This is a genomic window from Paenibacillus sp. alder61, assembly GCF_020179875.1.
Lineage (GTDB): Bacteria > Bacillota > Bacilli > Paenibacillales > Paenibacillaceae > Fontibacillus > Fontibacillus faecis.
Genome location: NZ_JAIUDG010000036.1, coordinates 1 through 50003, shown reverse-complemented (window position 1 = coordinate 50003; position 50003 = coordinate 1). Strand labels below are relative to the sequence as shown.

Here is a 50003-nt window from a genome sequence, read left to right as displayed (position 1 = left end):
TTAATTCATCAAGAAATCCGGGAGCAACAGCGATCGGAAGAACATTTCACCCGGCTGCCTCTATCCCTCCATCATTAGTTCAACTCATTACGACTAACTGATGTTAAGGTTTTTGCAAGTTTAATGGGGAATGTGCACAAATAGCCGCTCTGGCTTCCGTTAGATTTTCCAAAATGCGATTTTTCGTGAAATAGGCGCTATTATTTCCGCTAGAGTCGTGATATTAAAGCAACGGTTAGCCCGGACTGGAGGTCCGCCAATGAAAGCCGCTTGCGGTCAAATAAATCTATAATGAGACCCAAGCATGGACAAGCCCATTTGAATTCACTCTAAAGCTACCTACCTCAACATCAAAATTCTCCGACCTCAATGGTCAAGGCAGCTTTCATATCGCAAGGTACGTTTTACGGGCATTTTGAGACCAAGGAAACAAATGACGCTGAATTGATCCGTGCCGGTAGGGACAAATTAGTGGAAACGATTGCCGCAGGCCGCCGCAACTAGCGGGAAACCGGGCTATAGACGACATATTAACTGAAGGAGATACCCTACTATGAAAAAGAAAACATCCATTCTATCCTCGATCCTGATCATGGCTTTGACCCTCATCTTGGCCGCTTGCGGCAACAATGCCGCTAAACCGAATCCTCCGGCGCAGTCCGGCAATCCAAATCAAGCCGCCGGAGGCAATTCCCTGGAGCGGATCAAGAGTAAGGGCAAGATGACGATCGGCCTGATGGGAACGTACGCGCCTTATAATTTCGTAAATGAAAATAACGAAGTCGATGGCTACGACGCCGATTTTTCCAAGGAAATCGCCAAGCGGCTCGGTGTGGAAGCCGAATTTGTAACCGGCGAATTTTCCGGTCTGATCGAAGGGTTGAAGCAGGGCAAATTCGACGCCCTGGTAAGCCAGGTGACGATTACCGATGAGCGTAAGCAATCGATTGATTTTTCCGAACCCTATGTGAAGAATGATGTCAGCATTATCGTCAAAGAAAGTAATAACAATATCCAGTCCGTTGAGGATTTTAAAGGCAAAAAGGTGGGCGTCGCCTTGGGCACGAACGATGAGGCTTACCTTCGCGACGAAGTTCTGCCTAAAGTCGGAACGTTTGAAATCGTCACCTACAACGACAATTTGAATGCGCTGATGGATTTGAACAACAAGCGGATCGACGCAACGATCAACAACGTATTCGCTCTAAAACCGCTGATTGAGAAAAATAATCTGAAGCTGAAAACGGTTGGGAAGCCTTTGAAATCCGACTATGCCGGCGTGGCGATGCCGAAGAACAGCCCCGAGTTGAAAGACGCGGTTGACCAAGCCCTCAAGGAAATCAAGGAAGACGGTACACTCAAAACGTTGTACAACAAATGGTTTGGCGTAGATCCTAACTTTTAAGCGGGGTTTATGGCCGAGGGGAGGCAAAACGGATGAAGCTGGTGCTCGACAATCTTGAATATTTGCTGACCGGGGCATTTTTGACACTGCAGATCACCTTGATCTCCATGTTTTTCGGCATTCTCATCGGACTGATCACCGCGATCGCCCGATTAAAAGGGAACCGTGTCCTGCGTGGCATGGCAAAAGGGTATGTCTCGATTATCCGGGGTACGCCGCTGATGGTGCAGATTTTTATCGTTTACTTCGGCCTGCCGGATCTCAGCATCCAATTGAGCCCGATGATGTCAGCCTACATCTCCATGAGTCTGAACGTCGGCGCTTACTTGTCCGAAACTTTCCGGGCGACGATTTTATCGGTGGAACACGGGCAGACCGAAGCGGCCCAATCGCTCGGGATGACGCCGTGGCAGACGATGCGGTATGTGATTCTGCCGCAGGCCGCCCGGATCGCGATTCCGCCGCTCGGCAACACATTTATCGGCATGCTGAAGGAAACGTCGCTCATCTCGGTCGTGACGGTCGTGGAACTGTTCCGGGCGGCCCAAATTCTCATCGCCCGCTATTATGTGGCCATGCCGTTCCTGATCGCGATCGGGATCATGTACTGGGTCATGAGCACCGGGCTGTCGATCATTCTGAACCGGGTCGAAAAACGTTTGTCGAAAGCGTATTGACCCCCTGTTACATGTGGCGAACCCATTCAAGGAGCTGAAGACAAGCATGACTACTTTGCAGGAACATTTGCCGGACGTGGCCAGTCGGGCCAGGGACATGCTGGAGCGCAGCGGGTACGACGCCCTGATCGCTTCCAGTCCCGAGAACGTCTATTATTTATCCGGTCAACCCAGCATGTTTATGTATACGTTCCGCATGAGCGAGGCGGCGTTCGCCGTCGTCTTCCGGGACCCCAACCGCCCTTCCCTTTTGCTGATGAGTGAATTCGAAGCCTCGGGATTGCCGAACGACATCCCGGGCTTTTCGATCCTCACCTATCCGCAGTGGATTGACCTGGACGATCCCTATAGTCTCAACAGGGATCGGTTCCGCGGCGAGCGTCCGGACGCGCCCCGCCCGGACGCCGCGTTGGCGGCGCTGGCCGAGGCGCTCCAGGCCGGCGGGCTCGCGGGCGGCGGACGGAGCGTCGCCGCCGAGCTCAGCGGCATGCGCGCGCCGTCGCGGGCCGCGCTGGCGGAGCGGCTGCGCGCGCGTAAAACCGGGTTCGAAATCGCGCAGCTCCGCGAGAACTGCGCGATTTCGGAAGCGGCCCTCCGCGAGGCCGCGGGGTTGATCGCTCCCGGCGTGACCGCCGCAGAGCTGGCGGCCTCGTTCCGGATCGCGGTGACGCGCCGCCGCTTCGGCTTCAGCGAGCGCTTCACCACGATCTCCGTCGGGCCGCACTTCGCGCCGGCGACGGTATACGGGCCGCACCGTGCGGCTCCCGGCGACATCATCAAATTTGATGTCGGGGCCGACGTGCAGGGCTACGGGGCGGACATCGCCCGTACGTTCGCCCTGGGCGAACCGGCCGATGCCGCCAAGCGTGCCTATGCGGCGCTGCGCCCGGGGCACGACCGCATGCTTGCGCTGGCGGGCCCCGGCGTCCCCATGGCCGAGGTGTTCCGCGAAGGGATGGACGTCATCCGGCGCTCCGGGCTGCCGGACTACAACCGGGGCCACCTCGGCCACAGCATCGGCCTGGCTCTCGCCACGGAGGAGGCGCCGTTTTTCAGCGCCTCCGAAACCACCGTGCTCGAGCCAGCGATGGTCGTTTGTATTGAAACGCCATACTACGGGTATGGCGTCGGCGCGGTGATGATCGAGGACATGCTCCTCATCACCGAGAACGGCAATGCGCGGTTCAATCAACTGACCCGCGACTTGGTCATCTTGTGAGGCGGGCGTACCGGCCGCGCGTCCGGTGCCTCACGTTCCCCATCCTCTGATTCAGACCGCAGACCTCCCAACCGCAGGTGGAGCCCGCGGCGATCAAGGTCTCCCAGCAGGCTTCCGCCACTCCCAACTCAAAAAGGATGCAAATCTGCAGGTATTTAGACCGATTCACGCTTGAATGCGAAAAAAGATGCAAATCTGCAGGTATTTTTAGCAATATTAGAGAAACGAGCCGGTTTCGTCGAAAATTCCTGCAGATTTGCAGGCATTTTGAAATTTGGGTTCCGAACACGAAAAATACTTGCAGATATGCAGGAATTTTTAATCGAGGTTTGTCTGATTCGGCCCCAAATCGGAATCGCGTGGAACAGCAGCAGCTCAAACAGAACTTACGATCTCCCGAAAGGCCCCGGTCAAACCCTTGCCCCCATCATGACCTCCACTTCGCGCTCCCGCAGTCGTTTCACCCACTCCTGCGGGCAGGAGGCGTCGGTTAGCAGCACGGAGACGTTTTCCAGCGGGCAGATTTTGGCGAATGTCGTCACGCCTAGTTTGGTATGATCGGCCACGATGAGGGATTCTTCCGCCCGCTGCATCATCTTGCGGGAAACCGCCGCCTCTTCAAGATCATAGTCGGTCACGCCGTCGGTCAGCGAAACGCCGCCCACCGAAATAAACGCCTTGTCGGCCTTGAATTCGTCCAATGTTCGATGAACAACAGGACCCACGGCCGCTTGAACCTTGGGATCTATCTCCCCACCGGCGAACACGACCCTGCCCCGAAACTCATTTAAAGCGTAATTCAAGATCGGCACCGAATTAGTAATGACGGTTACTTGTGTCCGATCCTTAATCGCCCGCATAATCTCAAGCGTCGTTGTTCCGTTGTCGAGCAAAACCATCTCTCCGTCCTTGATCAGGGACGCGGCGAGAGCCCCGATTTCCGACTTCTCCTGCTGCTGCATCAGCGATCGCTTGAAGAAGGGCGGTTCCGTTTGCTCGACACGTACCCGGACGGCTCCGCCGTAAACTTTTCTCAAGCGCCCCTCCTTCTCAAGCCTTTCCAAATCACGGCGCACGGTTTCCGTGGACACGTTGAGCTGTTTGGCCAGCCTATGTACATGAACCTTGCCTTCCTTATCCAATTGGTCCAAAATGGTGGTCTTTCTATCCTCAAATGTTAATGACATCGCTCTCCCTCTGCTCCTTTTGCTTTGCGCCCAGGCGCTTCTCGTTTGTATTGTTGTGGTTTTTTGTTGTTTTAAATTAGTTTATTCGCCGTCAAGCCGCTTGTCAAACAAAGTCCAACCGCGCCGGATGCTAACAATTTCATTGACAGGTTCCGCTTCCGGGGATAAAATCTCTTAAAACAACAAGAAACAACACAATACAACAGTACAACAATACAACATATCTGCAAGTAGTGAGATATAAAATTGGGAGGAACAGCGGATGAGCCAACGTTTAACTTTTCGGGAAGACGGCACATTTACCATCGTTCAGTTCACGGATTTGCATTGGAAGGACGGCAATGAAATAGATCAGCGCACCCGGGCGCTTATGGAGCTCGTTATGGAAGAGGAGCGGCCGGATCTTGTGGTGTTTACGGGGGACGTGGTTTATACTGGTCCGTCCCCGGACGGAATCGCCAAGTGCGAAAATCCGTCCCAGGCGCTGCGGGAGGCGGTAGCGGCGGTGGAGGAACGCGAAATTCCCTGGGCTCTCGTGTTCGGTAATCACGATACCGAGCAAGGGATAACCCGGGAGGAGCTGATGCAGGTCGTCACGGAGCACCGGCACACTTTGGCGGTACCCGGGCCGGCGGATCTCCCCGGCGTGGGAAACTATGTCCTTGAGTTGGCGGATCAGAGCGGACAGCCTGCGGCCAATCTGTATTTTCTCGATTCGGGGAGCTATTCGAGTCACGAGAACATTCCCGGCTATGGCTGGGTTACGCGGGAGCAAATTCAATGGCTGACTGCGGAGTCGGCCAGATTAAACCCTCCCGAAGCGGCGGTCAAGACGCCGGCCTTGGCTTTTTTTCATATTCCGATTCCGGAGTATCAGGAACTTTGGGACAAGCAGGTGTGCTATGGTCATAAATATGAACCGGTATGCAGTCCGCAGATCAACTCGGGGCTTTTCGCGGCGCTGGTGGAGATGGGCGATGTCATGGGCACGTTTTGCGGTCATGACCACGTGAACGACTACTGGGGCGTTTTGCACGGTATCCGGCTGTGCTACGGCCGGGCGAGCGGCTTCCATACCTATGGCAGGGAGGGCTTCCCCCGCGGAGCCAGAGTCATCCAATTGACCGCAGGCGCCCGCGGCTTTGATACCTGGCTGCGGCTTGAGGATGGCAGCGCCGTCCATGAACAGCCCGAGCACCGGCCGGAATCCATGCCCCAATAACCATTTACTTATCGAAATCGGACAAGATGACTTTTCGTCATATTTTACTTTATAATGGAAATAGCAGTGATATATATGTAATTTGGGATAAAGGGAGGGGAAATTTTGAAATGGCTGCACGCCTATGAAAATGACTTGAAATTGGCATTTGAGGAAGCTGAGGAACGTCTCGCTCATTTTCCAGAATCCTTTCGGCAACCCGCATTGGATTATCTCAACAAGTTCAATGTCTTCAAAGAGAAGTCCTCCAAAAATTATATCTGCTATCTTCTGCCTTATTGGTTGAATCAACCTGCCGGAATCCGTTTGGAAGACAGTCGAAAAATGACGGTCGCCAACATTTTCATCATGTTATACTATCATTTGATTGACGCCGTTATGGATGAGCTCCGGCCTGAAGCGACCGGCCGGCTCCCGATGGCCGAACTGATTTATATGGAATTTACGCACATTTTTAGTAGTGACTTTTCGGGAATTCCCTCTTTTTGGACGTATCACAAAAAATACACCACTGAATGGGCGGAGGCGGTATCCCGGGAATCCTCCTCCGATTTCTTTTATGAGGATCCGGTACGCATGGGACATAAAGCTGCGCCGATTAAGGGTTCCGTAGCGGGGTCCCTGCTGCTGGCCGATCGCGCTCACCTGATCCCTCGTGTCGAACAAGCCGTCGATACCGTATTGACGACGCTGCAGCTGTTGGATGATTGGGACGACTGGGAAAAGGACCTCCGGGAGAACAGCTACAATGCATTGATTTCAGTGATCCAAACGGAGATGAATATCCCTCGCGAACGTCGGCCGACCTCCGAGGAAGTTCAGCAGGGCATTTGGGTCCACGGCGCGTTATGGCGATTGTATGAGCTTGCAAACCAAAATCACGAAGCTTTGAAAGACATTCAAGACATCATACCGGATCTGTTTGCTTTTCACTCCGAACTTTGGACCAATTTGCTGGAGGGAGCCGAAGACATCGATAAAGAGCGTCAGGGGTTATTACAAGCGGGAGGATTAGGTTACTGGCTGTCCAAGAATATGAGGTAATAGTAGATTTTATGCTAGTTTCATGATATATTGATTAGGAAAATATAACCATTTTCAAGAAAGGGTGATCTTATGACAACAGGAGCTCTCCTTCAAAACCAAGTTATTGAAAAAGCATGGCAGGATCCTAGCTTTAAGGCCAAGCTTCTCGCCGATCCGAAGGCGGCAATCCAGGAGGCTTTGGGGGTAACGATCCCGGATCACATTAAAGTAAAGACAGTAGAGGAGAATTCTGACGAATTCTATCTCGTACTGCCTCCAAATCCATCAAAAGTGGTTAAGTCCGACATTAAGCCTAAAGCAATCTGGGGATAAGCCCCTCCGTATTTTGCAGGAGTAGCGACTAGAGTCCGGCATCCGGAACTCACGCATTTTTCAATGCGGGGAACCGGATTACCGCCTCTGTCCCTACTCCTTTTTCACTTGTAAAGCTGATTTTTCCGTTCATAATTTCAATGATGCGGAACGTCACCATAAGACCCAGGCCCGTCCCTTTGGTTTTATTGGAGAAATAGGGTTCGCCCAGCCTGGACAGCACTTCCTCGTCCATTCCTTCCCCCGTGTCTTTGATATGGATGCTGACCTCGCCGTCTTTTTCATAGGCCCAGATTTGAATTTCCCCTTCTCCGTTCAGAGATTCAATACTATTCTTAATAATATTGATGAAGGCTTGTTTAAACTTCGAAGAGTTCCCTTTGATATATAAATCTTGCGGGATATGCACGGAAATCTTGCCGCCCTGCAAGTTGGCCATCGGGACCAGGATGCCTTCGATATGAATAAACTCATTCAGTACATTGAGTTCGGTCACCTTCCCCACTTCCGGCTTGGCAAAGGTCAAGAAGTCGGTAATGATATTCGATGCGCGATCCAGTTCTTCCAGAGCCATGCTTAAATACACCTTGTCCGAGGAATTTTGCTTGGCCATCAGGAGCTGAAGAAATCCTCGGGTTACCTGCAGCGGATTGCGCACTTCATGGGCGACGGAGGCTGCAAGCTCACTAATGATTTCCATTTTCTCGGAGCGTTGGAGCTCGTTGTTGAACAACTCCAGTTGTTTGGAATATTCAACAACCTGTTCATGATTCCGGGTAAATCTTTTCCCAAGAACGATGATCAGGGTGATAACAAAGCAAACGACGCCCCATTTCCATAGATAAAGATCGTAATACGTGGATTTGAAGAAAAACCAAGATATTTCTATCAGCCCGAGAACCGCAAATATAAAAAATCCGATTGAAAATATAGTGGCTTCTTGATTGCCGCGAATCATATAAAATGTAGACAGAGAGATCAACAGGACAAACTGCACAATCATAATGATCCCAAGTACATTCATTGAAGCGAGTTTGTAGTAATCGTAGAATTGATTGCGGCTCAAAAAATTAAAAATCATAAATAGAATGCAAAAGAGGGAGTATCCCATCTGGAATCTTTTAAATTTGGTAATAATCGATTTGTACCCCCGTCCGAAAATGCTTTCGAAAAAACTTGTAAAAGCCGGAAGAAGGACGACTAAAGACAAGTCGAATAATATCACGTAGACATCGCCGTATTTGCCATAAAGCGAATACAAAAACGAAGAATACGTAATCACTAAAATCCCGCTGGATAAGATGACCAAACATAAAGAAAACCAGCTTGATATAAACCCGTTCTTTAAAAACAATGAACAGATCAACATGACTACCGCGATAAAAATCAAGGCACACCCGATTATAAAGTCGGTCATGTTGTTCTTGATATAAGAGTTCTGCATCTCCCTAAAATCGCCGACCAACACTTCGCCCTGCAGCCCGATGCGAGACCCCGAATTGATCCCTACATAAACGGAATCCCCTTCCACCGAGCGATCCAACGGCAGCAGAATGGTATTGGTTTCGTATTTATACTTGCGTTTTGATTCATAAATCATTCCGTCCTGTGCTATAACCACCACATGGGATCCGTAAATTTTCTGAAACAAAAGCGCCGGTGTCCCCGAATCATACTCCGGAATGTTAAACCTTGCCCACATGGCCATGGTTCCATCAGGCTTTTCCGGCGTGAGTTCCCCTTTTTCCACTCTCGTCCATCCCGGCAACCGCTCCAAATCTTCCACGCTCATATTCGGATCGAATCGATCCGCCCAGGTGACTTCCCACTCCTTGATCGCCCGGTCGCTTCCATGCTTGGAATCCGGAACTTCCAGTAAAAATGCGCAAAAAGCCACCACAACCAGTACAAAAATGATGGCTACCGCTTTAAAAAAGGCTTTCATTCCAGCACCCCTGCCAATGAAATAAAGAGCTACTCCAAATATATCAATTCGCTGCGGCAAAACCGTTAACCTTCAATTATATGGAAAATAAAGAACTTTTTTAATGTGACCTGCATCAGAAATATTGTACCGTTAATGATGCGTTTAATCTATGAATACTTTTGTCGATATGCAATTAACTTCCAATTTACTAGTTTTCCAGGGAAGCCGTTCCAGCGAAAAATAGGCCCTGGATATCCGTAGATCAGGAGAATCCAGAGCCTAAAGAAAGATTTTACTATGATTTCAGAAATGTCTGCGGCGCGGGATTTAGGCCATGTCGATGTCGATCCGGATCGCCCCTCCGCCGCGGATGTCCTCCGCAAGACCGCCGGCAATCACGGAACCCTCCAGGTTCACCGTCGATCCGTCGGCTTTATGCACGGCTATGCCGCGAATCACTGCCGCGTCGCTGCCGTAGGTGTCCTTCTTCCCCGGGTTGCGATAGGTGACCTGCGTCTTGCCCAAGAAGGTGAAGCTCACCTCGCCGCGTTCGTCAAACAGCCAGCCCGGCAAAGCGGGGTTGAAGCAGAGCTGCAGTTCGCCGCCGGAAACGCGGAACACCCGCTTGCCCGCCATCATCGTGATCCACATGCTGATAAACTCCGCGGTGGAGCCGCTTAATCGGGCGACGAAGCCCCGGCCGTGCACCTGGGGATCGGGATTGACGCTGGAGGCGATGAACGAGGAATTCTCCAGCGTACTGCGCCCGTAAACCTCCGGATCGAGGAACGGGATGAGCGAGGTCTGGATTTCCTCGAAGAACTGTTCCTTCAGCCCCGCCTTCAGCAAGGCCAACAAATATTTGTAGCTCATGTGCAGGAAGATCGATTCCCGTTCCAGCCATCCCGGCGTAAACGCGCGAATCCGGCCGATTTCATGCGATTCCCCGTCCAGGCTGACCGAGGTTTTGTACATGCGCAGCTTGTCGTCAAACAGGTCGCTGGCGCGAATCAATTCGTAAGCGCGCTCCGCTTCCACCGGGTCCTCCAGCGTCTTCATCCAGCGGGCCGGACCCTCCAGGAAATGAGGCAGCGGGCGGACGGCAAATTTCTTCACCGCCGCTTTAGGCAGCCCGTAGCCACTAATCACGGGTTTCCTCTGGCCGTCCAGCACAGGTTCGTACGCTACGGCTTCAAAGGCGAAGTAGGTCGGCGCGAGCCCGTTCCCCAGCGACACGGCTTCCGCGATCCCGGCGTCGATTTTGTCCAGCATCTGACGGAAAGCCGGAAGCAGATCCGAAAGCCGAAGCGTGCGCTCCTCCCCGGTGATGCCATAACGGATGCTCTCCCGGTAACGCTCGCGGGCCGAGGTTACCTGGTCCCAATAGGAGAAGGAATCCAGTTCGCCGTTTAGATGACGAGAGAGCAGGGCGGTCACGGTCCGCAACAGGTCCGCGATCTCCTCGGGCACGACGATCTCCCGCGAGGCGGCTTCTTCGGCGGATTCCGACACGAACTTCAGCATCCGCTTCAGCTCGAAGGTTTCGCTCATTCCGGAACCGAAGAGGCCCGGCAGCCCGTTCATGGCATCGTTCCAGCCCGGCTTGTTCCCCTCCATCTCGATCCCCATGCCGAAAGGATCGAGGGTCGCAAATTTGACCAGGGAAAGGGACAGCAGCTTCACGAACAAGTTGGTGCGGTAGATCTCTCCGCCGCCGTTGTTCGTTTTCAGCCAGTTCGTACTTTTTGCCGTCAAACCCTGCCGCTGCATTTTTTCCTCATCCAGCACCATGGCCCCGTACTGCCGAACTTGCCCCCCGCTAATTACGTACTTCTCGCTCCGCGGCAAAACTCGGGCCGGGCTGTCAAAGTACGTATAGTCCTGCTCCTCGTACAGCAAAGCGGCCTTCCGATCCGGGAATATATCGAGATAACTGTCGATCAGATCCATATTGTAAGTCCAGTGATCGGACCAGTAACCTTCCCCGAAGGTCGCTTCGATTTCCTGTTCGGCCAGGGACAAAATGCCGGTCAAAAACGCCTCTTCCTCCACTTGTAGAGATACCTGGTGCTGCGCCACATAGGAAATCAGCTTGCCCGGCGTAAATTTCCGGAGACAGAGCTCCCGCAGCTCCTTCCGGGAATCGCCGGCGGCTTTGGCCAGCCATTGTTCCAGCTCCGAAGAACGGCTTTCCGGCACGCGGAAGCTCGTTCCCTCTACGCCGAGCGGATTGTAGCCGTCAGCCTGCATCAGGCTGAAGAACGTTTTGATGTTGAAGGTGCCTACGCGTGGGTTGAAGTAAATGTCGCTGCGACGGTTTTGATTGGCGTCCCGGAAGTTGCCGTTGCCTTGGGAATAATACTCGGGCGCGATCGAGAAAAAGTTATAGTCCCGTTCCAAGTCCCCATGTTTGCGGGAATACAGGTGTATCACGAAGCCCTCTCTGCCATTCTCGAAAATAAACGGGTAACCGCCGCGCAGAAAATTGTCCAGATAGCTCTGCTTGGCGTATGCGTCAAACAGCGGCATCGCTGTTTTCGTGGTCACGTCGGCCGTCAAGGCTTCCGTCAATTCCCGGGCTTCCTTCCGCTTCCGCTCAATATAGGCCGGTACCGCGATCGAAGGGGCCTTCTCATTCAGCCGTTCCACACTGTCGAAGTGACCGATCAGCGTAAAAATACGCTTGGACTCCCCCGGCGCCAATTCCACGGCTGCCCCGGAAAATCCGCACGGCACCTTGTTGGTGCAGTACTGCGTCTGTTCCGCCAGCTCGGACAGCGGCGTCCCGGCAAAGCGCTCGGGATAAGCCAATGACGTATTGCTGCCGAAAATCAGCTCAAAATCGGCGAACGGCCGGATCAGGCTGCCCTGTTCATCGAAGGACAGGTAGAAGTGGCCGCTGCGGATTTCGCTCACCTCCGCTTCGTCGTGCGTACTGGAGCGGTTCCGGTAGTAGGGAATTCCGTTCTCCAGATTTTCGACCTCCATCCAGCTCCGCAGCAGATTGCCGATTTCTTTGTATCCCGCATTCTCCACCCCGTAAGGCAGAATTTCCGGCAACCCGTCGAGTACCTCGAAGCGAAGCGTCCGATCCGAATCGTTCGTGAAGTCCACTTGGCGGACCAATGCCGCATAATCGTCGTTCGGGATATGAAAATAAGTGACTTTCGTGCTTAATCCCTTGCCTTCATGCTTTTCTTCAATGCCGACTTCATTAGCCAGAATCCGCATGCTGCGGTGAGCCTGGGGATCCGGATGCATACTTTGGAACGGCTCGTATATCTCCGAGCTTCCGCTCTCCTTGATAAAGGTTCTGAACCCTTTCAGAGAAACGGATTGATAAGTAATGCTGGCCGGGGAAAATTCCATGATCGGGCTGTTCTTGTCCCGAATCCCAAAACTGCAGACCGCCTGCCCCCGATTGACGTAAAACGTCCACATCGGAATCCCTTTAAGCCCGGCCAGACCAGGCAGGAAGCTGGAAAACGGCTTAGCCTTATCGAACTGTTGAATGACAAAAGCATCCTGCTCAAACCTGTAATTTGACATTCGTATTCCTCCTCCATCTTTGGTTATAAAACTGCTCTCCAACCTTATTCAAATCCTCTTGAAAAATAGCTTGGCGAAAGGGTCGAAACCGGTTTCGATTTGTTTCGAAAAAAAACCAGGGACCGCGTTAAAGCGAACGACAGGACTCCCTGATGACAATTTCTACCGGCAACATAGCGGTTTGCACTCCGCTCCCGCCTTCTATCGTATAGATTAACATGTCGGCTGCTTTGCTGCCAAGTGCATAAGTATCCTGCCGGACGGTGGTTAAGGCCGGTGTCAAAAATTTGACCATTTCAATGTCGTCGAACCCGATCAACGAGATGTCGTCCGGTACGCGGAGCCCCCGTTTTTTCAGGGTCATCATGGCTCCGACCGCAAGGTTGTCCCCGGCGGCAAACACCGCCGTAGGGAGCTCATCCGTCAGCAGCAGCTCCTCCATCGCAGCCTGGCCGCTCTCCATCGTATAATCATAGCTGCCTTGAATCACATACTGGGGTTCGACGGGCAGATTTAAGTTTTCCATCGCGCGAAGGTAACCCTGAAGCCGCTTCTCGCCCGCGAAACTATGCCCGCCGCCGATATGGCCGATCCGCCGGTGGCCGAGCCGATGCAGGTACTCCACTGCCTGCATGGCGCCCGCGATATTGTCGGAACAGATCGTGCTCTTTTGCTCCGACTCCTGATCCAGAAGCACGCACGGAATGTCTGAATCCAGCAGCTCCTGAAAATACGGATCCCCATAATCGGGCAGAATGACGACAACCCCGTCCACACCGCGAATTTTGCAGTGCTCCACATACCCGCTTTTTTTTCCGCCGATATCCTTGGTGACGAACATTAAATCATAGCCCTTTGAAGTGGATACCTTCTTAAATCCTTCGATGACCCCGGCAAAATAAGGATGCAAAATCCCCGCACCCGAAGGCTCGTTAAAAAGCACTCCGATCGTCCAAGAGCGTTTCATCGTCAGCGAGCGGGCATGGGCATTCGGGAGATACCCGAGCTGCTCGGCCGTCTCCAATATTTTGGCACGCGTCTTGGGGCTGACATCCGAATAATCGTTAAACACTTTCGACACCGTGGTCGGGGAACAACCGGCGATTTTGGCAATATCGTATATGGTTACCACTTGAACGTTCATCTCCTGCTTTAGCTCGGAAAACCGCTCCGAGGGTTCTTGAGAAATTGTAGCCGTCCTGCCGCGAAAAAGTCAACAGCCATCGCTGCCCCCCGTTTGCGCCCGTTTTCCCCTTGTTTCATCAAGGCGCCAAGCGTTTAAGAATAGGCAAACAGACCACTAGCGATGAAGGAGGGAAATTCCGTGTACGAGCCTCGGGATCGGAAGGAAGTCAACAGTGTCGATGTGGAGCGCAGGGACGTCCAGGAAAGATCGGAGCCCAGCATGGTTGCGGCAACCTTTATCAAATATGCGGCCTATTTAATTATCTTTTTCGGTTTCCTGTACTTTCTGGTCAAATACGTGTTTCCCAAGTTCTAAACGGCTTCCGGGCCCTATCGAAAAAAAGAGGCTGACCCGATCATCCTTAGAGGTGACGGTGACAGCCTCTTTGCTTTTTGGGGTTTACCGTCGCCGAAAACAGCCGCTCGTTTGAAATTGTCCGATTGGGGTAAACTCCAAGTAAACGTTCTGAAATAAGGAGGCGAAGCAGAATGCCGAATGAACCGAGCCCCAATGCGGGGGAACAAGCCTATGAAAGATATAATTTGCTCAAAGAGTACCGACCCGAGAATGATATTCCCGGAGATGATCTGCTCCCCCACGACACGCGGATTACCCAAAGCTTAAGCGAACCCGGCGACGAGTCGGAAGCCCGCCGTGCCACTGGTGCCGAAGACACCACGGAACCGCTGCCGGACGTTCCGGACGCCGACGCGATCCAGAAGGACAGTCCCGTGGACCCTTCGGCGCCCGATCCGGACGCCATGCACGGCACGGATCTGCTTAACGGCTATGACGGAGACGACAGCGAGTGACTTCGACATTCCCCCATCCCGGTTTGTGCGGGATGGGGATTCTTTATGGAGAAGGACTTTTTCAAGGCATCTACATAACCCCCGCCGGAACAGGAAATCCTTAGTAGTATCGGTTGATGAGAGGCGGTCCTCAGATGGATAATTTTCGAACTCCACACCGCAACAGGCGGTATCAGGCTTATGTGAGCCTTTTGGGCACGACGCAAATTCATTTTAGAAATCCCTATATCGTTGCCTGCTGGTCAATGGCCTTTCCGGGCTTCGGTCATCTGCTGCTGAACAAATATCTTCGCGGATACGCTCTGGTGACCTGGGAAATGTATATTAATCAAAAAATTCACTTGAATTTGGCGATGGTCCATTCCTTTAACGGCCAATTTCAGGCGGCCAAAGAAGTTCTTAACCCCGAATTCGTCATGCTGTACATTCCGGTATACCTGTTCGCCATATGGGACAGCTATCGTACGTCGGTAGACCTGAACAAGGTTTATGTACTCGCCGAACGGGAGAATGCTCCTTTTAATACGTTCAGTATAGGAGCGTTGGAGATTAACTATCTTGACAAGCGAAAACCGTGGCTCGCCGCCTTATGGTCGGCGGCCGTTCCGAGTATGGGTCAGCTGTATCTGCACCGTATTGTACTGGCCGTTTCGGTATTGATCTTCACGATCCTGATCATTGACGGATCCAATTTTATTTTGTCCCTGCATTACTTGATCCTTGGAGATCTTCGGCGATCGTCCGCCGTGCTGGATGCGCAATGGCTGCTTTACTTGCCATCCATGTATTTGTTCAACATCTACGAGTCCTACACAAACGCTGTTGAGAACAACAAGTTGTTCAACAAGGATTTAAAAAACTTTCTGCTGCGCAACTACCAGCCGAAGGGGCGATTTTTCACCATAAGGAGTAGAGTGGATTGATGCAGTTTTTTGCGACGTTCGAGTATTCCGTATTCACCGAAATTTTGGTGTCCGAGCTTGAAGCGAAGGGGATTACCGATATTTACGCGGTTCCGCTCGATGCACGGAAACAAACTCCACGACTGATGGATTCCCTCCACCGCAGTGACGGGGTGTCCTTCCTGGACAAACCTTTTGTCTTTGGGTTCCTGTTCTCCACCATTGGAGCGAGCAAAGGATTCGTATGGACCTGGGGACCCGTCGTTTGGGGCTTGATCGGCGCAGCGGCAGGTATAATCTTCGGACTCCTGATCAGTGTGTTGATGTACTTGTTAAAAGAACGCAAGCCTCGAAGCAGGAGAACGGACAAGAGAGGGAGCGAAATCATCCTGATTGTAACCTGTGAGGATAGCCAATCCGAACTGGTGGAGGATCTGCTTTGGGACCATATGGCGCTGGGGCTGGCCAAAACAAAATGAGAAGGCGGAATCGGCTTTGATATCCTATAAAGAAATCGAACAGTTAAGAGGACAACTTGCGGAGTTGGAGCAGCAGTTCTGGCTTGATCACGTGTTGTTTTCGATCCAGTGGTGGATTTTGCTTGCAACCCTCCTCATTCCCTGGGTCGTTTGGTGGAGGCTCGTAGACAAGCGAAATTTTAAAGTGATCTTGTTGTACGGGCTGATCATTATAGTCCTGATTAACATCATGGATCATACCGGTCTTCAATTGAGGTTATGGTCCTACAAATACAAACTTTCCCCCTTGGTTCCCATTTTGTCTCCTATTGATCTTTCGCTCCTGCCGGTGCTTTATATGCTGATGTATCAATACTTCAGAAGCTGGAAAGCGTTTTGGATCGCCCAGATCGTGGGTGCGGCCGTCTTCAGTTTTGTGGGTGAACCGATATTTGTGGCGCTAGGCATCTACCGTATGTTGAATTGGGAACATTATTACTCCTACCCGATCTATATCGCATTGGCGGTTCTGATCCGCTGCTTCCTCGTATGGTTGCTGAAGAAGAGCAGTGATCGACTAGAAGATAAACGGGCACAGTAAAAAAGCCTGCACTTCGGCAGGCTTTTTGCTCGTCAACGTCCGGACTTAACGGATCATTCCGGAATATTGAATTTTCACATTTGCCTTGACCTGGAATTCGGCTTCCGGATAAAGCTGCTGCCATTGCTTCAGCTCGGTGTTATTGTTCCAGTTCCTGGAAGTATAACGCAAGCCCCAGCCGAAAGGGTCGACGCCGAGAGACTGGACTTTCTTCAGCAGCTTCATGCTATCTTCTTCCCACCGCTTGCTGGCCGCCTTTGAAGCCTCTTTCATTCGGAGGCCGTCCATCTTGGCGCCTTCTTCGTTGGTTTCTATCATCGCTTTGCCGCTGAGCTTGTACGCAATGACGGCTTTCCCGTTTTTCCCCGTCTTGATGCGGTATTTGGGCCTTGAACTCTCCAGATTGTAGTCGATCTTTTGCCCCTCCGCCTCGATATGAAAGCTTGTACGCAAATTCCGGGTCCGCAGTAAATTCAGCATTCTCGTCTCATCCGGAGACAAGATGCTGACCATCTTCTTCTTGTCAAAAAGCGCGACTTTGTCGATCACCAGCATATCCGGCTTTTTCGCCTCAACGACAGGCATCAGGGGATCCATGCCGCGCTCGTTAACCCGTCGATGCAGGTCGAAGGAATAGATCGTCGTAATGAACGGCGATTCCGTCCCTTCCGTCCCCAAGCTTAAGATAAGGGCGTTTCCGGGGAGGCGTTCGCTCTTGGTCTGCATATTCACAACTTCTTTGGCCGAAGGCTTGCCGACCGCGACGTACATAATCAACTGAATATCCCGGCGTCTGGCGGTCCAATCGGTCATCGAAACGATATTATCCCGCGCAAAAGATTCGCCGAACACCATCACCTTGCAGTGACTGAAATCAGGTTCTTTATCGATCTTGGACTTGATTAAACGGATCGCTTCCGGTACGCTTTTCGCGATTTCCGTAATGATTACGGCTTCTTGGCTTCGCTTGGTCGGGTCCCCCTCCGGGATCGCCATTTTCAGCGTCACTTCATACTGATCCCTTTGGTTCGGATCCTCGGGACGGTCGACGCCAATGGCCAGCACGAACGATCGCTTATCGATATCTTTGAACTGGCAGCCCGTCAGCGTCCCGAGCAGCACGATCGCGATCAAGCAGCAAATACCCTTTCTCATGTTCGCCTCGCACTCCTTTTATTGGCTATATAAAGGGCGATCAGCAGCACAAATTCATTGGCAAACCGAATATTTAAAAACCATTGTCCCATTTGAGCCAGTCGGACCTGATTCATAAACGACATCAGCAGCAGCGTCACGATGCAAACGGGAGTCAGGATCCACCAGTCGCCTTTCTTACTTTCCTTTTTCTCATGCCTGGACCTAAATACCCCTTTAAACAACTCCAGTCCGACATGCCAATGAATCGTCATGCTGAATAGGGAAAGCGACAAGTAAGTGGTATAGAACAGGAACAGCACCCGCTCGATAATAAAAAGCTCCATCCGGATCGAATCCGCCGTGGAGAACCAGCTGTAAACATGATCTTCCACTCCCACAGTCCCGTGATAACCGATGGGGACAAGAAAGGTGACCAGCAGAATGACAAAGGCCGTAACCGGAATGACCCATAATAATCGGGTCTTTAAATTGCGAAAATTCCGGTTAAACACCACCAGATTCATATAGCCCGAGAAGATAAAGGTAGCTCCGGCCACCGCAGAATAATTCGGCTTGGTCCATAAATAGGTAATCGTCTGCAATACGGCATCCCAACTGAATCCCTCGCTGGTTAACGATTTGACCAGAATATAGACGATCAGCGGCGTGATCAGCAGCAGGATCGTCTCCAACGCGTACAGAATCGACTCCGACGAAAGCCGCGCACAGATGGAGGAAAGGAGTAGAAACCCGATCATGACGGCATAAGGGGAGATATCCGGGCTGATAAAGCGGAGCGTGATATCCACGAAGGAAAGCATCGTGACGATCGCCGCGCCGAACCAGAATATCGAATAAAGGAGCAATAGCGGGACGGAGAAAACACGCGGGAGATACCGGTTGAAGATTTCCGGCAGTCCCTTCCCCTGAAAACGGGACATCAACCGCGTAAAAGCAAACAAAATGGCCGTTCCCACGACCGTCCCGATAAATATGGCCATCAAGGCACCGTGAAACCGCATCATCACAAGAATCCGGGGCACGAAATTGATGATATTGATCAACGCGTTCATCAGAAACAAATAGTAAATGTATTTGCCGCTAACCATTTCTTCGCTCACCCTTTGACTTGGTTTCCAATACGGTCATTTTCAGATAGGGCCTGCCGAAGCTGCGAATCCCCGAAAGATACAAGATCAGACCGACGACCGAGACGACCATCCCGACCAGCCCGAACGTGATCGCAAACAGGACGATAATGTACTTGATTACGCGAACGGTGTATCCCATCATGCTTAACGGGATAATGAAATTCGAGATCGCGACGGCCGAGACGAGAATAATCATGATATTGCTGACCAGACCGGCCTGAGTGGCCGCTTGACCGAGAATCAGCCCTCCCACCGTCGTGGCCGTAGGACCGATCGCCTTGGGCAGGCGCAAGCTCGCCTCCGTCAGAAACTCCATCATCAGAAGCATCAGGAAGACCTCCATAAAAGACGGATAAGGGACCGCGGCCCGGCTTCCCGCTATCAGGAGCGAAATTTGAACTTTCAGAATTTCCGGATTGTAAGAGGCGAAGGTCACATAAAACCCGGGCAGCGTCAGCGTCATAAACAACCCGATGTAACGGATCACCTTCAAAAACCACCCCACCAAAGGCACCTGGATTTTATCGTCCATGGCCGTAAAGAAGTCGGTAAAGATCGTCGGAGCCAAAATCGCAAACCCGGTCGTATTCATCAGTACGGCGACTTTACCCTCGGCGATATTAAACACGACCCGGTCGGGGCGTTCGGTAACGACCATGGTCGGGAACACCCGGAATTTCTGCGTGGTGATGTATTTCTCCAGTTCACCGGCCGACTGCAAAATATCCACCTTGACGCCTCCGATCTTCTCCCGCATTTCATCGAGCACCTGCCGATCCACCCGGTCGGCATCATACAGAATCGCCACCGTGGTCTTGGATACATTACCGACGGTAAGCATCTCGATTTTTAAGGCGGAGGACTGATATCTCCGGCGAATAAGATTGATGTTCAACTCTATATTTTCGCTGAGCGCATCCCGCGGTCCCTGAACGATCGCCTCGTTGATCGCTTCGCCGATCCCGCTCGTCTCCGTTTTAACCGCTTCGAACAGATAACATTCGGACTCGATCGTAATCACGACATACCCTTTTAGCACATATTCCATCAACTGTTCCATATCTTTCGGCTGGACGGTACCGGGAAAAGAAGCGATATAATTTTTAAAGGCCTGAACATCCCCCATCTCGTAACTCGGGGTAACTATAAACCGAAAAATGATATCGGAATTCGTCAGAGTGCGCATATACTGCACGTGAAACTCGTCGCCCGGCCCCAGACGCCGCTCTTCAAAATCGACCTGTCCCGACATTTTTTCCGCCAGCCACTCATCCGCCGGTTTTTTCGTTTTTGAACTCAAGCCCGGATTCCTCCTTTTCGGCTGCGATTAGGTTTCAAGGTAAGCCTATTTTGCCAGCATCTGCCGATTTTCATGCAAAAAGGCGAGGGTTTCTTTTCCTTCGGAGGAAATAAAAAAAAGCTTTCGCATCAATGCGTAAGCTTTATCACGTATCCATGGGCTTTCCGAATCGGTAGGGCGAAGGGAGCGTGGCCCGGCATACCCGGTTTCTTCCCGTGGCTTTGGCTTCATATAACGCCCGGTCCGCTCTGTCAACCAACAGATGGCTATCGATGTCGGGGTACGTCGCGCTTCCCGCGGACACGGTGATATGGATTTCCGTCCCTTCGGGTAACCGGAACACGTGGTTCTCCACGTTTCTTCTCAGGCGCTCGGCAATAATCCGGATTTGCTCGGAATCGCAAGCGTCGACGATCACGGCGAACTCCTCGCCGCCTTTACGGGCGATATGATCCCCCGGCCGAAAGGTGCCGCGCAGCACGTCCGCCATCTGGGCCAGTACGGCATCGCCGGCCGGATGCCCATAAGTATCGTTGACCCGTTTGAAATAATCGATATCCAGCATCAATAGGGTAAAAGGGACACTGGAGCGGTTGGAGGTTTCTGTTTTTTGCTCCATCATAAATTCGAAGGCTCTCGCGTTAAACAAGCCGGTTAAGAAATCGCGATGGGCCGCTTCCCGCATCATTCGCAGCGATTCATTGGAACGCTTCAAATAAGTCAGCATGGAGAAGGTAAAGAGCCCGCCGGTGAAGAAAATGAGAATAAAGACGAGAATGGCAACCCATTTATCGGCATCCTCTAGAAGGTAGTAAAAAACCGCCGCGGTAACGATGGCCGATAAACACACGGCCCAATTCCATCTCCGCAGGGATAACCGGTATTCCCTCAGGATGCAAATGGCGATGACATAGGTCAACAGCGCATCGAGCGAGCCCAGCATCGAAGAAATAGTAAACCCGTTCAAAAAGAATAAACGATACGTCCCGATAATCAGAGTCGTAATCCCGCCTACGGCCCATCCCCCTATGGAAACGGAAATAAGGATCGGGAGCTGTCGAAGATCGGTTAAAGTCGAGGAATTAAGAGGAAACGATATGTACATCAAGGAGACGCCGAACAGACCGAGCGCGCTCCCAAGCAGAAATTGTCTTTTGAAGGCTCTGAACCTTCCATTCTCTCCGGAGGAACGCCATTTCGACCAGACAATATAACCGAGAAACAGAAAAGTGGTCAAAGCAGTGAAGTTGTTGATCAAACTTTGAAGCATATGCCATACCCCCACCTTGTTGAACCCGCTGCAGCGTATTCCATACGGACAAAGTAAGCATAACATATAAATCTGGAAAAAACCCGTAAAAAATACAATAAAATTTAACATAATTCGATAATATTCGACAAATTCCCTGTATAATTCGACACGTTTTTTACATGTTCTCATGTTGCCGGTTTCCCATGCTATAATGGCTTCAACAGGGTATAAGGAGGATAAAAATGGAGGAAAGTGCATTGGGGCCCGAGGAGCAGGAACCGATCGAAGTCTGCCTGATGGCCGGCAAAATCATGCTGCAAAGCGGCGCGGAAACCTACCGGGTGGAAGATACGATGACGCGGATTGCCGAAGCCCTGGGATTGAGCGGCTCGCACAGCTACGTCACCCCGACCGGGATCATGTTTCAGTCCGACAATATGCGGTGGGCCAAACTGGTTCGCATTATGGAAAGAACGACAGACCTGCAAAAGGTCGCGGAAGTAAACGACATTTCCCGTAAGCTGGCGAATCGCGATCTTACGGCGGCGGAGGCCCGGAACCGGCTGGCGGCCATCGAATCGTCCGGGCATGCCTATGCCGTTCCCCTGCGGATCGGAGCCGCCGCCATCGCCAGCGGCTGCTTTACCCTGATGTTTCAAGGCGGCTTTTCCGACTTCCTTCCGGGCATCGTTTGCGGCGGTCTCGGATTTTCGGCCTTGATTCTTCTGCACCGGCTGGTGAAAGTCAAATTTTTCGCGGAGTTTACGGCCTCCTTCCTGATCGGCATTTTCGCCTATCTGCTGCTCCGGGCGGGACTCGGCGCGGATCCGGGCAAGATCATCATCGGCTCGGTCATGCCGCTCGTGCCCGGACTGCTTATTACCAACGCCGTGCGCGATCTGATGGCCGGTCATCTGGTCTCCGGATTGTCCCGGGGCGCCGAAGCCTTCCTGACCGCCTTTGCGATCGGAGCGGGCATCGCGGTGGTCTTTACGATTTTATAATGGAGAAAAGAGGATTCGATGCGTTATGAATCTGGCGCTGCATCTGGTTACAAGTTTTATCGCCTCGGCCGCTTTCGGCATTATATTTAATGCTCCCAAACGCACGCTTCTGCAATGCGGCGCGTCCGGTATGTTGGGCTGGGCGGTCTACGTGCTGCTGAACGAGCGTCTGGATACCGTGTTGGCTACCGTTGCCGCGACCTTTATCGTCGGCGTCGTCAGTCAAATTTTCGCCCGGACGCACAAAAAACCGGTCATATTGTTCAGCGTTTCGGGAATTATCCCGCTGGTGCCCGGCGGGTTGGCCTATGACGCCATGCGGAACTTCGTCGAGAACGACTACAATACGGCGGTTCAATTGGCGGCCCAGGCTTTCTTGATCTCCGGTTCGATCGCTATCGGGCTGGTTCTCTCCGAGGTATTGAACCAAACGTGGCGAAAGCTGTCCGGCCGCTAACCTCCGTCCGGGAATCCGGCCGCCGATTAACGGGTTTTCATCCAGAACGCGTTGATAAAGGCTGTGGAGAACCCCGCCTTCAGCATGTTTAGGTGGCTGGTACCGCCGAATTCCACGTCGGCATAAAGCTTGCGGATGCCGAGTTCCCTCGCGGCCCTTAAGCGATGGCGGATTAGAGCCGTTTGGCAGCCCCGGCCCCGGAAGGCGGGAAACGTAAAGTCGTTCGCCGCGTACCCTTCCTCTCCCCGTAGAAACAGCGACGCCATGCCGGCCGGTTCCTCCCCGGCCCAGGCGACCCAGTTTTTAAATTCCGGCCGGTAATAATATTCCTTTTTCTTGTCCAGCAACTCGCGAGCCGGCCGCTGACCCCCGTTGGAGAGAACGATCAAATCCAAGAAAGCTTCCACGTTATCCTCGTTGACCGGTTCAATCCGAAAATCCCGGTTCTCTTCCCCAGGCTCCCGCGCTCCATCCACCGATGCGGATAAGAAAGCAAGCTGCAGCCGGGGAACATAACCTTGGCCGGCCAGCGCGGCAGCCACCTCCGCCGTCTGTTTGTCCGGCGTCAGATCGAAACAGGGGGTGATTCCGCATTCCCCGTAAAATCGCAGGATTTCGGACAGCTTGGATAAGCTGTCCGGGCCGAATCCGATGACCCGGTTATAGTATTCGGATCGCGGGGATTCCCGGTCCACCAGCAGCATTGTGCCGTCCATGTTCCGCACCTCTACCTGTTTATCTGCGGAAAACAGCGTGCGGCGGGCGTTAAACAAGGTCAGTTCCATTTCCAGGGCAACGATTCGTTCCAGTTCAGCCAAAACGGCGTTATTGCGATTCCGGAGCGGTTCCAATTCCATACTTTCTTCTCCTCCTTTACATCACTTCACTTTATCCCGGACCGGATCATGTTATAATAACAGGCGGCAATCGAATTATGACCTACACTAATTACAGAAAGAAGATGAACCGCACGATGATCGCCGCGATTTTATTGGACGTCGTTCTGCCCATTTTCGTGCTGATCGGGCTGGGTGCCCTGATGCAGCGGGCATTCCGGCTTGATCTGTACACCTTGGCCAAAATCAACTTCTATTATATCACCCCCGCCGTCGTGTTTCTCAGTATGTATCAATCGGAGATGTCTCCCGAGCTGCTCGGGAATGTCACTTTATTTTACGTACTGTACGTGCTCCTGCTTTATGCCGTAAGCAGCCTGGTCAGCCGTAGGCTTAAATTCAGCCGCGGGTTGAAGGCCGCCTTTACAAACAGTCTGATCCTCGATAACTCCGGCAACTACGGTCTGCCGATCAATCAATTGGCCTTTAAGGGGGACGCCTTGGCCACCTCGCTCCAAGCGTTGATCATGACTTTTCAAAGCCTGGTGACCTTTACCTACGGTGTGATGTCGGTCCAACGGGCGAAGTCCGGCGGAACCTTAAAGGCCGCATTGATCGGATTTCTCAAAATGCCGGTACCCTACGCTCTCGTACTGGGACTGGCTTTTCACGTCCTGCATCTTCCGCTGCCGGAATTTATCGGCAAGCCGCTGGCCTATGTGTCGGACTCCATGGTCAGCGTCGCCCTGCTGACGCTGGGAGCGCAGATTGTTAAATATCCGCTGCGGCTGGACCGGTTCGAGGTTTATCTCAGCGTGGCCTTGCGCCTCCTGATCGGCCCCGCTATCGGGTTCCTGCTGATATGGCTGCTCGGGCTTAAAGGCATTCCCGCCCAGGCTTTGCTGATCGCTTCCGGCATGCCGACCGGTGTCAACAGCACGATTCTGGCCGAAGAATACAACAATGAGCCCGATTTCGCCTCCCAAACCGTATTGATCTCGACATTGCTGAATATTATCACCATTACCGCATTGATTTCCTTATCCCGGTATGTCGCCTAAAAGAACAAGGGCCGGTATCGCGCACTCGCACGATGACCGGCCCATCCGTTTTTACACTTCGGCTTTCGCATTCATTTCATAAGCGGTTTGATGCAGTTCTCTAATCATTCTCCGCAGAAATTGACCCTCTTGTTTTCCTAATCCATATTGGTTTTCCTTGGCGATCATCGCGCCAATCCGTTTCTTCAGCATCTCGCTCCGGCGTACCAACATTTCATCATAAGCCAAGTCAAGTCATCTCCTATCCGCTCGCAACGGTTTTTTTGAACACAACTAATAGTATAGAGATTACCGCCGCGAAGGGAAAACCGGCTCAGCCCCGCTAAAATCCGATTAGAAAGAATGCCTTTGTATTCATGTACGCTCCCCGGACCTATTCGTATATATCCTCCAGAATCCTGCCGGATGGTCGCCTTTCCTCATCCCGGAGACGGGCGTACGTTCGCGATCAGCCCTTTACGGCCCCGGCGGTAAGTCCGCTGACGATATACTTTTGACCGAACAAATATAAGATAAAGACCGGGAGAGAGGTCAGGACCAGATTGGCGAAAATCAGGTTCCAATCCCGGCTGTATTTTCCGTAAAAGTTATAGATGGATAACGGCATCGTCCAGGTGGAGCTGTCGGTCAGGAAGTACACGGGAATCGTAATGTCGTTCCACACCGACATAAACACCATGATAGCGACCGTAGCGTTCACGGGCAGAATCAACGGAGTCACGATGCGGAAGAAAACGCCGAACACGCTCGCTCCCTCCAGAAAGGCCACCTCGTCCAGCGCCTTGGGGATCGTTTTGATAAAACCGCTGTACAGAAAAACACTGAAGGCGGTATTCAGGGAGGCGTAGATCAGAATAACGCTCGTCATGCTGCCGTAGAAGCCCAGCCATTGGACGATCCGAATGGTCGTAATGGTCGACATCGGCGCGATCAGCCCCATGAAAAAATACATATAAAGCGAATTGGCGAATTTGCTGTCCCGGCGCACCAGAATGAAAGAGGCGGCCGAAGAAGCGACGATGTTGATGACGGAGGAGATTCCCGTAATCCATAAGCTGTTCAGAAAAGCCCGGGAGAGTCCGCCTTCTTCAAAAACGCGCGCATAGTTGGAAAACATCCACTTGTCCGGCAGCTTTAAAGAGAAGTCGAGCACCTCAGCGCTCGTCTTGAAGGAGCCGAAGATCATGATCAGCACCGGGATGATGACCAGCAGCGAAACCAGAATCAGAATCCCTTCAACCAAGTAGTTGCGCAAGGCCAGTTTGCGTCCAAATCCCATTATTCGGTCACCTCCTTACGCCGCATGAAAATCAACAGCGGGATGGCGATGATCGTAACGGCCACGAACAGCAGGGTGTTAATCGCCGTACCGAGCCCCCAGCTTCCTTCCCCGAAGGAGCGCAGGATGATCGTTCCGACGACCTGGGAGGCGTTGCCCGGGCCCCCGCCCGTTAAGACAAAGACTTCCGAAAAGACCTTGAGTCCCCCGATAAGGGTCAGCATCAGGTTAATATTGATCGCCGGCAGCAGAAGCGGCAGTGTGATGTTCGTGAATTTTTTCCAGGACCCCGCCCCGTCGATCGTCGCCGCTTCGTAGTATTCCTGGGAAATCGATTGAAGGCCTGCCAGGTAAATCGCCATTTGAAACCCGGCGTGCTGCCAGATCGAAATGATCGCGATCGTCCAGATGACGAGGGATGGATTGGTGAGCCAGGCCTGGCTTAAAGAGTCCAGCCCCATCGCTTCAAACATCCGATTGATCGTGCCCTCGGTACGCAGCATCGGCGTAAACACGATGCCGATCACCAGAATGCTTAAGATCGACGGCGAATAAAAGATCGCCCGAAGCAGGTTTCTCGTTTTCAATTTCATGTTCAGGGCAACGGCCAGCGCGATGCCGATCAAATTTTTGCCGACCACCGTCACGACGGCGAAGATCAGCGTATTTTTAAGCGCCAGCGTGAGCGTCTTGTCGCTGAAAATCTTGGTGAAATTGTCCCATCCGATAAAATTGAGTGTCAGGCGGTCCAGGCGCCAGTCGGTAAAAGAGTAATAAAAGCCCGCAAACGCGGGGATGACGAAAAAGATCGAGTAAATCAGCAGAGCCGGCAAAACCAGATAATACGAGTACTGGTTCTTTAATGTTTTCATGTCTCACACCCCATTATAGCCTGGGGCGGCATAAAATCCGGGGACTTTATGCCGCCTGTATTCTGCCGCTCAGAAACCGGCGATTTCTTTATCTTTCATCAATTGGCTAAACTTCTCGTCCCAGGCCTTCAGCACGTCTTCGGGCGTCAGTCCGCCGGCGAACTGATCCTGAAGCAGGCGGTACAGTTCGCTGCGGTCCACCAGCATGTAAGCGTCCGTCGTCAACACCGTATTCTTCGGCGTAATGTATTTGTCTACGATCTCCTGCTTGTATTCCGGCAGCTCCGGTGTGGTGACATCGCTGAAATTCGATACATAGCCTTTGGCATCCACGATTTTTTGCGCTACTTCCTTGGTGGCGAGGAAGTTGAGGAACTCTTTGGCCTCTTTCAGATGCTTGGCTTTCTTCGGAATAAACAGCTGGCCGCCGAGCGGGCTCGCTCCCAGTTTAGCGCCTTCCACCGACGGAATAGGGAACACGCCGAGCTTCATGTTCGGATCCTGCTGGGCCACTCCTTCAATGAGCCAGTCGCCCATGAACATCATGGCCACTTCCTTGTTCAGGAATTTACCGACCGCCATATCATAGCTGTCGCTAAGGACGTCGGCGTTGGTATAACCCTTTTTGTACACATCGTACTGCTGCTGCAGGAATGTTTTGAATTCCGGAATATCCGACCACTTTCTTTTATTGCTGTTCAGTTCGTCGAAGAAGGTCGGGTCGCTCTTGGCCACAAAATCGGCAAATGCGGCGGCCGGCCAAACGTTGGCGGCCCAGGCGTCTTTATATGGCATAAATACAGGCGTGACCCCGCTGGCTTTGATTTTTTCGCACACTTGCAGAAACTCTTCAAAGTTATTCGGAATGGACAGGCCGAGGTCTTCGAAAATTTGCTTATTGTACACGACACCCTGCATCCCGGTGTCCTGGCTGACATGGAAGCTGTAGATGTGACCATACGCCGAAAGCACGTCCTTGTTCACGATTCTGCTTGCCCACGGCTCATTGTCGAGAATTTCGAAGTTACGCTCCAGGTTAAGGTCCGTGGTGGCGCTGGCCAGATTGTATTGGATAATGTCCGGCGTTTCCTCGACCGCCAATTTGGTTTGGAGCACCGTCGTTGTCTGCTCGGCAGGGATCAACTGCAGGTTGACCTTGATGTTGCTCTTTTGTTCGAATTCATCAAGCAGGTCTTGCTGAATGAACGCGGAGTCCTGCGAGCTTTTGGAGATAGCCAGTTCGATCGTCACCTTTTCTCCGGCGCCTCCCCCGTTGCTTCCGCCGCCTTCCGCCGTGTTCCCCGCCTTGGAGCCTCCCGATCCGCAAGCCGCCAATGAGACCGACAACAGTCCCACCAGCACGACCGTGCTCATTTTTTTCATCTGTTTGTTCAAGGTGAATCCCCCCGTCCGTAAATTTGAATCCGCTTACACGTTTGATTATAAATTTTGTCGAATCCCAGGTACATGTCTGGGAATGACAGTTGTTGTGTAAAATTCTGAACTTGAAACCGTTGTCATTTTGTCCGGAAGGATGTAAAGTTAGTAATCAAAAAACGAATCCAGCTTGCCGAAGGAGGAACATCGCAGCCGTGACTCAACCAACCGGATCGGGAAAATATCAAATCAGCCTGCAAGCCAAAGTGTTTTTGATCTTTGTGATCCTTTTGCTTATCGTCCTGGGCGCCTTTACCGTCTTCGTCAATTGGGTTGTGGTCAAGCCGCTCAAGGATAGAACCGTCCACGAAAAGCTGGAGGCCGCGGCCAAAGTCAGCGATCAGATCGACTTCTATATCGAGAGCCAGAACCAGTTATCCCAGCGCATTCTATCCAGCAAGGACACGTTCTCCATCCTGGAACAAGGGTACCGGTCGGATTTGATTTACGACAGGTTCCATCAAAGACGAAGGCTGAAAGACATTATGTTTCAAGCGATCGGACCGAGTATGAACATCAAGGATATGGCGATTTACGACAGGGACGGCAGCCTCTTCGTTTCCTATCTCGACGCCGGAAACTATCCTCCTTCTTTGCGGTCATTTCTGGACAAAAGCCGTTCTTCCGGCCGGTGGACAGGCAACGGCTTTATTTTAGCGCGCCAGGGGAATGCGATTTCGTTCATCCGGTCCATCAACAATCAAAACGGCAAAATCTTCGGGTATCTTTCCGTTCAATTGGATCAGGCTTATTTCCGATCCCTCACGGAAGGGGTTGCGACAGGAGAAATCTATGTCCTTGACGAACAGGGCGATTCCATCTCGGGGTCTATTCCGGCGGCCGATAAATCCGTATTCCACAAGCCGTCAGCCGGAAACGGCGTATACGCCGACAAGCATCAAAACTACGTCGCTTATTCCCGTTCCGACAGCACCGGATGGACCACTTATCTGGTTACCCCAAAACAGTCCGTGCTCGGTCCCGTCGACTCGGTGAAATATATTTCCATTCTGCTGATCACTTCATTGATGCTGTTTTCCTTTGTCTATATCTACTTGTCCACAAGAAATATACTTTTGCCGATCCGTAAGCTTCGCAGTCAAATCTGGCGGATCAATTACAGCAACATGAACGTGAAGATGGACAACCGTCCGCAAAATAATGAGCTGGTTCTGCTGAACGAGGCGTTCCAGGATATGATGGAACGGCTGCAACAGTCGATCGAACGGGAGAAAGTGGCGCTCCATGAGGAGGTTAAAGCGCGAAACTCGGCGCTGCAGGCGCAGATCGCCCCGCACTTTATTCACAATGTGCTCTATTTGATCAGCATCGCGGCCCAGGAGGGAAAGAACGGCGTCGTATCCGAGATGTGCAAACATCTCTCCGACTGCTTGCGTTACATCGTTTCATCGCCTTATGCCCACGTCACCTTGGCCGACGAACTGGAACACACGAAGCACTACCTCTCACTCGTTCAGCAAAATTACGAGGAAGACCTGGAGTGGGAGATCGAAACCGACGAATTTTCCCGGCAAATCCAGCTTCCGCGGCTGGTTATCCAACCTTTTGTGGAAAACTGCGTCGAGCACGCGTTTGCCAATACGGATCCGCCTTGGCGGATTAAAATTACGGTGAAGCAGTTCAACGGGCTGTGGGCCGTAGAAATCAAGGATAACGGAAGCGGATTTCCCCCGGATAAAATCCGGGAGATTCTGCACAACCTGCGAACCTCCGACGCGGACGAACCGGAGAGCCGCAACCAAACGGCCGCCATCGGAAATATGGGGATCGTGAACAGTGTAAACCGGTTGAAGCTGATGTATAAGAACCGCCTGTTCTTTAACATCTTCAACCATTCCGGCGGAGAGCAAGGGGCGACGGTCCAAATCATCGGTTCGCTGGCGAAAGACTTTTATTAAACACCCAAGGAGGACGAATCGTATGTATGATGCGCTGATCGTGGAAGACAGCAAACCGATTCTGCGGAACATCCAGAACCTGCTCGGCTCCCTGGAGCTGCCCGTCAGGGTCGCCGCCACCGCGGCGAACGGGGAAGAAGCGCTGGAATACCTAAGGCTGCAGCCGATACAGATTCTGCTGACCGATATCCGGATGCCGAAAATGGACGGGTTGACGCTGATTGAAGAAGCCAAGCGCATCAACCCGCTTCTGAAAGTGGTCCTGATCAGCGGATACAGCGATTTCGAATATACCCGAAAAGCGCTAAACCTGCAGGTATTCGACTATTTGCTCAAACCGGTCGAACGCCGGCAGCTGAAAGAAGTAATCGAACGCGTGCTTGAACAGCTCGGCACCCAAAACGATCGAGATGTCCAAATGTTAAAAGAAATCGCCGGCCCCGGCGATCAAGCGGAAGCTCAACTGGTAGAACCGCTACGCCATTACGGCAGGCTCGTGCTGGTCATAAGCAGGCAACCTTTTACCGCCTGGACGGAAAAGTGGCGGCGGGACGAGCTTCAGGCCCGTTTACAAGACCTGTTCCAGCCGTATGCCTGCCAGGTTTTTCCCACCCGCGGACCGGAGCAGTTTTTAGCCTTGGTGCAGGCAACGGCCCAGGAAAGGTATTCTTCGCTCTATGAGTTACTTGAATCCGCACGCCGTCAATTGGTTGACCGGGGGATCTCGTCTTCGATTGGAGGGCAGCGGGAGCCGACCGAGCCGGGACGGCTGGCCGAGTTATATTACCGGATCGCGGACCTCCTGAAAGAACAGCAGCGCACCGGGCGAGGCGTCGCGATCGACACCGGAGCCCCCCTGTCCCGGTTGCGGGCAGGAGACGAACGGCTGCCCCCCGCGCTCTCGGTCGGATTTACGGAGCTGATCCGCGGCCGCCGGAAGGAGCAGTTCCGACTCAGGCTCGTCGAGCAGCTTGCCAAGTGGGAACGCGACGGCGTTCATCTGGTGGAACTGGAGCGATTTGTCGGGCTCCTCGTCGACACGTTCTCCCTCTTGTCGGCGGAACAGGATCCCGAGGCCCGGCTGGATCTGGAGGCGGCCGCGAAGCCACTGTTTGAAGCGGACAGTTATCGCGGATTTGCGGAAGGGCTGATCGAATGGAGCGGACGCTGCTTTGACAAGCTGTTGGCCCATCACCGAAAAAGCGGGCAGGCTTTGTTTCGGCAGGTGGACGAATTCGTGCGGATGAATATGTATTCCCAGCTCTCGATCAACGACGTGGCGTTAAAATTTCACGTCAGTCCCTCGTATATCAGCCGGATCATTAAGAGATTCACGCGGAGCACTTTCGTGCAATACTATACCGGGCTGAAAATCAAAGAAGCCTGCCATCTCATGGAAAACAGGCCGGATATGAAGGTCAAAGAGCTGTCGGACGCGCTGTCCTTCAGCGACCAGCATTATTTTTCCAAAGTGTTTAAGGAATATACGGGGTGCAGTCCTACGGAGTACAAAGAAAAACGGCTTGGGGGGCAGCCCGCCTCCCGGGACTAGTACCCTTCAGCCGTTGTAGGAGGCGAAAAATCGTATTTAACCCACGGAGATCAAGGGGACTACGCATTTTCTGCCCCCTCCAACTCCAAATAGATGCAAATCTGCAGGTATTTTAGGCCGGTCCCTGAGGGGATTTGAAAAAAGATGCAAATCTGCAGGCATTTCCGGCGATTTTAGGGAAACGAGCCGATTCCGTCGCAAATTCCTGCAGATTTGCAGGAATTTTGAAATCTTTGCTCCAAACAGAAAAAAAACATGCACATATGCAGGAATTCTGTTATCAAGGTTATTTGATGGGGTACTGGTCCCCTTCAGCCGGTGATGGAGGAAAAGTCTCGGGCGTAGCGATATGCATTTATGCATCTGACACCCCGCAAATTCCCTGCCCGCCCGCGGCCATAGCGGCCTTTTGGGCCGTTATATTGGCCTGATTCGGCTCCTTGAAGAGAATAGCGGCCAACAAAGGCCCTGGCATTGCATTAATCCTGCCCTGGTGTCACCAATCCGCAATCTCCCTTGCCGCCCATTATAATAGCGGCCTTTTGGGCCGTTATTCCGGCCCGTTTCAGCTTTTTGGGGAAAATAGCGGTCAATAAGGGCCTTATTTCTCGGATTCGAGTCCAAAAATCAGCTTTGGGCCCGCTTTTTCCCAAAATAAGACCTTAAAAAGCCGCTATTTCACACTGCCAAGCCAAATTCGACAAAATTGCGGCGCAAAAGGCCCTTATCCACCCGTCCGGCTTCAAAGGGAGGCTGCTTCCAACCGTTCCCCCCCTCGGGTTAATGCAACGCTAGTGCAGCAAAGACCCTATTTTCTTGTTGCGGGCCAAATTCAAGTTTCGGCCCGCTTTTTCCTGAAATAAGACCTCAAAAAGCCGCTATTTCACACCGCCGCCAAATTCGACAAAATCATGCCGCAAGAGGCCTTTACTTGCCTCCCGGGGTCTGTCGAGGGGCCCCTCTTTCAAAGGGCAGCGGGCTCCGCCTAAAGAAACAGCAAATACCATGGGTTTAGTTTCCTTGCATAGGGTGCAGGGTAAAAAGTTAAGTAATAACAGCAGAGGAATATACCATGCTGCACCCATCAAGGAGGTCACCCATGAATTTTCTTAAAGGTAAAGGCTGCTTGATCCCGTTGATCGCCGTCGTCGCGATCGTTGTGATCCTAATCGCTTTATTCGCCGGCAATTATAATAAATTCGTCGCGGCCGACGAGAATGTGAACCGGGAATGGAGCAAGATCGACGTCCAGTTGCAGCGGAGATACGATCTTATCCCCAACCTGGTCAATACGGTCAAAGGCTATGCCGCCCATGAAAAGGAAGTCATCCAGGCGGTCGCCGACGCCCGGGCCGCTCTTGGAGGCGCCCGAACGCCGGATGAACTGGCCCAGGCGAACCAGCAGCTGTCTGGGGCGCTGAGCCGCCTGCTGGTCGTGGTCGAAAACTACCCGACCCTAAAGGCGGATGCGCAGTTCCAACAGCTCATGGATGAGCTGGCCGGAACGGAAAACCGCATCGCGGTGGCCCGGAACGACTACAACGCCGCGGTCGCCAGCTACAACAATATGCGAAGAAGGTTTCCGGGCAACCTTCTGGCCGGACTGATGGGCTTTGACATGCGGGAATATTTTGAAACGACGCCGGAATCCCGGACCACTCCGGAGGTCGATTTCGGAACGGATACCCCTACCTCCTCCCTGCCCTTCCGTAAATACGCGGCGATCCCGGGTGAGGGAGCATGAGACGCTCCACGGGGCGGCCCCGGATTAAACCGCGGTTTGCGCTGAACATTCTGGCCTGTATCGTTACGCTCTGCGCAAGTTTGCTTTGGGGACCGGGCGCTCCGGCGTCCGCCGCAGGCCCGGACATTCCCGAACCGCGCGGGGACATTTACATCCAGGATTTCGAGGGCCTGCTTGCCGAGCAGCAGGTGCGGGAATTGAACGCGCTGGGCCGGGCGCTGGAGGACCGGACCGGGGCGCAAATCGCCGTGCTGACGGTTCCCAGCCTGAACGGATACACCGTGGAGGAATACGCGCTTCAGGCCTTCCGCAAATATGGGCTCGGCAGCAAGGAACAGAATAACGGGGTTCTGCTGCTTCTGTCCATGGGCGGCGGAGAGCCGGGAAACCGCCCGCTCCGCATCGAAGTCGGTTACGGACTGGAAGGCGCCCTTCCCGACGGTAAGGTCGGGCGGATTCTCGATCAGGTAACGATCCCCTATTTGAGAGAGAACCAACCCGGAACCGCCATTATCGAAACCTATAAAACGCTGTACAACGAAGTAGCCCGGGAGTATGGCGTGGAGGACGAACTGGCGCCGCAGGAGGTTGCCGTCCCGCAATCCTCGGCCGGGGAGAACGGCGGCGGACGCTTCTCCGCCGGATGGCTGCTGCTGATCGTCGCTTTTCTCGCGGTGGATTTTATCTTCTTCCGCGGAATGATGACGATGCTGCTGCTTTCGATGCTGGGCCGCGGCGGCGGACGAGGCGGCGGCGGTTACGGTGGAGGCGGCGGCTTCGGAGGCGGGGGCTTCCGGGGCGGCGGCGGAGGCACTTCGGGCGGTGGCGGAGCCAGCCGGAGATTTTAGAGTCCCTCCTCTTCCGGTATAATATCTTTGGGTAAGAAACCGACGAAGGGGAGAGAAAACAAAAATCCATGACACAAAGCGAAAACACAAACCGTCCGCAGTCCAGAGCCGTCTTCTTCGATGTTGACGATACGCTGTACGATCATTTGATTCCTTTTCGCCAGGCCCTCGAGGAGGTCCTGGCTACCTCCGCTGAATTTCCCTATCCCGAGGCCTACCATCGCATGCGCTTTTATAGCGATAAGCTGTCGGCGGAAGCCGGAGGCACCCCGACGCATGGGCGTGCCCTCGAGGAAATGCGCACGCAGCGGTTTGTCCTCGCGCTGCGCGAGTTTGGCCTGGAACTGTCCGACACCCAGGCGGCCCAAGTGCAAGCGGCCTACTTGCGCAGGCAGTTCGACATCACGCTGTTTGAAGGCGCCCGCGGCTTAATCGCCGGCTTGATGGAGCAAGGCCTCACGGTGGGGATTATCACCAACGGACCGCCGGAGCATCAAATGAAAAAGATCACGGCCCTGGGACTCCGTGATCTCATCCCGCCGGAGCGGGTCTTTATTTCAGGCGCCGTCGGCATCACCAAACCGGACCGCCGGCTGTTCGACCATGTGGCGGACAAGCTGGGCCTGTCCCCTGCAAACTGCACTTACATCGGCGACTCCTGGCGAAACGATATCGTCGGGGCGCTGGATGCCGGATGGAAGGTCCTTTGGTTTAACCATCGCGGCGCCGAACCGGAATCCGCCCATCCTATGCCGTCTCAGGTCACGAATTACGCGGAAATCGAACGGGAACTGCTCCGATCCCTTTGATCTCCCTTTGATCCATACTGCCGTTCTTTTGAACCGGTTAAAAAAACAAGGACCAGCCTTCGCTGAGCAAACGGCCGAGCGGGCCGAACAGCATTTTTCCTAACAAGCCCAAGGTTAAGAGCAGAGCCAAGTATACGAGCAAAGTTCCCTGAAGTTGATCCGGAAACCCGGGAGTCGGCCCCTCGGCGGAGTAACCCGTCAGAATGACAAACGCGGGGACGGCAAACCAAGCCCCGAGCAGTCCGATCAAAAGCAGCAGAGACTGCAGCGCATGAAATCCCAGCAGTGCCATGAGCAAGGCGAGCAGAAGCAACGCCGTAAACGGCACAAGATACACCCCGAAGCGAGCCGCGATCTCACGGTAGGTTGCGGCTCCTTTTCCGTATCTGACCACAGCGAAACAGTATGCCGTTATAAGCAGGTTCACGATGGCAAAAGCCAACGTCGGCCGAAGCACCATACCGGCAAAGGGATGATCCACAAACCCCACCAGCCGCTGAAACCCGGTATAAACAATGAACGGGATCAGCAATGAAAAAAGGAAGATCGTAATCAATCCGGCTGTGAACTGTCGCCGACCCGCTCTTCGGGCAAAAGCGACGGGTTGCCTCAAGGCGGCGGCTGCGTATTGGAAATACGCCAGTCCCGCGGCCCCTCGCGTTAATGGCGTTCCGCAATTTTCACAATACCTCGCCTTCTCGGCAAGCTGACGATGTTGGCATTTCGGGCAGAACATTTCGGCACCTACCTTCCTCTTTTTATATCAATTATGTTGGATGAAGCCGGCGGTGATCAAGTCGAAACGTCCGCCTTTTCTCTGATTTGCGCCCGGTGAGCCAGGGTATTTATCTACTGAATCCCCCAAAAACGTGAAGTTCAGAGAGGAGACTCGCCATGAACCAACCCCGTTTGAAGGATTGTACCGCTGTCGTCACCGGAGGGGGCTCCGGGATCGGCAGAGCTTCCGCGATTCGTCTGGCGCAGCATGGCGCCAAGGTGTATATGCTGGACCGGACTCCGGAGGAAGCGAATGAAACCAAGCGGCTCATCGAGGAGGCCGGCGGACAGGCCGCGGTCATCGAGTGCGACATTTCCCGCCCCGAGATGATCGAGGAAGGTTTCCGCCGGATTGCGGACGAGGCGGGCAGCGTGCAGGTCGTGTTTGCGAACGCCGGCATTAACGGAACGATGGCCCCGATCGAAACGATGGATATCGGCGAATGGGACCAGACGATCAACATCAACCTTCGCGGCACGTTTGCGACGGTGAAGCACGCCATCCCCCATATGAAGGAAAAAGGGGGCAGCATCATTATCACCAGCTCCATCAACGGAAACCGGGTGTTCTCCAACATCGGTTTCTCCGCCTACGCTTCCACGAAAGCGGCCCAAGTGGCTTTTATGAAAATGGCCTCCCTGGAGCTGGCCAGATACGGAATACGCGTCAATGCGATTTGTCCGGGCGCAATCGAAACGAATATCGGGGATAATACCTACCCGACCGAAGATATTCAGGAAGTGAAAATTCCGATTGAGTTTCCCGAAACCAAGCACCCGCTGGAACGCGGACCCGGTAAGCCCGAACAGGTGGCCAACCTCGTCCTGTTTCTGGCTTCCGATGAATCCTTTCATATCACCGGCACCGAGGTTTATATCGATGGTGCCGAGTCATTGCTCCGCGGCTGATCTTCAGTCGGCAGCGACCGGCCTGCTCCGTTCCCTGAGTGAACGGGGCGGGCTTTTTTGCGCTTAGGTGACCCGAATATTTTTCCAAGAGTGGCACAAACTACGTCAAAAGCGTTATGGGAGGTATGCCGCTGTGTCCATATTCCGGAAAGTCGCCAAGCTGTTCGGTTCGGGGAAAGGTTCCGGATCGAAATCGCCGGAAGTTCACCCCTATGGAACCCCCCAGGCTCCCGGACCCTTGACCCTGGAGGCTTTTCTTCAGGAGTTCAAAGACTGCGGAGACTTGATTACGTGGCACATGCCGGCCACATCGGCTCATCTCGTCTACTTCGATCATTTGGTCGACATCCCCACCTATGAGCAGGAAATCCTGCTGCCTTTGCAGCATGCCGGGCAAGAAGGGCTTCAAGAACTGCTTCGCCAATCGCGCTTCGTCCAAACGACGGATACAGTGAAGGCGGTTAAGGGCGTTCTGGACGGTAAGGTCGCCCTTTTTCTGCCTGAAGGCGTTTATCTCGTCAATGTGTATAACCCTGAAAAACGCAGCATTCAGCAGTCAGAATCCGAGTCCGCCATTACCGGCCCACACGATGCTTTTATCGAAATGATAGAAACGAACCTGTCGCTCATCCGTCGAAAGCTAAAAAGCAACCGCTTGAAGGTCATCCAGTTAAACGTGGGAGAACTGACGAAAACAAAGGTGGCGGTACTGTACGTTGACGGCATCGCCAAAAAGGAATTCGTGGACAACATGGTGGAGCGCATTAAAGCCATCGAATTCAACAGCTTGTACGACGGCACCATGCTCATGCAGATGATCGATGACTTTCCGAACTCGCTGTTTCCGCAATTCCAGACCTCCGAGCGTCCGGATGTCACCATTTCCAAGCTCGCCGAAGGGAAGATCGTCGTACTCGCGGATCAAAGCCCGTCCGCTATCGTCGCACCGTCATCCTTTTTCGAGTTTTTCACGACCCCGGACGATTATTATAACCGCTGGGCCGTCGGGACCGCCCTCCGGCTGCTGCGATACATCGCGTTTATCATTACGATTTCTTTGACTTCTTTGTATGTCGCCGTCACGACTTACCATTATGAAATGATTCCCGAGAATCTGCTGGCCTCGCTGACCGAATCGAGAAGCCGCGTCCCTTTCCCTCCGATCATCGAAGCATTGATCATGGAAACGACGATCGAAATGCTTCGGGAAGCCGGGGCGCGCCTGCCCACCAAAATCGGGCAGACCATCGGGATCGTCGGCGGGATCGTAATCGGCACGGCCGCTGTCGAGGCGGGGTTTACGAGCAATATCCTCATTATCTCGGTAGCGATGTCCGCGATCGCTTCTTTCGTAGTCCCCAGCTATATCATGAGCGGCTCGATCCGGCTGGTACGGTTCGGACTCATCATTCTTGCCGGTATGCAAGGTAACTTCGGGTTCATGGTCGGGGTCGCGCTGATTATCATTCATCTCTCCAAGTTGACCAGCCTGGGGGCCCCATACACCATTCCGGCCGCTCCGGTTAAACCGGTCGACTGGAAGGACATATTTATCCGCGCGCCGTTCTGGTCTTTTCACGAGCGTCCGAGCCAGGCAAAATCGCCGAACAAGACGCCAAATAAGATGAAGAAATAGGTGATCGCCTTGTCCAAGGAAAAGCTCCATCGCTTTCAAATCGCCATGCTGCTCTTCAACACCCAATGCGGGGTTGCAATCTTCATTCTCCCCCGGCTTACCGCGATCCATCTGGGAACTAACGGCTGGATCGGGGTGGTATTCGGCTACTTGGCGGTCGCGCTCAACATTATGCTCATTACGCTCGTATATCGTTTGGGCCGCGGCGCTTCGATTTTTCGCGTTTTGGGAGACGGCCTCCCCCGTTTTTTGCTTATCCCTCTATACCTCATACTGATTCTGATCCTGCCGATGATCGGATGCATTGTCATCAAAGAATATGTGGTCATTTATCAGATTCTTATGTTCCCGCAAACCTCGGAAATGGTTTTGAAATTGTTCGTGGATGTGGTGGTGTTCCTGATGGTGACGAAAGGGATATACAATATGTCGAAAGCCAACCTTTTCTTCGTAGCGATCCTGCTGACCATGGTTCCGGTAAGTCTTACCTTTATCAACAATTTCGACCTTACCCGCTTAACCCCATTTATTTTTAAGGAAGGCAAGGATGTAGGGGAGGGAATCTTTCGCATGTACGCGGCTTTCTTGGGCTACGAGCTGTTCATTTTCCTGTTTCCCTATGCGGAGAACAATAAGAAGTGGCTGAAGTATTTGCATCTGGGCAACACTCTGACAGGTTTGGTATATTTGCTGGTCACCGTTCTCTGTTACGGCTTTTTTAATTACAACGAACTGACGGACCTCGCCTTTCCGCTGCTCGACATGTTCGGTTATTTGAAATTTCCCTTTATCGAACGGGTGCAAAATTTTTTGTACAGCGCCTTCTTGCTCTCCATTGTGACCACGGCGTCCATGTACTACTGGGCCAGTCAAACCGTCGTCGCCGAAATCTTCCCCCGCCTGCCCGGGAAAGGGGTCGTCTTCATATTAATGGCCGGCAGCATTCTGGTTGCGCTGATTCCCAAAACCCTTCCGGAAGTGGAGAAATGGTTCGCACTGCTGCTGTATTTCGAGAGCGGCGTCGCTTTCGGGCTGCCTCTGCTGGCACTGTTGTCCTTGCTCATCCAAAAAGGGAGGAAGTCTCATGCATAAAAGAACCGCCGGACTTTTTGTGCTTGCCCTGACTTTACTCCTCACCGGATGCAATCAGGATCAGAACATTCTGGAACGTATCGGCTATATCCGGATCGGGGCCTTCGACCCGGCGGAAGGGCAGGATATCCGGCTGACGATAAACGTCCCTCTAACGATTAACGAAGGTCAAAATACCAAACGGCTTACGGAAGTTTTAACGGTCGAAGCCAGGGGCAGCAAGGAAGCGCGTAATATGATGCAGAATCAGTCCAGCCGCAAGCTCGTCAGCGGGCAACTGCGCACCATTTTGTTCAACATGGAACTGGCCGCCCGAGGGCTTACTCCTTATCTCGACACGCTGATCCGCGACCCTTCGATTTCCAAACGCACGGAAATAGTTGTTGCGGAAGGCTCGGCACAGGAAATGATCTCCAAGAAATACCCGGGCCATCCCGGTGCGGACCAATACATCGACCAACTGCTCCGGAAAGAGTTTGAAATGCAGCATGTGCCCCACATCCTGCTGCATCAATTTATCCGCGATTATTATGATGACGGAAAGGACCCGATGGCCCCGCTGCTGAGCCCAAAAGATGCGAGTCTGGAGTTGAGCGGGATCGCCCTTTTTCACTACGATAAATACGCCGGGAAGGTGGAGAGAGCGGAATTTCCTTATTTCACGATGCTTTATCAGAACCAGAATAAAGGGGAGTTCACGATCAACACCGATGACCCGTCCTTGAAATCCATCACGTTCAGCGCCATCAAAAGCAAGCGAAAGATTAAAGTCAAAAAAATCAGGGAAGGGAAATACGCCGCGGATATCAATATCCGAATAGAGGGCGGGGTGCTGGAGTATATCGGCAACCTCGACTTGACCAAACCGGATCGTAAAAAACTGGAGGGACTCATCGGCGAATATGTCACCAAAAGGACGGAGCGAATTTTGGCCAAGCTCCAACGGATTGGGGCGGACCCCGTGGGCATCGGCCAGTACGTCCGCAACAAAATGACCTATTCGGCGTGGAAGGAATCCGATTGGAACGATTTGTACGCCAATATGGAATTCCATGTCCACACCCGGTTCATCATTAAAAATTTCGGAAACCGCTATGACTGATCTTGTTCGGCAATTTCCAGAATATCGACTCCGTACGGTGCCAGTTCTATATGTTTGCCCCGGAACTCCGCGTCAAGCAGGCTGTAGTAGTTCGTCGGAAGCGTAACCCGACGAACCTCGCGGCTCAGGTTCAGGACAAAGAGAACCGCCCGGTCCGCAGCGGTGCGGATCGTAACTTGCACGCCGTCGGGAAGCTCCGGAAACGCCGGGATATCCCGGCGTGCGGCGATGTCGCCGAACAATCGCTTGAGCCAGGCCTCTTCAGGGTGGGTCCCCAAATAGTAGACCTCCCCTTGGCCAAACCGGTTGACGGTCACGGCCGGCTGCCCGGCATAGAAATCTCCCGCGTACCGAAGCAGTACTTCCGCGTCCAGAGGAGCCAAAATATCGCACCACTGACTACACTTAAAGGTCCGGCCGTTGTCGTCCACCAGTTCGTGCATATCTTGGCCGATCGGATCATATTCCGTTACCGTGACGCCCGAACAGGATGATAGCAGGCCCGGCAGCGGGCTCATGACGCACTGGTTGTTCATGTCTTTGACACCGGTACGGCTCGTCAGAACCAGAACGCCGCCCTCGGACGCAAACCGTTCGAGCCGGCAGGCCGTCTCCGCGTCCAGCAGATAAAGGCTCGGGGCAACCACCAGTTTGTAGCCGTCGAGAGGCTCGCTCCATTCGATGACGTCGCAGCCGATGCCGAGCTTGGTCAGCGCCCGGTGATAATCCTTGATGTTTTCATAGTAGTCCAGCCCTTCCGCCTGCGGTTGAATCCGCAGAGCTTCCAGCTGTTCTGCAGACATCAGGATGGCCGCCTCGTGCTTCAGCACCGTGCCCTTGATCTTTTTGGACAACATATTTACTTCGGCGCAGAGGGAAGCGAATTCGTCGAACTTGCGGCCCGGTACGTTGCTGTGGTCGATCAGCCCATGCCAGAACTGCTCGGCTCCGGCGACGGCGCTTCTCCAGCGGAAATGTACCACCGCATCGGCTCCCCGGGCGATGGCCTGCCAGGCGTAAGCCCGGATAAATCCGGGATAAGGGGACCGCCACATCGGAAACCAGCACCCCGGCGGACCGCTGAGCTGTTCCATGATCCAGAAATTCCTCCGCTTAATGCCGCGGGTGACATCCAGGGATAGAGCGCCGCTGTACGGTCCGGTCGATTGTTTGCCGGGAGATGTGTTCGGATAGTAGTCGAAAGCGGCGAAATCGAGGTCTTTGCCCACCCGGTGCAGGTCCAATCGTTGGGGATAGCTGTGAAAATTGTGCGTGACGAAATGATGCGGGCAATGCTCCCGGATGATCTTGATCTGATTTCCTTGAAAAGATGCCACGGCATCCCATTGGAAGCGGGCATAATCCAGCAAATAGGACGGATTCTGATGAGGGGACCCGCCGAGCGGCGTGCCGATCTGGCACCAATCGCTGTATTCCCCGCTCCAGACGACCGTTCCCCAGGCCCGGTTCACCGCCGCAATCGAACCGTATTTCCGCTTGACCCATTCGCGAAAAGCGGCATTGCAGCGCGGGCAATGGCAGTCGAGCATGCCGAACTCGTTATCGGTCTGCCAGCCGATGACGGCCGGATGCTTGCCAAAGTGTTCGGCCATCTTCTCGACGATCCGCGAGCCGTATACCCGTATCGATTCGCTGTTGAAACAGCGGTGTCCCCGAACGCCGGGATGATAGATACGCCCGTCGGCGAACACCGGTAAAATATCCGGCCGCAGGTCGGTCAGCCAGCGCGGCGGAGTATTGGTCGGCGTTCCGATCACGACGGAGATACCGTATTTATGGAATAAATCCAATGCCCGGTCCAGCCAGTCGAACTGATAGATCCCGGATGAAGGTTCGAGCCGGCTCCAAGCAAATTCGGCCACGCGCGCGATGCGGACCCCGGTCACCTTCATAAGCTGGATATCCTCCTCCCATAGCCCGGGATCCCACTGTTCGGGATAATAATCCACCCCGATCCGCACGGCGTTATTCTGCCACGTCTTTCTTCTCACTACTTTTCCTCCGTTTCACCTGGTTCTAGAAGCACAAAATGGCATGACCGCCCGCTCGCCCGAAAGCCGGGCGAAAGCGTAAGCGGTCTGCCATATGTGATCTGATCTATTTATTTTTTTAGTTTGTCCCAAGCCGCCTGCATGTTGGTCATCCAGCCGTTCACATCGCTTTTCCCCGCGATCAGCTCTTGAATGACGCTGGCGAATTCTTGGGTTACCCCGTCCGGGAACTTCGAAGATTGTAAACCATAAACCTTGTTCTCGTCTACATACTTCTTCACATCCGCACCCAACAATCCGATATCTTCAGCGGATGCCGAAATCGTCGTCAAGGCCGGGATGAATTTCCACTTCTTAACGATATACTCTTTACCCATGTCGGAAGTGACGAGCCAGTTCAAGAAGATTTTCGCTTCTTCTTTCGAAGCGGAGTCCTTGTTCACGACCAGGTTGGCCGGAATCCCTACAGTAAGCTTGTCGTTCTTCTCGGCATCGTCATCGATCGGCATCGGGAACATACCGATATTCATTCCGGGCGTAATGTTGTCGATCAAAGTTTGCGCCCAGTTCCCCTCTTGCATCATAGCCACTTCCCCGTTGGCAAACAGGGCCAGATGCGTATTCGCATCCGTCGTCAGCGGATTTTTCTGTCCGTACTGAACGGTCAGCTTCAGCAGATTGCTCCAGTTTTTGAATTGCGGATTGTCTACAATCGTTTGGGTTCCGTCGTTCAGGCCCTTGATAAACTCATCGACATTGTCCTGTCTGGCGAACGCCACGCTGATCCCTTGGTTGCCCAGCAGCCACCATTCCTGATAAGCGTTGCCGAACGGCGTGATGCCGGCAGCTTGAAGCTTCTTGGCCGCTTCTTCCAGCTCGGTGATCGTTTTAGGCGTTTCGGTAATGCCCGCCTTGGCAAACAGATCCTTGTTGTACACATACCCGATCCCTTCCAGGTTCATCGGCATGCCGTATACTTTGCCGTCTTTGGTCATCGGCTCGGCGGCCAAAGGCACCAGGTCCTTGACCCAAGGCTGGTCGGACAGGTCTTCGATCTTGTCCTGCCACATATCGAGCTCGGCAAAGCCCCCGTTGGAGAAAATGTCCGGTGCGTCGCCGGAAGCGAATTTCGTCTTCAACGCCGCCGCGTAGTCCGCGCCGCCGCCGACGGTTTGGATATCGAGCTTGATGTTTGGATATTCTTTTTCAAACTCGACTTTTAGTTCGTTCAAGCCTTCCACGATTTCGGTTTTAAACTGGAAGATCTTTACTGTTTTTACTTCCCCCTTGTCGCCGCTTCCGTTTGCGGCCGAGCCGGAGTTTGCGGCATTTTTGCCGCCGCATGCCGCAAGCAGCATGCTCATCATCAGCAACACCGACAGAATGACCATGGAACGTTTCTTGTTCATGTCTTTTGTTTCCCCCTGTACATTTGTGTAAAATGAGTTGCCTTTATATTTGGAACGCCGGACTTCGGTTAGTTTACCCTTTAACCGAACCCGCCGCAATTCCCTCAACGATATAACGCTGCAGCAGCAGGTAGAAGATAACGATCGGCAGAATTCCGATGGCCAATGCCGGAAGCGCCATGTCCCATTGCTTCGTGTACTGTCCGAAGAAGGAGTATGTCGCGAGCGGAATCGTCCGCAGCGAAGGATTTTGCAAAATCAGCGATGGCAGCAAATAGTCGTTCCAGATGGCCAGCGCGTTCAGCACGATAATCGTCATCATCATCGGGCGGAGCAGCGGCATAACGATCCGGAAAAACACGGTGACCGGATTGCAGCCGTCTACGGTCGCCGCCTCTTCAATTTCCAAAGGCACGGACTTGACGAAACCGTGGAACAGGAACACCGCGAGCGGAAGACTGAGCCCCAGGTTGGTCAAAAGCAGGCCGGCAATGCTGTTGTTGACGCCGAGCGTATTGACGACCTTCAATACCGGAATCATGATCGTCTGGAACGGGACGACCATCGCTGCGACGAACATGAGCAGCAAAAGCCGGTTAAACCAGGTGTCGGACCGGACCATCCGGTAAGCGGCCATCGCGCTGAACAGCGTAATCAGCAGGACGCTGATGACCGTGATCACGATGGAGTTGCGGAACGCCTCGGAAAACCGGGCCAGCTCCCAGGCCTTGCTATAGTTTTCCCAATTAAACTTCGTAGGCCAACTGGCCGCGTTGGACAAAATTTCGCCGAACGATTTGACCGAGTTGACGAACAGAAAATAAAACGGAGCGAGAAAGAGCAGCGCAACGAGCGCCATGATGATTTCTATCAACACGTTCTTGCCGCGAGATTTGGCTTCCATCAAGCTTCAACCTCCTTGCTCTTCGTGACGCGCACTTGAATCAAGGTAATGACCGCCACGATGACGAAGAACAGCAGCGCTTTGGCCGTACCGAGCCCATAACGGTTATTGAGGAACGCTTCATTGTAGATGTTGAGCGCCACCGATTCCGTCGATTTGAATGGACCGCCCTTGGTCAAGGACAGGTTCAGGTCGAACATTTTGAAGGACCAGGAAATCGCCAGGAAGAGGCTGACCGTCACCGCCGGCATGATCAGCGGAGCGATGATGCTGCGCAGGATCTGGAAGTGGCTGGCCCCGTCAATTTCCGCGGCTTCAAGCACTTCCTTGGACACATTGCTGAGCGAAGCGATATAGATCACCATCAAATAACCGGAATACTGCCAGACGAACACCATGACGATCGCCCAGAATCCGGTGGTGGCGTCCCCGAGCCAAGGAAGCTCAAAGAAGGACCAGCCGGTCATTTCCCCCATGGTGGAGAAGCCTTTGATAAAAATAAACTGCCAGATAAACCCGAGCAGCAGGCCCCCGATGACGTTCGGCATAAAAAACACCGTCCGCATCACATTGCGCGTTTTCAAGGGCTTGGTCAAAAAATAGGCCAGGAAAAAGCCCACAAGATTCGTCAGAATTACGCCGAGGAGCGTAAAGCGGACGGTAAACCCGAACGATTTCCAGAAATCCGGATCTCCGGAGAAAATGTGTTTGAAATTATCGAAACCGACCCAGGCCACCTGACCGGATACTCCGTTCCAGTCCGTAAAGGAATAGTACATCCCCATCACAAACGGTATAATCATGACCAGTGTAAAAAACAACACGGCCGGGCCGACGAAAAACAGCTGCTGCCCGAATTGCGATAACTTTCGGCTACGCATGTATGGCCCCCTCCCATTCTCTCTTTGTCGTATTTCGTCTACAAGTGTTATTATGTAATTATTTTGATCCCCCCGAAACCGACGCAGGTGAACTTAAAGGTGTAAAATATTGATCGGATGTGGCTGAATGAGATGGAATAGTATTCGTACCAAATTGATCGTATTTCTGCTGCTGCCCATCATTTTTACGATGGCGGCCGCGGTTGCGGTCAGCTACTCGCATACCACGGCATCGCTCCGGGAACGCGCGGTGGAGGAGAACCGGAACCTGCTCTATCAGGGGTTCCGCAACATTGACGGTTTGCTTGAGGACATCAACCGCATCTCCCTGAACGTATACTCGGACTCCGAATTCTACCGGCTGCTCGATGCCGGCTACGACGATATGTCGGCCAATATCGGGATCTATGCGTCCCTGAACTATATTTACAAGGCGGCTCCCGATATTTTTCAGGTTTATTTGTATGGCGTCAAAGATCAGAAAGCGACGATGATCACGCAGGAAACGCCCAAACGCTGGCAGGATTCCGCCCCGTTTCCGGTTTCCGCCTTGCCGGAGGACGAGCCGCTGCGCGTCCAGACCACCCATATAAGCCATCATTACGGGCTGCTGGCACCCTTCCCGCAAGTGACGCCCCAGCAGGTGTTTACCCTGCACCGCCGGATCGAGAAAATCCCTTCACATCAAGCCATCGGCTTTTTGTCGATCGATGTCAAGCTGTCGGCGCTCAGCGAAATTGCCGATCAATTATATGACAGGGATCAAGAGAACCTGTATATCCTTGACGCGGAAGGTCAGTTGGTTTACGCCAACCAGCCCGAGCTGATCGGAAAGCCGATCGCCGCCGATTGGTACTCGGGACGGGGTTCTTACTTTGAAGGGGAACAGGGGTATTTTGAACAGGACAATTCCGTCTTCATTTATCAGGCCATTAACAGCGCCGGGGCCCGGTGGATGCTGGTCAAACAGATTCCGGTGTCCCACCTGCTCAGTGAAGCCAACCAGGCCGCAAAAATCAACGGATTGTTGTTCGGGTTGGCGCTGCTTGTCATCGTGACGGCGACCGTGCTGATCTCGATCCGCATCACCTCCCCGATCAAGCGGCTCTCGCAGTACATGAACCAGGTGAAGATCGGGAATCTTCAGGTGGATATCGCCTCCGCCGGGAACGATGAGATCGGCTTGTTGACGGAACGGTTCCGGAACATGATGGATACCCTCAACAACTTGATCCTTCGCGAATACAAGCTGGAGCTGTCCAACAAGAACAACCAGCTTCGGGCGCTCCAGGCGCAGATCAATCCGCATTTCCTGAACAATACATTGCAAATCATCGGTACGCTGGCCCTGGAACTGAAGGTTCCGCAGATCTACACCCTGATCTCGTCGCTGGCCAAAATGATGCGTTACAGCATGCATAACGATGACCGCGGCGTGACGCTGCGGGATGAGCTTGAGCATGTAAAGGCCTATGTCGAGCTGCAAAAGGAGCGTTTTGAGAATCGGTTCAATTTTCAGGTACAGGTAGACGAAGCTCTGCTATCGGTAGAGGTGCCCAAGATGATTTTGCAGCCGATCGTGGAAAACTATTTTAAGCACGGCCTGGGTCCGGAAGATACCGGCGGAACGCTCGGTCTGACCGCGGCGTACGAAGAGGACGGAGTCATCGCAATCACCGTGGAAAATAACGGCCGCCGGATTCCCGAAGACAAGCTGCGCCGGCTCCAAGACGGGCTGAGCCACTCCGCGGCCGAACGGATTCGGCCCGGCGGGGATGAACCGAACGGCTTCGCGCCGTCCATCGGGCTGATCAACGTGTTGACCCGGCTCCGCCTGGTTTACGGCGAAGCTTCGGAGTTAAGCGTCAATAATTTACACCCCACCGGAGTCCGCATTCAGTTGAAGTTCCGGATGGAAGACAAGAACGAGGAGGAAGCATCGGAATGAGAGCATTGATCGTGGACGATGAAGCCAGAGTCCGCAAGGCCGTGAGACTGCTCGTCGATTGGCGGGAGCACGGCATCGAGGACATCGCGGAAGCGGGGGGAGGTCTGGAAGCCATCGGCGTCATCCGGGAGTTCAAGCCGGCCATCGTTATCATGGATATGATGATGAACGCCGGCCACGGCATGGAACTGATGGCCTGGGTCAACGAACACGCGCCGTCGCTCAAGTTTATCGTGATCAGCGGACACGATGACTTCGAGTTCGTCCGGGGGACCGTCCGGCACGGCGGGATCGATTATATTCTGAAGCCGATCGAGCCCGAGGCGATCAACGCCGCGGTGGCCAAGGCCGTCCGCCAGTGGCGCCAGGAGGAACGGGAACGGCTGGATCAGCAGAGCAAGAGTATCCGGTTAAACGAGATTAGGCCGATCTATGGCGAAAAGCTGCTCTCCTCGATGATCGACGATCCGGGGTCGGCGGACAACAGTTTAAAGCGGCTGCGGATGGAAGGCGTGATTCCCACGGAAGCGGATCAGGCCAGGCTGCTGCTGATTCAGGTGGACGCTTCGGACACCTCCCTGCTCAGGCGATTCGGAAATGACGGCGAGCTGCTGCAATTCTCGTTGATCAACATCTGCAACGATTTCCTGATCGCCGACCAGAGGGGCATCGCCTTCAAGCACTGGGGGGCCGCCATGGAGATCCTGATTCTTGTCTGGAAGCAGCCGGAGCGGGCCGCCGAGCTGGTCGGCAAAATCAACGACGGCCTGTTTCATACGCTGCAGCGGAGAATACACGTGGGGCTGGCTTCCCCGGGGCCGCTGCCATCCAGTCTGCCCGCGCAGTATGCCGAGGCGTCGGCGGCCATCCGGCGGCGCAATCTGCTCCAGCCCGATCAATATCTTCACGCGCTGAAGCAGGGCCAGCACGCGTCGGAGAGCCAGCATGTGTCGGAAGGCCCGCGTGTGCCGGAGGGCGTGCGCTTGTCGGGAGGCCTGCGTATGTCGGAAGGCGTGCGCGTGTCGGAGGACGAGCCAGTTTCCCTGTCTTTCGCCGGTTTCCAGGCGGATTTCAAAACCGCTGTCCTGAGCGGAGATCCGGGGCAGATCGCCTCGTCGGCGCAGCAATGGATCGACGCCCTCACGCGGAGCGGATACGTCTCCCCGGAACTGCTCGAATCCTGGAAGTCCTCCATCATCTCGTTCCGATCCGGGCTGCTGCGGGAGGTGCTCGGCAGCGAAGCGGACCAGGTCCTCCCCGCGCTGGAACAAGGAGATCAGGCCGAGGCGTCGCCGGTGCCGAACGGTTATGCTTTCTCGCCGTTTGCCTGGCGGGATTGGCTTATCGGCTTCCTGACCCGCCTCGCCGGAGAAGTCTCCAAACGTCAGCAGCGGGAATCGCGCAAAATCGGCGATATCCTGGCTTACATTGAGCAGCATTACCAGTCCGAGCTTTCACTCCAGGACCTGGCGTCCCATTTTCAGGTCAGCCGGGAGTATATCTCCAGGAAGTTCAAGCAGGAGTTCGGCGACAACTTCTCCGACTATCTGGCGGCCTACCGGATCGACAAGGCCAAGAAACTGATGCGGAATCCAAACCTGAAGGTCCAGCGCATCGCCGAGATGGTCGGGTTCAATGACGTCAAATACTTCAGCAAGGTGTTCAAGAAACAGGAGGGCTTATCTCCACGGGAATACCGGAGCAAATGGACGGACCAACCATGAAAAAAAGTGCGAACGGCCAAGGAGAGAAAAGGATTACTTTTCTTGGCGTTCGCACTTTTTTATGTTAGTGTCTCTTCAGACATCAAGAACCTTCAAGGACTTCAAGGACTTTAAAGAATTCAAAGACCTCAAAGACCTCAAAGATCTCAAAAATCTCAAAGACCTCAAAGACCTCCAGGACCTCCAAGCCCTTTAAGGCTTCCAGCTTTCAATCCCCTGGCAGCTCCAAAAGATGCAAATCTGCAGGTTTTTAAGCCGATTCACGAGGAAATGCGCAAAAAGATGCAAATCTGCAGGCATTTTTAGCGATTTTAGAGAAACGAGCATTAAACTTGCAAAAACCTTAACATCAGTTAGTCGTAATGAGTTGAACTAATGATGGAGGGATAGAGGCAGCCGGGTGAAATGTTCTTCCGATCGCTGTTGCTCCCGGATTTCTTGATGAAT

General features: G+C 53.3%; 43 protein-coding genes. 25 read left to right on the top strand and 18 right to left on the bottom strand.

Annotated features, from left to right (window positions below):
* Window positions 1–553 precede the first annotated feature (553 nt).
* The 3 genes from LBW89_RS26335 to LBW89_RS26325 are packed head-to-tail and all read left to right on the top strand — an operon-like array spanning window position 554 to window position 3301.
* Complete coding sequence (locus tag LBW89_RS26335) at window positions 554–1405, top strand: substrate-binding periplasmic protein (protein ID WP_225040849.1); 852 nt, start codon at window positions 554–556, stop codon at window positions 1403–1405.
* A 32-nt stretch (window positions 1406–1437) separates the two neighbouring features.
* Complete coding sequence (locus LBW89_RS26330) at window positions 1438–2082, top strand: amino acid ABC transporter permease (protein WP_225040848.1); 645 nt, start codon at window positions 1438–1440, stop codon at window positions 2080–2082.
* A 46-nt stretch (window positions 2083–2128) separates the two neighbouring features.
* Window positions 2129–3301, top strand: a complete 1173-nt coding sequence (locus tag LBW89_RS26325; RefSeq protein ID WP_225040847.1) for a M24 family metallopeptidase — start codon at window positions 2129–2131, stop codon at window positions 3299–3301.
* 410 nt (window positions 3302–3711) lie between these two features.
* Here the strand turns inward: LBW89_RS26325 and LBW89_RS26320 are convergent, their stop codons facing one another.
* The gene (locus LBW89_RS26320) at window positions 3712–4488 is read right to left on the bottom strand and encodes a DeoR/GlpR family DNA-binding transcription regulator (protein WP_225040846.1); all 777 of its coding nucleotides are present in this window, start codon (window positions 4486–4488) and stop codon (window positions 3712–3714) included.
* Window positions 4489–4750: 262 nt separating this feature from the next.
* Here LBW89_RS26320 and LBW89_RS26315 point away from each other — a divergent pair, with 262 nt between their 5' ends.
* The 3 genes from LBW89_RS26315 to LBW89_RS26305 all read left to right on the top strand — a co-directional run bounded on the left by LBW89_RS26315 (window position 4751) and on the right by LBW89_RS26305 (window position 7069).
* Window positions 4751–5710, top strand: a complete 960-nt coding sequence (locus LBW89_RS26315; RefSeq protein WP_225040845.1) for a metallophosphoesterase family protein — start codon at window positions 4751–4753, stop codon at window positions 5708–5710.
* A 105-nt stretch (window positions 5711–5815) separates the two neighbouring features.
* Window positions 5816–6754 (top strand): hypothetical protein, encoded by a 939-nt coding sequence (locus tag LBW89_RS26310; protein WP_225040844.1) that lies wholly within the window; start codon window positions 5816–5818, stop codon window positions 6752–6754.
* Window positions 6755–6826: 72 nt separating this feature from the next.
* The gene (locus LBW89_RS26305; RefSeq protein ID WP_225040843.1) at window positions 6827–7069 is read left to right on the top strand and encodes an NHLP leader peptide family RiPP precursor; all 243 of its coding nucleotides are present in this window, start codon (window positions 6827–6829) and stop codon (window positions 7067–7069) included.
* A 49-nt stretch (window positions 7070–7118) separates the two neighbouring features.
* On the opposite strand, the gene LBW89_RS26300 is transcribed toward LBW89_RS26305, so the two are convergent.
* The 3 genes from LBW89_RS26300 to LBW89_RS26290 all read right to left on the bottom strand — a co-directional run bounded on the left by LBW89_RS26300 (window position 7119) and on the right by LBW89_RS26290 (window position 13677).
* Complete coding sequence (locus LBW89_RS26300; protein WP_225040842.1) at window positions 7119–9014, bottom strand: sensor histidine kinase; 1896 nt, start codon at window positions 9012–9014, stop codon at window positions 7119–7121.
* A 309-nt stretch (window positions 9015–9323) separates the two neighbouring features.
* Window positions 9324–12545, bottom strand: coding sequence for a cellobiose phosphorylase (locus LBW89_RS26295; protein WP_225040841.1), 3222 nt, complete (start codon window positions 12543–12545; stop codon window positions 9324–9326).
* A 127-nt stretch (window positions 12546–12672) separates the two neighbouring features.
* Entirely contained in the window at window positions 12673–13677 is a 1005-nt protein-coding gene (locus LBW89_RS26290) for a LacI family DNA-binding transcriptional regulator (RefSeq protein WP_148450880.1), read from the bottom strand.
* 192 nt (window positions 13678–13869) lie between these two features.
* Between LBW89_RS26290 and LBW89_RS26285 the strand changes: the two genes are divergently transcribed.
* From LBW89_RS26285 to LBW89_RS26265, 5 genes are all read left to right on the top strand, one after another.
* Window positions 13870–14046 carry a hypothetical protein gene (locus LBW89_RS26285; RefSeq protein ID WP_225040840.1) on the top strand — a complete coding sequence of 59 codons (177 nt, stop codon included), beginning with the start codon at window positions 13870–13872 and terminating at the stop codon, window positions 14044–14046.
* A 173-nt stretch (window positions 14047–14219) separates the two neighbouring features.
* Window positions 14220–14543 (top strand): hypothetical protein, encoded by a 324-nt coding sequence (locus LBW89_RS26280; protein WP_148450882.1) that lies wholly within the window; start codon window positions 14220–14222, stop codon window positions 14541–14543.
* Window positions 14544–14677: 134 nt separating this feature from the next.
* Entirely contained in the window at window positions 14678–15466 is a 789-nt protein-coding gene (locus tag LBW89_RS26275) for a hypothetical protein (RefSeq protein WP_148450883.1), read from the top strand.
* On the top strand, window positions 15463–15924 hold the full coding sequence (locus LBW89_RS26270) for a hypothetical protein (protein ID WP_412067032.1): 462 nt from the start codon (window positions 15463–15465) through the stop codon (window positions 15922–15924). The genes LBW89_RS26275 and LBW89_RS26270 overlap by 4 nt, the downstream gene beginning before the upstream one ends.
* 16 nt (window positions 15925–15940) lie before the next feature.
* A complete protein-coding gene (locus LBW89_RS26265; protein ID WP_148450884.1) occupies window positions 15941–16504 on the top strand; it encodes a CBO0543 family protein in 564 nt (187 codons plus the stop codon).
* A gap of 45 nt (window positions 16505–16549) precedes the next feature.
* On the opposite strand, the gene LBW89_RS26260 is transcribed toward LBW89_RS26265, so the two are convergent.
* The 4 genes from LBW89_RS26260 to LBW89_RS26245 form a co-directional block, all read right to left on the bottom strand.
* Window positions 16550–17659, bottom strand: coding sequence for a Ger(x)C family spore germination protein (locus LBW89_RS26260; protein ID WP_225040839.1), 1110 nt, complete (start codon window positions 17657–17659; stop codon window positions 16550–16552).
* Complete coding sequence (locus LBW89_RS26255) at window positions 17656–18750, bottom strand: GerAB/ArcD/ProY family transporter (RefSeq protein ID WP_225040838.1); 1095 nt, start codon at window positions 18748–18750, stop codon at window positions 17656–17658. Before LBW89_RS26255 ends, LBW89_RS26260 begins: the two co-directional genes overlap by 4 nt.
* The gene (locus tag LBW89_RS26250; protein ID WP_225040837.1) at window positions 18743–20092 is read right to left on the bottom strand and encodes a spore germination protein; all 1350 of its coding nucleotides are present in this window, start codon (window positions 20090–20092) and stop codon (window positions 18743–18745) included. The genes LBW89_RS26255 and LBW89_RS26250 overlap by 8 nt, the downstream gene beginning before the upstream one ends.
* 145 nt (window positions 20093–20237) lie before the next feature.
* Window positions 20238–21362, bottom strand: a complete 1125-nt coding sequence (locus LBW89_RS26245; RefSeq protein WP_225040836.1) for a GGDEF domain-containing protein — start codon at window positions 21360–21362, stop codon at window positions 20238–20240.
* 224 nt (window positions 21363–21586) lie between these two features.
* Between LBW89_RS26245 and LBW89_RS26240 the strand changes: the two genes are divergently transcribed.
* Together LBW89_RS26240 and LBW89_RS26235 are read left to right on the top strand one after the other, a co-directional pair.
* A complete protein-coding gene (locus tag LBW89_RS26240) occupies window positions 21587–22348 on the top strand; it encodes a threonine/serine exporter family protein (protein WP_148450888.1) in 762 nt (253 codons plus the stop codon).
* Between the two features lie 25 nt (window positions 22349–22373).
* Window positions 22374–22805 carry a threonine/serine exporter family protein gene (locus LBW89_RS26235; RefSeq protein WP_148450889.1) on the top strand — a complete coding sequence of 144 codons (432 nt, stop codon included), beginning with the start codon at window positions 22374–22376 and terminating at the stop codon, window positions 22803–22805.
* Between the two features lie 26 nt (window positions 22806–22831).
* On the opposite strand, the gene LBW89_RS26230 is transcribed toward LBW89_RS26235, so the two are convergent.
* A complete protein-coding gene (locus LBW89_RS26230; protein ID WP_225040835.1) occupies window positions 22832–23662 on the bottom strand; it encodes a GNAT family N-acetyltransferase in 831 nt (276 codons plus the stop codon).
* A gap of 116 nt (window positions 23663–23778) precedes the next feature.
* Between LBW89_RS26230 and LBW89_RS26225 the strand changes: the two genes are divergently transcribed.
* The gene (locus tag LBW89_RS26225) at window positions 23779–24702 is read left to right on the top strand and encodes an AEC family transporter (protein WP_148451225.1); all 924 of its coding nucleotides are present in this window, start codon (window positions 23779–23781) and stop codon (window positions 24700–24702) included.
* 51 nt (window positions 24703–24753) lie between these two features.
* Here the strand turns inward: LBW89_RS26225 and LBW89_RS26220 are convergent, their stop codons facing one another.
* The 4 genes from LBW89_RS26220 to LBW89_RS26205 form a co-directional block, all read right to left on the bottom strand.
* A complete protein-coding gene (locus LBW89_RS26220) occupies window positions 24754–24930 on the bottom strand; it encodes a hypothetical protein (protein ID WP_170287041.1) in 177 nt (58 codons plus the stop codon).
* A gap of 220 nt (window positions 24931–25150) precedes the next feature.
* The gene (locus tag LBW89_RS26215) at window positions 25151–25981 is read right to left on the bottom strand and encodes a carbohydrate ABC transporter permease (protein ID WP_225040834.1); all 831 of its coding nucleotides are present in this window, start codon (window positions 25979–25981) and stop codon (window positions 25151–25153) included.
* Window positions 25981–26853: a carbohydrate ABC transporter permease gene (locus LBW89_RS26210; RefSeq protein WP_148450892.1), complete on the bottom strand. Its 873-nt coding sequence runs from the start codon at window positions 26851–26853 to the stop codon at window positions 25981–25983. The genes LBW89_RS26215 and LBW89_RS26210 overlap by 1 nt, the downstream gene beginning before the upstream one ends.
* Before the next feature lie 69 nt (window positions 26854–26922).
* The gene (locus tag LBW89_RS26205) at window positions 26923–28236 is read right to left on the bottom strand and encodes an ABC transporter substrate-binding protein (RefSeq protein WP_412067033.1); all 1314 of its coding nucleotides are present in this window, start codon (window positions 28234–28236) and stop codon (window positions 26923–26925) included.
* Window positions 28237–28445: 209 nt separating this feature from the next.
* Here LBW89_RS26205 and LBW89_RS26200 point away from each other — a divergent pair, with 209 nt between their 5' ends.
* The 5 genes from LBW89_RS26200 (at window position 28446) to LBW89_RS26180 (ending at window position 35162) form a co-directional block, all read left to right on the top strand.
* Complete coding sequence (locus LBW89_RS26200; RefSeq protein ID WP_148450894.1) at window positions 28446–30209, top strand: sensor histidine kinase; 1764 nt, start codon at window positions 28446–28448, stop codon at window positions 30207–30209.
* A gap of 22 nt (window positions 30210–30231) precedes the next feature.
* The gene (locus LBW89_RS26195; protein ID WP_225040833.1) at window positions 30232–31761 is read left to right on the top strand and encodes a response regulator; all 1530 of its coding nucleotides are present in this window, start codon (window positions 30232–30234) and stop codon (window positions 31759–31761) included.
* A gap of 1099 nt (window positions 31762–32860) precedes the next feature.
* Entirely contained in the window at window positions 32861–33505 is a 645-nt protein-coding gene (locus LBW89_RS26190; RefSeq protein WP_148450896.1) for a LemA family protein, read from the top strand.
* Window positions 33502–34353, top strand: coding sequence for a TPM domain-containing protein (locus LBW89_RS26185; RefSeq protein ID WP_148450897.1), 852 nt, complete (start codon window positions 33502–33504; stop codon window positions 34351–34353). The genes LBW89_RS26190 and LBW89_RS26185 overlap by 4 nt, the downstream gene beginning before the upstream one ends.
* A 68-nt stretch (window positions 34354–34421) precedes the next feature.
* Window positions 34422–35162 (top strand): HAD family hydrolase, encoded by a 741-nt coding sequence (locus LBW89_RS26180; RefSeq protein WP_148450898.1) that lies wholly within the window; start codon window positions 34422–34424, stop codon window positions 35160–35162.
* A gap of 37 nt (window positions 35163–35199) precedes the next feature.
* Here the strand turns inward: LBW89_RS26180 and LBW89_RS26175 are convergent, their stop codons facing one another.
* Window positions 35200–35898, bottom strand: a complete 699-nt coding sequence (locus LBW89_RS26175; RefSeq protein WP_148450899.1) for a zinc ribbon domain-containing protein — start codon at window positions 35896–35898, stop codon at window positions 35200–35202.
* Window positions 35899–36056: 158 nt separating this feature from the next.
* Between LBW89_RS26175 and LBW89_RS26170 the strand changes: the two genes are divergently transcribed.
* From LBW89_RS26170 to LBW89_RS26155, 4 genes are all read left to right on the top strand, one after another.
* Window positions 36057–36848 carry an SDR family oxidoreductase gene (locus tag LBW89_RS26170; protein WP_148450900.1) on the top strand — a complete coding sequence of 264 codons (792 nt, stop codon included), beginning with the start codon at window positions 36057–36059 and terminating at the stop codon, window positions 36846–36848.
* Window positions 36849–36981: 133 nt separating this feature from the next.
* Complete coding sequence (locus LBW89_RS26165; protein WP_225040832.1) at window positions 36982–38484, top strand: spore germination protein; 1503 nt, start codon at window positions 36982–36984, stop codon at window positions 38482–38484.
* A 9-nt stretch (window positions 38485–38493) separates the two neighbouring features.
* On the top strand, window positions 38494–39576 hold the full coding sequence (locus tag LBW89_RS26160) for a GerAB/ArcD/ProY family transporter (protein ID WP_225040831.1): 1083 nt from the start codon (window positions 38494–38496) through the stop codon (window positions 39574–39576).
* On the top strand, window positions 39569–40678 hold the full coding sequence (locus LBW89_RS26155) for a Ger(x)C family spore germination protein (protein ID WP_225040830.1): 1110 nt from the start codon (window positions 39569–39571) through the stop codon (window positions 40676–40678). The genes LBW89_RS26160 and LBW89_RS26155 overlap by 8 nt, the downstream gene beginning before the upstream one ends.
* Here LBW89_RS26155 and LBW89_RS26150 read toward each other — a convergent pair.
* The 4 genes from LBW89_RS26150 to LBW89_RS26135 form a co-directional block, all read right to left on the bottom strand.
* Complete coding sequence (locus tag LBW89_RS26150; protein WP_225040829.1) at window positions 40669–42690, bottom strand: beta-galactosidase; 2022 nt, start codon at window positions 42688–42690, stop codon at window positions 40669–40671. The genes LBW89_RS26155 and LBW89_RS26150 overlap by 10 nt on opposite strands.
* A 110-nt stretch (window positions 42691–42800) precedes the next feature.
* Entirely contained in the window at window positions 42801–44099 is a 1299-nt protein-coding gene (locus LBW89_RS26145) for an ABC transporter substrate-binding protein (protein WP_225040828.1), read from the bottom strand.
* Window positions 44100–44172: 73 nt separating this feature from the next.
* Complete coding sequence (locus tag LBW89_RS26140) at window positions 44173–45003, bottom strand: carbohydrate ABC transporter permease (RefSeq protein ID WP_148450905.1); 831 nt, start codon at window positions 45001–45003, stop codon at window positions 44173–44175.
* On the bottom strand, window positions 45003–45884 hold the full coding sequence (locus LBW89_RS26135; RefSeq protein ID WP_148450906.1) for a carbohydrate ABC transporter permease: 882 nt from the start codon (window positions 45882–45884) through the stop codon (window positions 45003–45005). Before LBW89_RS26135 ends, LBW89_RS26140 begins: the two co-directional genes overlap by 1 nt.
* Before the next feature lie 127 nt (window positions 45885–46011).
* Between LBW89_RS26135 and LBW89_RS26130 the strand changes: the two genes are divergently transcribed.
* Together LBW89_RS26130 and LBW89_RS26125 are read left to right on the top strand one after the other, a co-directional pair.
* Window positions 46012–47832: a sensor histidine kinase gene (locus tag LBW89_RS26130; RefSeq protein WP_148450907.1), complete on the top strand. Its 1821-nt coding sequence runs from the start codon at window positions 46012–46014 to the stop codon at window positions 47830–47832.
* The gene (locus LBW89_RS26125; protein ID WP_225040827.1) at window positions 47829–49556 is read left to right on the top strand and encodes a helix-turn-helix domain-containing protein; all 1728 of its coding nucleotides are present in this window, start codon (window positions 47829–47831) and stop codon (window positions 49554–49556) included. The genes LBW89_RS26130 and LBW89_RS26125 overlap by 4 nt, the downstream gene beginning before the upstream one ends.
* Window positions 49557–50003 lie beyond the last annotated feature (447 nt).

What these genes read in the sequence shown, in the direction of transcription:
- LBW89_RS26205 (WP_412067033.1), bottom strand. Translation starts at nt 28,236, where the DNA reads ATGAAAAAAATGAGCACGGTCGTGCTGGTGGGACTGTTGTCGGTCTCA.
- LBW89_RS26190 (WP_148450896.1), top strand. Translation starts at nt 32,861, where the DNA reads ATGAATTTTCTTAAAGGTAAAGGCTGCTTGATCCCGTTGATCGCCGTC.
- LBW89_RS26135 (WP_148450906.1), bottom strand. Translation starts at nt 45,884, where the DNA reads ATGCGTAGCCGAAAGTTATCGCAATTCGGGCAGCAGCTGTTTTTCGTC.
- LBW89_RS26155 (WP_225040830.1), top strand. Translation starts at nt 39,569, where the DNA reads ATGCATAAAAGAACCGCCGGACTTTTTGTGCTTGCCCTGACTTTACTC.
- LBW89_RS26255 (WP_225040838.1), bottom strand. Translation starts at nt 18,750, where the DNA reads ATGGTTAGCGGCAAATACATTTACTATTTGTTTCTGATGAACGCGTTG.
- LBW89_RS26305 (WP_225040843.1), top strand. Translation starts at nt 6,827, where the DNA reads ATGACAACAGGAGCTCTCCTTCAAAACCAAGTTATTGAAAAAGCATGG.
- LBW89_RS26260 (WP_225040839.1), bottom strand. Translation starts at nt 17,659, where the DNA reads ATGAGAAAGGGTATTTGCTGCTTGATCGCGATCGTGCTGCTCGGGACG.
- LBW89_RS26185 (WP_148450897.1), top strand. Translation starts at nt 33,502, where the DNA reads ATGAGACGCTCCACGGGGCGGCCCCGGATTAAACCGCGGTTTGCGCTG.
- LBW89_RS26245 (WP_225040836.1), bottom strand. Translation starts at nt 21,362, where the DNA reads ATGCTTCAAAGTTTGATCAACAACTTCACTGCTTTGACCACTTTTCTG.
- LBW89_RS26215 (WP_225040834.1), bottom strand. Translation starts at nt 25,981, where the DNA reads ATGGGATTTGGACGCAAACTGGCCTTGCGCAACTACTTGGTTGAAGGG.
- LBW89_RS26300 (WP_225040842.1), bottom strand. Translation starts at nt 9,014, where the DNA reads ATGAAAGCCTTTTTTAAAGCGGTAGCCATCATTTTTGTACTGGTTGTG.
- LBW89_RS26330 (WP_225040848.1), top strand. Translation starts at nt 1,438, where the DNA reads ATGAAGCTGGTGCTCGACAATCTTGAATATTTGCTGACCGGGGCATTT.
- LBW89_RS26295 (WP_225040841.1), bottom strand. Translation starts at nt 12,545, where the DNA reads ATGTCAAATTACAGGTTTGAGCAGGATGCTTTTGTCATTCAACAGTTC.
- LBW89_RS26235 (WP_148450889.1), top strand. Translation starts at nt 22,374, where the DNA reads ATGAATCTGGCGCTGCATCTGGTTACAAGTTTTATCGCCTCGGCCGCT.
- LBW89_RS26315 (WP_225040845.1), top strand. Translation starts at nt 4,751, where the DNA reads ATGAGCCAACGTTTAACTTTTCGGGAAGACGGCACATTTACCATCGTT.
- LBW89_RS26145 (WP_225040828.1), bottom strand. Translation starts at nt 44,099, where the DNA reads ATGAACAAGAAACGTTCCATGGTCATTCTGTCGGTGTTGCTGATGATG.
- LBW89_RS26280 (WP_148450882.1), top strand. Translation starts at nt 14,220, where the DNA reads ATGCCGAATGAACCGAGCCCCAATGCGGGGGAACAAGCCTATGAAAGA.
- LBW89_RS26230 (WP_225040835.1), bottom strand. Translation starts at nt 23,662, where the DNA reads ATGGAATTGGAACCGCTCCGGAATCGCAATAACGCCGTTTTGGCTGAA.
- LBW89_RS26180 (WP_148450898.1), top strand. Translation starts at nt 34,422, where the DNA reads ATGACACAAAGCGAAAACACAAACCGTCCGCAGTCCAGAGCCGTCTTC.
- LBW89_RS26125 (WP_225040827.1), top strand. Translation starts at nt 47,829, where the DNA reads ATGAGAGCATTGATCGTGGACGATGAAGCCAGAGTCCGCAAGGCCGTG.
- LBW89_RS26225 (WP_148451225.1), top strand. Translation starts at nt 23,779, where the DNA reads ATGATCGCCGCGATTTTATTGGACGTCGTTCTGCCCATTTTCGTGCTG.
- LBW89_RS26195 (WP_225040833.1), top strand. Translation starts at nt 30,232, where the DNA reads ATGTATGATGCGCTGATCGTGGAAGACAGCAAACCGATTCTGCGGAAC.
- LBW89_RS26335 (WP_225040849.1), top strand. Translation starts at nt 554, where the DNA reads ATGAAAAAGAAAACATCCATTCTATCCTCGATCCTGATCATGGCTTTG.
- LBW89_RS26325 (WP_225040847.1), top strand. Translation starts at nt 2,129, where the DNA reads ATGACTACTTTGCAGGAACATTTGCCGGACGTGGCCAGTCGGGCCAGG.
- LBW89_RS26240 (WP_148450888.1), top strand. Translation starts at nt 21,587, where the DNA reads ATGGAGGAAAGTGCATTGGGGCCCGAGGAGCAGGAACCGATCGAAGTC.
- LBW89_RS26170 (WP_148450900.1), top strand. Translation starts at nt 36,057, where the DNA reads ATGAACCAACCCCGTTTGAAGGATTGTACCGCTGTCGTCACCGGAGGG.
- LBW89_RS26140 (WP_148450905.1), bottom strand. Translation starts at nt 45,003, where the DNA reads ATGGAAGCCAAATCTCGCGGCAAGAACGTGTTGATAGAAATCATCATG.
- LBW89_RS26175 (WP_148450899.1), bottom strand. Translation starts at nt 35,898, where the DNA reads ATGTTCTGCCCGAAATGCCAACATCGTCAGCTTGCCGAGAAGGCGAGG.
- LBW89_RS26130 (WP_148450907.1), top strand. Translation starts at nt 46,012, where the DNA reads ATGAGATGGAATAGTATTCGTACCAAATTGATCGTATTTCTGCTGCTG.
- LBW89_RS26275 (WP_148450883.1), top strand. Translation starts at nt 14,678, where the DNA reads ATGGATAATTTTCGAACTCCACACCGCAACAGGCGGTATCAGGCTTAT.
- LBW89_RS26320 (WP_225040846.1), bottom strand. Translation starts at nt 4,488, where the DNA reads ATGTCATTAACATTTGAGGATAGAAAGACCACCATTTTGGACCAATTG.
- LBW89_RS26210 (WP_148450892.1), bottom strand. Translation starts at nt 26,853, where the DNA reads ATGAAAACATTAAAGAACCAGTACTCGTATTATCTGGTTTTGCCGGCT.